The organism is Chryseobacterium sp. SSA4.19, assembly GCF_022601875.1.
Taxonomy (GTDB): domain Bacteria; phylum Bacteroidota; class Bacteroidia; order Flavobacteriales; family Weeksellaceae; genus Chryseobacterium.
Genome location: NZ_JAKVIP010000017.1, coordinates 1 through 57671 on the forward strand (window position 1 = coordinate 1; position 57671 = coordinate 57671).

The 57671-nt window shown below is 37.8% G+C and carries 48 protein-coding genes (1 of these 48 running past the window's edge); 12 read left to right on the forward strand and 36 right to left on the reverse strand.

Annotated features, from left to right (window positions below; translation table 11 throughout):
- Positions 1-103: 103 nt before the first annotated feature.
- The 9 genes from gldG to priA all read right to left on the reverse strand — a co-directional run bounded on the left by gldG (position 104) and on the right by priA (position 11518).
- Entirely contained in the window at positions 104-1774 is a 1671-nt protein-coding gene (gldG, locus tag MKJ01_RS12680; protein ID WP_241614462.1) for a gliding motility-associated ABC transporter substrate-binding protein GldG, read from the reverse strand.
- Between the two features lie 4 nt (positions 1775-1778).
- A complete protein-coding gene (locus tag MKJ01_RS12685) occupies positions 1779-2507 on the reverse strand; it encodes an ABC transporter permease (RefSeq protein WP_241614463.1) in 729 nt (242 codons plus the stop codon).
- Between the two features lie 103 nt (positions 2508-2610).
- Positions 2611-3156, reverse strand: coding sequence for a CopD family protein (locus tag MKJ01_RS12690; protein WP_241614464.1), 546 nt, complete (start codon positions 3154-3156; stop codon positions 2611-2613).
- Positions 3157-3161: 5 nt separating this feature from the next.
- Entirely contained in the window at positions 3162-3599 is a 438-nt protein-coding gene (locus MKJ01_RS12695; RefSeq protein ID WP_241614465.1) for a hypothetical protein, read from the reverse strand.
- A 3-nt stretch (positions 3600-3602) separates the two neighbouring features.
- Entirely contained in the window at positions 3603-4130 is a 528-nt protein-coding gene (locus MKJ01_RS12700) for a hypothetical protein (RefSeq protein ID WP_241614466.1), read from the reverse strand.
- 11 nt (positions 4131-4141) lie between these two features.
- Positions 4142-5338 carry a glycine C-acetyltransferase gene (gene kbl, locus MKJ01_RS12705; RefSeq protein WP_241632633.1) on the reverse strand — a complete coding sequence of 399 codons (1197 nt, stop codon included), beginning with the start codon at positions 5336-5338 and terminating at the stop codon, positions 4142-4144.
- 90 nt (positions 5339-5428) lie between these two features.
- Complete coding sequence (locus MKJ01_RS12710; protein WP_241614467.1) at positions 5429-7354, reverse strand: M1 family aminopeptidase; 1926 nt, start codon at positions 7352-7354, stop codon at positions 5429-5431.
- An 82-nt stretch (positions 7355-7436) separates the two neighbouring features.
- Entirely contained in the window at positions 7437-8921 is a 1485-nt protein-coding gene (gene dacB, locus MKJ01_RS12715; RefSeq protein ID WP_241614468.1) for a D-alanyl-D-alanine carboxypeptidase/D-alanyl-D-alanine-endopeptidase, read from the reverse strand.
- Between the two features lie 149 nt (positions 8922-9070).
- A complete protein-coding gene (gene priA / locus MKJ01_RS12720) occupies positions 9071-11518 on the reverse strand; it encodes a primosomal protein N' (protein WP_241614469.1) in 2448 nt (815 codons plus the stop codon).
- Between the two features lie 94 nt (positions 11519-11612).
- Between priA and MKJ01_RS12725 the strand changes: the two genes are divergently transcribed.
- Positions 11613-12086 carry a hypothetical protein gene (locus tag MKJ01_RS12725; protein WP_241614470.1) on the forward strand — a complete coding sequence of 158 codons (474 nt, stop codon included), beginning with the start codon at positions 11613-11615 and terminating at the stop codon, positions 12084-12086.
- Here the strand turns inward: MKJ01_RS12725 and MKJ01_RS12730 are convergent.
- The 11 genes from MKJ01_RS12730 to MKJ01_RS12780 all read right to left on the reverse strand — a co-directional run bounded on the left by MKJ01_RS12730 (position 12083) and on the right by MKJ01_RS12780 (position 24620).
- The gene (locus MKJ01_RS12730; protein WP_241614471.1) at positions 12083-12988 is read right to left on the reverse strand and encodes an AEC family transporter; all 906 of its coding nucleotides are present in this window, start codon (positions 12986-12988) and stop codon (positions 12083-12085) included. The two genes, MKJ01_RS12725 and MKJ01_RS12730, sit on opposite strands and share 4 nt — an antisense overlap.
- Before the next feature lie 103 nt (positions 12989-13091).
- Positions 13092-15572, reverse strand: coding sequence for a glycoside hydrolase family 2 protein (locus MKJ01_RS12735; protein WP_241614472.1), 2481 nt, complete (start codon positions 15570-15572; stop codon positions 13092-13094).
- Between the two features lie 270 nt (positions 15573-15842).
- The gene (locus MKJ01_RS12740) at positions 15843-16229 is read right to left on the reverse strand and encodes a GxxExxY protein (RefSeq protein ID WP_241614473.1); all 387 of its coding nucleotides are present in this window, start codon (positions 16227-16229) and stop codon (positions 15843-15845) included.
- A 197-nt stretch (positions 16230-16426) separates the two neighbouring features.
- Positions 16427-17089, reverse strand: a complete 663-nt coding sequence (locus MKJ01_RS12745; RefSeq protein WP_241614474.1) for a copper homeostasis protein CutC — start codon at positions 17087-17089, stop codon at positions 16427-16429.
- Between the two features lie 61 nt (positions 17090-17150).
- Positions 17151-18143, reverse strand: a complete 993-nt coding sequence (locus tag MKJ01_RS12750) for an isoaspartyl peptidase/L-asparaginase family protein (RefSeq protein WP_241614475.1) — start codon at positions 18141-18143, stop codon at positions 17151-17153.
- Between the two features lie 107 nt (positions 18144-18250).
- On the reverse strand, positions 18251-18706 hold the full coding sequence (locus tag MKJ01_RS12755) for a YeeE/YedE family protein (RefSeq protein WP_241632636.1): 456 nt from the start codon (positions 18704-18706) through the stop codon (positions 18251-18253).
- 70 nt (positions 18707-18776) lie between these two features.
- A complete protein-coding gene (locus MKJ01_RS12760; RefSeq protein WP_241614477.1) occupies positions 18777-19340 on the reverse strand; it encodes a YeeE/YedE family protein in 564 nt (187 codons plus the stop codon).
- A 12-nt stretch (positions 19341-19352) separates the two neighbouring features.
- The gene (locus tag MKJ01_RS12765) at positions 19353-20771 is read right to left on the reverse strand and encodes a rhodanese-like domain-containing protein (RefSeq protein WP_241614478.1); all 1419 of its coding nucleotides are present in this window, start codon (positions 20769-20771) and stop codon (positions 19353-19355) included.
- Positions 20772-20846: 75 nt separating this feature from the next.
- On the reverse strand, positions 20847-21641 hold the full coding sequence (locus MKJ01_RS12770; RefSeq protein ID WP_241614479.1) for a sulfite exporter TauE/SafE family protein: 795 nt from the start codon (positions 21639-21641) through the stop codon (positions 20847-20849).
- Between the two features lie 75 nt (positions 21642-21716).
- Positions 21717-22349: a Crp/Fnr family transcriptional regulator gene (locus MKJ01_RS12775; RefSeq protein WP_241614480.1), complete on the reverse strand. Its 633-nt coding sequence runs from the start codon at positions 22347-22349 to the stop codon at positions 21717-21719.
- 18 nt (positions 22350-22367) lie between these two features.
- The gene (locus MKJ01_RS12780; RefSeq protein WP_241614481.1) at positions 22368-24620 is read right to left on the reverse strand and encodes a family 20 glycosylhydrolase; all 2253 of its coding nucleotides are present in this window, start codon (positions 24618-24620) and stop codon (positions 22368-22370) included.
- A gap of 302 nt (positions 24621-24922) precedes the next feature.
- Between MKJ01_RS12780 and MKJ01_RS12785 the strand changes: the two genes are divergently transcribed.
- Positions 24923-26650: an FAD/NAD(P)-binding protein gene (locus tag MKJ01_RS12785; protein ID WP_241614482.1), complete on the forward strand. Its 1728-nt coding sequence runs from the start codon at positions 24923-24925 to the stop codon at positions 26648-26650.
- Between the two features lie 110 nt (positions 26651-26760).
- Here MKJ01_RS12785 and MKJ01_RS12790 read toward each other — a convergent pair whose 3' ends face one another.
- A complete protein-coding gene (locus MKJ01_RS12790) occupies positions 26761-27606 on the reverse strand; it encodes a cyanophycinase (protein WP_241614483.1) in 846 nt (281 codons plus the stop codon).
- A 262-nt stretch (positions 27607-27868) separates the two neighbouring features.
- Here MKJ01_RS12790 and MKJ01_RS12795 point away from each other — a divergent pair, with 262 nt between their 5' ends.
- Both MKJ01_RS12795 and MKJ01_RS12800 read left to right on the forward strand, forming a co-directional pair.
- Entirely contained in the window at positions 27869-28465 is a 597-nt protein-coding gene (locus MKJ01_RS12795; RefSeq protein WP_241614484.1) for a Crp/Fnr family transcriptional regulator, read from the forward strand.
- Between the two features lie 120 nt (positions 28466-28585).
- Positions 28586-29194 (forward strand): DNA-3-methyladenine glycosylase, encoded by a 609-nt coding sequence (locus MKJ01_RS12800; RefSeq protein ID WP_241614485.1) that lies wholly within the window; start codon positions 28586-28588, stop codon positions 29192-29194.
- 13 nt (positions 29195-29207) lie between these two features.
- On the opposite strand, the gene MKJ01_RS12805 is transcribed toward MKJ01_RS12800, so the two are convergent.
- From MKJ01_RS12805 to MKJ01_RS12825, 5 genes are all read right to left on the reverse strand, one after another.
- Positions 29208-29960 (reverse strand): SDR family oxidoreductase, encoded by a 753-nt coding sequence (locus MKJ01_RS12805; protein WP_241614486.1) that lies wholly within the window; start codon positions 29958-29960, stop codon positions 29208-29210.
- 33 nt (positions 29961-29993) lie between these two features.
- Entirely contained in the window at positions 29994-30566 is a 573-nt protein-coding gene (locus tag MKJ01_RS12810; protein WP_241614487.1) for a CinA family protein, read from the reverse strand.
- Positions 30567-31029: 463 nt separating this feature from the next.
- On the reverse strand, positions 31030-31788 hold the full coding sequence (gene bla, locus MKJ01_RS12815; RefSeq protein WP_368366352.1) for a subclass B1 metallo-beta-lactamase: 759 nt from the start codon (positions 31786-31788) through the stop codon (positions 31030-31032).
- A gap of 60 nt (positions 31789-31848) precedes the next feature.
- Positions 31849-33057: a serine hydrolase gene (locus MKJ01_RS12820; protein ID WP_241614489.1), complete on the reverse strand. Its 1209-nt coding sequence runs from the start codon at positions 33055-33057 to the stop codon at positions 31849-31851.
- A 235-nt stretch (positions 33058-33292) separates the two neighbouring features.
- Complete coding sequence (locus MKJ01_RS12825) at positions 33293-33910, reverse strand: carboxypeptidase-like regulatory domain-containing protein (protein ID WP_241614490.1); 618 nt, start codon at positions 33908-33910, stop codon at positions 33293-33295.
- Between the two features lie 229 nt (positions 33911-34139).
- Here MKJ01_RS12825 and MKJ01_RS12830 point away from each other — a divergent pair, with 229 nt between their 5' ends.
- Both MKJ01_RS12830 and MKJ01_RS12835 read left to right on the forward strand, forming a co-directional pair.
- Positions 34140-36143 carry a sensor histidine kinase gene (locus tag MKJ01_RS12830; RefSeq protein ID WP_241614491.1) on the forward strand — a complete coding sequence of 668 codons (2004 nt, stop codon included), beginning with the start codon at positions 34140-34142 and terminating at the stop codon, positions 36141-36143.
- Positions 36136-36765, forward strand: coding sequence for a response regulator transcription factor (locus MKJ01_RS12835; protein ID WP_241614492.1), 630 nt, complete (start codon positions 36136-36138; stop codon positions 36763-36765). Before MKJ01_RS12830 ends, MKJ01_RS12835 begins: the two co-directional genes overlap by 8 nt.
- A 220-nt stretch (positions 36766-36985) precedes the next feature.
- On the opposite strand, the gene MKJ01_RS12840 is transcribed toward MKJ01_RS12835, so the two are convergent.
- From MKJ01_RS12840 to MKJ01_RS12855, 4 genes are all read right to left on the reverse strand, one after another.
- On the reverse strand, positions 36986-37603 hold the full coding sequence (locus MKJ01_RS12840) for a DUF4142 domain-containing protein (RefSeq protein ID WP_241614493.1): 618 nt from the start codon (positions 37601-37603) through the stop codon (positions 36986-36988).
- A gap of 238 nt (positions 37604-37841) precedes the next feature.
- Entirely contained in the window at positions 37842-38420 is a 579-nt protein-coding gene (locus tag MKJ01_RS12845; protein WP_241614494.1) for a CinA family protein, read from the reverse strand.
- A gap of 1492 nt (positions 38421-39912) precedes the next feature.
- The gene (locus MKJ01_RS12850; RefSeq protein WP_241614495.1) at positions 39913-40566 is read right to left on the reverse strand and encodes a CoA transferase subunit B; all 654 of its coding nucleotides are present in this window, start codon (positions 40564-40566) and stop codon (positions 39913-39915) included.
- A gap of 85 nt (positions 40567-40651) precedes the next feature.
- Complete coding sequence (locus MKJ01_RS12855) at positions 40652-41365, reverse strand: CoA transferase subunit A (RefSeq protein WP_241614496.1); 714 nt, start codon at positions 41363-41365, stop codon at positions 40652-40654.
- A 205-nt stretch (positions 41366-41570) separates the two neighbouring features.
- Between MKJ01_RS12855 and MKJ01_RS12860 the strand changes: the two genes are divergently transcribed.
- Positions 41571-41948, forward strand: coding sequence for a hypothetical protein (locus MKJ01_RS12860; RefSeq protein WP_241614497.1), 378 nt, complete (start codon positions 41571-41573; stop codon positions 41946-41948).
- Between the two features lie 71 nt (positions 41949-42019).
- Here MKJ01_RS12860 and MKJ01_RS12865 read toward each other — a convergent pair whose 3' ends face one another.
- On the reverse strand, positions 42020-44758 hold the full coding sequence (locus MKJ01_RS12865) for a fibronectin type III domain-containing protein (RefSeq protein ID WP_241614498.1): 2739 nt from the start codon (positions 44756-44758) through the stop codon (positions 42020-42022).
- A gap of 288 nt (positions 44759-45046) precedes the next feature.
- Here MKJ01_RS12865 and rplS point away from each other — a divergent pair, with 288 nt between their 5' ends.
- Complete coding sequence (gene rplS / locus MKJ01_RS12870) at positions 45047-45403, forward strand: 50S ribosomal protein L19 (protein WP_241614499.1); 357 nt, start codon at positions 45047-45049, stop codon at positions 45401-45403.
- Positions 45404-45578: 175 nt separating this feature from the next.
- Here the strand turns inward: rplS and MKJ01_RS12875 are convergent, their stop codons facing one another.
- The 4 genes from MKJ01_RS12875 to rpsA all read right to left on the reverse strand — a co-directional run bounded on the left by MKJ01_RS12875 (position 45579) and on the right by rpsA (position 52378).
- The gene (locus MKJ01_RS12875; RefSeq protein ID WP_241614500.1) at positions 45579-46571 is read right to left on the reverse strand and encodes an alpha/beta fold hydrolase; all 993 of its coding nucleotides are present in this window, start codon (positions 46569-46571) and stop codon (positions 45579-45581) included.
- A gap of 76 nt (positions 46572-46647) precedes the next feature.
- The gene (locus MKJ01_RS12880) at positions 46648-47628 is read right to left on the reverse strand and encodes a DMT family transporter (RefSeq protein WP_241632637.1); all 981 of its coding nucleotides are present in this window, start codon (positions 47626-47628) and stop codon (positions 46648-46650) included.
- 124 nt (positions 47629-47752) lie between these two features.
- Entirely contained in the window at positions 47753-50353 is a 2601-nt protein-coding gene (locus tag MKJ01_RS12885) for a T9SS-dependent M36 family metallopeptidase (protein WP_241614502.1), read from the reverse strand.
- 219 nt (positions 50354-50572) lie between these two features.
- Positions 50573-52378, reverse strand: a complete 1806-nt coding sequence (rpsA, locus tag MKJ01_RS12890; protein WP_241614503.1) for a 30S ribosomal protein S1 — start codon at positions 52376-52378, stop codon at positions 50573-50575.
- A 273-nt stretch (positions 52379-52651) separates the two neighbouring features.
- Here rpsA and MKJ01_RS12895 point away from each other — a divergent pair, with 273 nt between their 5' ends.
- The 3 genes from MKJ01_RS12895 to MKJ01_RS12905 all read left to right on the forward strand — a co-directional run bounded on the left by MKJ01_RS12895 (position 52652) and on the right by MKJ01_RS12905 (position 55360).
- Positions 52652-53467 carry a hypothetical protein gene (locus tag MKJ01_RS12895; RefSeq protein ID WP_241614504.1) on the forward strand — a complete coding sequence of 272 codons (816 nt, stop codon included), beginning with the start codon at positions 52652-52654 and terminating at the stop codon, positions 53465-53467.
- Positions 53451-53825 (forward strand): hypothetical protein, encoded by a 375-nt coding sequence (locus tag MKJ01_RS12900; protein ID WP_241614505.1) that lies wholly within the window; start codon positions 53451-53453, stop codon positions 53823-53825. Before MKJ01_RS12895 ends, MKJ01_RS12900 begins: the two co-directional genes overlap by 17 nt.
- A gap of 227 nt (positions 53826-54052) precedes the next feature.
- Positions 54053-55360 (forward strand): DEAD/DEAH box helicase, encoded by a 1308-nt coding sequence (locus tag MKJ01_RS12905; RefSeq protein ID WP_241614506.1) that lies wholly within the window; start codon positions 54053-54055, stop codon positions 55358-55360.
- 100 nt (positions 55361-55460) lie between these two features.
- On the opposite strand, the gene MKJ01_RS12910 is transcribed toward MKJ01_RS12905, so the two are convergent.
- Complete coding sequence (locus MKJ01_RS12910) at positions 55461-56354, reverse strand: SMP-30/gluconolactonase/LRE family protein (RefSeq protein WP_241614507.1); 894 nt, start codon at positions 56352-56354, stop codon at positions 55461-55463.
- Positions 56355-56562: 208 nt separating this feature from the next.
- Between MKJ01_RS12910 and ccoG the strand changes: the two genes are divergently transcribed.
- Positions 56563-57671, forward strand: the 5' portion of a protein-coding gene (ccoG, locus tag MKJ01_RS12915) for a cytochrome c oxidase accessory protein CcoG (RefSeq protein WP_241614508.1). It continues 334 nt past the right edge of the window; the window shows 1109 of its 1443 coding nt (coding positions 1-1109); it begins with the start codon at positions 56563-56565; its stop codon lies beyond the right edge, outside the window.

Below are 57671 nucleotides of genomic sequence, written 5' to 3' on the forward strand. Positions count from 1 at the left end.
GAAAAATTTTTTGAGCTGTAAGGGCTCAAAATTTTCCAGAATAACTTTTTAACTTACACAGTTAGTGAGACACTACCAAGTTTCTCTTTTTTACATTTATTTTCTATCCAAATTTCTTCTTCCTCAACCAGAAGAACAATCCTCCCAATAAACCAATAACAGCTAATGGCAGCAGCAAATTAAACCATTGCCAGTAGTTTCTTTCTTCGTTGATCAGGTATCTATCAAGAAGCCTTTCTTCGATATTCCGGTTTCTGAGTTCCATCAAATTACTGTCGTCTAACAGATAATCTAAAGCATTTTTCAGGAACTGTTCGTTTCCGAAACGCTCCTGCGTAAGGACATCCATTCCCAGAGGAAGCGGTTTCCCGTTTACCACTTTATTTCTGGCAATATCTCCGTCGGCAATCACAATCATTTTATTTTCAGGGCTTGAGGCTTTAAAACCGGGATATGATTTCCGTTCAATTCTTGAAGCATACGCTGAAGTAAATTTCCCTTGTAATGCCACTGCAAAAATCTTAGGCGTGCTCGGCTTTTCAAGCTGTCCCAAGCTGTCGACACTATTGATTTCTTCCAGGCTTACATAATTAGGAACCTGTTTTAAGGATGTTCTTTCACTGGATTCAAAAAGGACATCGGTTTTAATATTTTTTCTTCCTCCCAAAGTATCAATCGAAGTCGGGAACTCGAACTTTACGGGATTGATATTTTTGGTAATGGGGTTTTCATTTTCAGCAATTCCCAAAGGAAAGTACGGCCATGGCTGTGTAGAATACTGGGCGTTCCCAGCCACTTCACCGGCTACAAATTTCAATTTGGCAAACTTTTTCACGTCTTTAACCAAAGCAGGATTGATTCTTAATCCGTAGTTAAAAAAGAAGTCCGTGAGGTTCAGGTCAACCGGATACGGCATCAGCTTCTCAGACCTCATTAAAGTATCCATTTCAGCATTTACGGCATCGATCATCCACAGGGTTTTCCCACCGTTCATAATGTATTGGTCCAATATCACTTTTTCCTCATCGGTAAACGCTTTTCTCGGCTTTGCAATCACCAGCGCGCTCATCTGCTTCAGCAACGGAACATCGGCTAAGCTCAATTCTTTTTGATTTTTGGGAATAATCGGTCCGGCATCATAATTTTCCAATGCGAGGTTCATAAACCCCTGGAATTCTCCCGGGCTTAGTTCATCCTGGTTGACCAGAACGCCTACTTTTTTGAAGTTTTCACTGGTCGCCATCTTCAATTTTGAAATAAAATTGTATTCCAGGTTTTCAATGGATTTATTAAGAAGCTCGGCGTTATCGGTATAATTCTGTTCTACAACCAACGGAACAGTTACTTTAGTTTTCCCGTTTTTAACTAAAGCATATGGGTAAATTTCAATCTGAGAGGTCTTTCCGCTTTTGCGGTCATCTAAAACGGATGGATAGATTCCATGGGAAAGCAAAGTATCTTTCGGAATCTTTGTTTTAATGGGATCAATAAATTTAAAATCAATATTTGAATTGACCTTCCTGAAATTTTCCAGCATGAATTTCGTTTCGCTCTGAAGCTGCTTGAAATCTGCGGGGAAATCACCTTCCAGATAAACCTCGACCATGATCGGTTTTTTCACAGATTCCAGTACTTTAATGCTGCTGTCAGACAGCGTATACCTTTTCTCTTTTGTCAGGTCCAGTCTGATTCCTGAAACGGCCAGGATAATGACCAGCGGCAACAACACAAAAAGTAAAATTCCTAACGGAGATTTGAATTGTATCTTCTTCATGCTTTTACTTCTTTTTATTAATAAAATGATTGGACAATACTAAAGTAACACCGATGATTAAAACAAAATAGGCCACGTCTTTAAAATCAATCAACCCTCTTGTAAACCCTAAGAAATGCTGATAAAAGCCTATATTCTGCAAAATAAAATCCGCACTGCCCAAAAGTTTGTAGCTCGCCAACTGCTCAATTCCGAAATACATGATAAAACACATGAATACCCCGAGCATATATGCCATAATCTGATTCTGGGAAACCGATGATGCCAAAATTCCGACACCTGAGAAAGCAGCGATCAGAATAATCAGTCCGATATAACTCCCAAACGTCATTCCTAAATCAATATTCCCGGCGGGAACACCCAATACATACACTGTATAAAGATAAATTAACGAAGGAATCAGGCATAAAATCCCCACAATCCATACAGACAGGAATTTCCCCAATACCAGATCCGATATTTTTAACGGTTGTGAAAACAGCCAGTTTAAGGTTCCGGTATGCTGCTCTTCGGCAAAAGTTTTCATCGAAAGTGCAGGAATGATGAACATTAAAAACCAAGGAACCAACACAAAATAGCTTTGTAAGGATGCGATCCCGATCTCAAAAATATTGGAATCGTTGTCGAAAAAAAACAGAAACAGCGTTGCGATCAGGCTGAAAGCGGCAATGATCAGCCATGCACTCCAGTTCCCGAAGTAGCTCCAAAGTTCTTTTTTTAAAATTGCAAACATGTTTTTTAGTTATGAGTTGTGTAGTATGAGTCATGAGCTTAAAGTGGTGTATTAAACATTCAAAAATGGTTAACTTATCACTTATCATCCATAACCTATAATTCTATTTTCTTTTTTTATTAACCAGCTTTACCGTCATCATAATTAGAAATACCAGAACAAAAAATCCGGTAATGAGCTGCCACCAGTATTCAATGACCATCGATTTTAAAATCACGGTAAATACGACAAGAAATAAAATGAAAGTCGCGATTTCGTTGGCCTGCCTTAATTTAATATTAGCAGTTTCAAGGGTATTTCCGTTCAGTGCTTTTAACTGCCTTACTTTTTTCCAGCACCAGTAATGGTAGGCAGCCAGACCGATGAGGAAAGTCAGCTTTAAATGGAACCATGGCGTTTTCATTAATCCCGCATTCAGGAAAATCAGCATAATTCCGCATACTGCCATAATAATTCCGGCAGGCACAGTGATGATGTTCCAAAGCCTTCCCGCCATGAAAATATACTGTTCCCTTAAAATTTTCTTTTTTTCTTCTGCAAAGCCATCCGTATCTTTATAGTACACGAATATTCTAACGAGATAAAAAATTCCCGCAAAATAACTGACCATAAAAATAATGTGAAGTGCTTTTATTATTGTGTAAAGCATTTTACCTATTTTTTGAAAGAAATACTGTCGGTCTTATTACCGTTAGAATATTTCTTAATGTATAAAAGTTCCCCCCTGTCATTATAAAATTTCCAGTCGCCGAAATAAAACCAATGGCGTTCATTTTCCGAAATTTCAAGTTTACTCTGACCTTTTTCCATAATTTTTCCATTGGGAAAATATCTTTTGGTTTTTGTAATATCCCTTCTGATTTTATCCTTCTGGAAAAGTTTATCATCTGAAAATATCTTCCAGACCCCAATTTTCTCTCCTTTTTTATATTTTCCGGTGGCAATCAGGACACCGTCATTTGAGGAGTATTCTTCTCTCCATTTTCCGTTTCTTTTATTCGTGTTGTGATCATCTTTTACATATTGATTGAGTTTAGTTTTACATGAAACCAAAAACACACAGCACAGTAAAAACAATAATCTTATTTTCATACCTTATTGTACAACCGTAACATTAGATGTATCCGGTTTTAAACGAATCTTTTTTGCGCCTAAATTGGTATAATATTTTTCAAGTTTGTTTAAGTGATCCTCACTTGTTTCCTTACCTTTTATATTATAGCCGTAGTCGCTCCAGATACGGATACAAAATAAATCTTTAACCAAAATCCTATAATTGTCCTGTTCAAAATTCTTGGCAAGGTAATGATCCAGATCTTTTTTCGTATTAAACTGATAAACATAAACACCTCCGTCGTTCAAATCATCTTTGGGATCATCATAAGGAAAAAAGTAGATTTTTTTTACTTTAGAAGCCATTTCTTTACCTGCAACTTTAGAAATAATATCAGGGTTATCCGTTACAAAAGGAACCTGTGTAATCCCGGCAGATTTCATTTCTTTATTTATTTTAACAGGTTGCATGCCTTGCAGTTCCACATTTTTAAGATCAAAATCCATAATATTTTGTGCAAAAAAGTTTTGGAAGCAGATAAAACCTATAATCAAAAATATTTTTTTCATACGGATGTATTCTAAGAAATCACATTCAGTTCCTTTCCTACTTTTTCAAAAGCAGCAATCGCCTTGTCCAGATGTTCTCTGGTATGAGCTGCAGAAAGCTGCACCCTGATTCTTGCTTTTCCTTTCGGTACGACCGGGTAGAAGAATCCGATCACGTAAATTCCCTCATCCATCAACTTTTCCGCCATTTTCTGAGCCAAAGGCGCATCGTAAAGCATAACAGGAACAATGGCAGCATCGCCATCCGGAATATCAAAACCTCTGTCTTTCATTTCCGTTCTGAAATATTCTGCATTTTCCATCACCTGGTCACGAAGCGAAGTGTCTTCAGAAATCATATCTAAAACTTTCAACGCAGCCCCTACAATTCCGGGAGCCAGTGAATTGGAAAACAAATACGGACGTGACCGCTGTCTCAGCATATCGATGATCTCTTTTTTACCGGAAGTAAATCCGCCGAGTGCACCGCCTAATGCTTTGCCTAAGGTGGATGTAATGATATCCACTCTTCCCATTACTTCATTGGCTTCGTGGGTCCCACGGCCCGTTTTTCCAATAAATCCGGTAGCATGGGAGTCATCAACCATTACCAAAGCATCATATTTATCTGCCAGATCGCATACTCCTTTTAAGTCCGCAACAATTCCATCCATAGAGAAAACCCCGTCCGTAACGATAATTTTAAAACGGTGATTTTTTTCAGAAGCCGCAATCAACTGGGCCTCCAGATCTTCCATATTGTTGTTTTTGTAACGGTATCTTGCCGCTTTACAAAGACGTACCCCATCAATGATGGAAGCATGGTTCAGCTCATCAGAAATAATAGCATCTTCATCGGTAAACAAAGGTTCGAAAACACCTCCGTTAGCATCGAAGCATGCCGCATACAAAATAGTATCTTCCAGTCCTAAGAATTCAGCAATTTTCTGTTCGAGCTGTTTATGAATATCCTGAGTTCCACAGATAAAACGAACGGATGACATCCCGTAACCATGAGATTCAATCATATCCTGTGAAGCTTTCATCACTTCAGGATGGTTGGATAGTCCCAGATAATTGTTGGCACAGAAGTTCAGCAGCTTTTTTCCGTTGGCTTCTATTTCCGCGCTCTGCTGAGACGTGATGATCCTTTCTTTTTTATAGAGACCTTCGTTTTCAATATTTTGCAGTTCGTTCTGTAGGTTTTCAAGATACTTTGTAGAGATCATTTTCTGATAATTTTTATGATTGCTAATTTAATAAAAAAAGCCGTTTCCCACTTATGAAACGGCTTTGTTATTTACGGATCGTAATTTTTGTTACTTTTTAATAAATTTAATGTTCTTGTCCTTTATTTTAAAAACATACATTCCCGGAACCAGTTCTGAAATATTGATCGGTCTTTCAGGCTGAAAAGTCCCTTTTTTCACCAACTTTCCGTCGGTAAAATAAATGGTAAAATCTTCAGGCTTATTAATTCCTTTAAGGTACAATTCATTTTTTGCAGGGTTCGGATACAGTGCAAAAGTTTCTTTACCTACTTCCGATGCACTTAGCGTATTATCCATTGCTACTGTAGAATTCCGTTCCAGAATCTGATATTCATAATTAAATTCCACACTTGCCACCGGAAAAGTCACCGACTCTACAAAATATTGATTGTTGACGGTGTTATTTAAAGCAAAATAAGCAACCTGCCCTCCTGTTCCATTCACTTTTATTGGTAACGGCATTTCAAAGAAGCTGACTGAAGGATCACTCTGCGTCTGGGAAGCCCTGAACGTTAAAGTATTCCCGGTCTGTTTCCATCGGATATCGTATTCAGGATATCCTTCACCATAAATCCAGTCATTAAAAAATCCTGTAAAATCCTGTCCTGTGGATTGTAATAATGACGCATTGAAATCCTGTGTTTTTACATAATTATAGGCAAGGGCAGGTCTCGAATGATATTGTTGAAGGGCCTGGTAAAAAGTCGTATCCCCTAAAATCCATTTCAGTATTCTCAGTACATATGCTCCTTTCGAGTATGACAGCCTCCCATTAAAAATAGCTCCGGTATTTACCAGATCCGAATCTGCCACATACACGCTTCCTTCAGGTGATCCCGTAATATAATTTTTTTGAATTAAAAGATAATTTAAAAATTCACTATTGGACATTAACAGTTTTTCATTGGCCAGATGTTCACCGAAAGTTGCAAAACCTTCATTCAGCCAGATATCATTCCAGGCTCCGCAGGTTACTTTGTCACCGAACCATTGGTGCGCAAGTTCGTGGGCAATCAGACCTCTTCCCCAGGATCCCATTGAGGTCATCGTCTGGTGTTCCATTCCGCCTCCGGCCTGGAATTCCATATGCCCGTACTTTTCATTACGGAAAGGATAAGGCCCGAAATAGGTTTCAAAAGTATTCATAATCGTTTTGGTCCACTCAATATTGCTCATACTGGTTGAATTTGCCGCTGTTGAAGGAAACACATAGTTGACAAACGGGAAAGGAGGATTTCCTATCGTATCGTTAAGCTTTACAAAATCGGTAATTGAAAGAGCAATAAGATAAGCAGCTGTTGGATACTGTGTTCTCCAGAACGTACGTTTCTGGCTTCCCGGAAGAATGGTTTCGGACATCAGTTTACCATTTGAAGCAACGTTATATTGAGAAGGGGTGGTAACCTTTATATCAACTCTTTCAATTTTATCGTTAAGACTTTGTTTGGTCGGAAACCAGTCCTGTGCACCGTAAGGTTCATTTAAAGTTGATAAAACTGCGGTTGCACCCTGCGTTCCGTTGAAAAAAGAATTGTTTCCCGTTGGTGGAACTCCCGAATACGTTATCGTTAAAGAATCCAAAACATTGGCAGCAAGTGCAGATTGAAAATTTATCTTAAGTTCTTTAGTCCCCATAATTTGCTGAAAAGCAAGTGTATTTCCATGATACTGGACCTGAAAAACACTCATTTGACTATCTAAATCAAAATAAATACTGCTCATACTTTGATTAGGTTTAAAATGAGAAGTAACAGATCCGGCAATACTTCTTACCGAAGGATCTATGGTAACATCAAGCCTTTGATACTGAAGGTCATAGTTGAGTGTATTCGGATTGGTATTTCCCGCTGACATTTTATGGGCAAAAGATTTCATTTCCTTTGCAATTAATCCTTTATTTTCAATATTATCATTCTGAGCGTAGAACTGCTGAAAAGCAAACAGACTCAAAAGCAAAAAGTAAATTTTTTTCATGCTTAATTATATGTATCAAAGATATAAAAAACCTTCTAATCATTGATTAAAAGGCTTTTATATTAATTATTTTTTAATTTTTCTAAAGATCGAGTGCAGGCTCGAGAATTTTCTCCATTCTTTTCTTCACCATATCCACTGATCCTGCATAATTGTTCACCATTAAAGAAAATACCAAAGTCTTTCCTGAATTCGTCTTCATGTATCCAGCGAGCGTTTTTACCTTGTTTAATGTTCCCGTTTTGGCAAAAACCTGTCCGTTTCCTGTCCCGATGAACATTCTCTTCAATGTCCCAGACTGTCCTCCTACCGGTAATGAGCTGAAATAAGTTTTGTAATATTTTTCTTCCATGAGAGCAGTCAAAAACTTAGCCTGTGCAATCGGAGTTACATTATTGCTTCTTGATAATCCGCTTCCGTCGATATAATTTAAACCGATCATATCAAAACCTTCATTTTTAAGATGCTCCGTCACTACTTTTCTGCCGGATTCCGTAGTCTGGTCTCCCAAACGCTGAAAACCTACTGTTTTTAACAGGGCTTCTGCCAGACCGTTGTCACTGTGCTGATTGGTATAGTATATAATATCACTCAGGGTCGGAGATTTATATACCGAAACCAGTTTTCTATTTTCCGGATTGCCATCTGCCATCTTCGGTGTAACCTTTCCTGTCACTCCGATTCCGCTTTTTACCAATGCTGATCTGAAAGAATTCGCAAGATAAGCAGGAGCGTCCGGCAGCTTGGTCGTTAAAGTTCCGTTCCCTTCATATACATCAGCATATACCATCTGTTTATTGTATGGAGAAACATAGAAGAACTTCTTGTCTGCGGAGAAATTGTTAGTCTTCTTTACGATCAGCTTTTCATTGGCCGGATTGATTTCACGGGTAGTTCCTGCAGGTAAATAGTAATTATTGTTTTCTAACCATACAACATTTTCCGGAAGCATCGAAATATTGCCTTTGAAAAGCGCTGTCTGAATAATGATATCACCATTTACTTTTTTGATGCCCTCACGGGAAAGTCCGTCTTTGAAATCCGAAACAATATTACTGTAAGACCAGGCTCCTGCCTTATTGGTTCCCAAAGAAGGATCTCCACTTCCTACAATGTAAAGGTTTCCGTTCAACACTCCATTTTCATCAATAATTCCCGAGTATTCCAATTGGGTATTCCACCGGTAATTTTCACCCAGCAGACTCATTGCCGTCTCTGTGGTTAATAATTTTGTAGTAGAAGCCGGAACCAAAGGAGTATTTTCATTATACGAAGAGATCACCTTCTTCGTTTTCGGATCGTACACTACGAATCCCCAGGATGCGTTTTTCAGCACCGGATCGGTCATCATCGTGTTTACATTAATGTCTACAAGTTCTTTAGGCGACAAAATAGCTTTCTCCACCATTGCCGTAATGGGAGAAGGCAGATTTAAGCTGCTTTTCTGATTGTCATAAGCCTGAGAATATAGAACTGTAGAAACAGTAGACTGAGCAAGGATAAAACCTGAAGCCAGCACCGCAACACCTGAAATATACTTTCTGAAATTTACCATCAATTTTTTCATTTTCTTATAGTTTGGATCAGCTAAAAATCAATTGGTTAAAATTGGTTATTGCATCCCAAACATATAATCAACGGTCAAATGTAGAAAATATTGCTGAAGAGAGGTTCGCACTAGTCTTATAAAATCTCCATAAAGTTTGTTAAAAAACGTTAAAAGTCCACAAAGATATCTTTTCTAATGCTTTGGTAAGCCGTAATTTCTGAAAATTCATTCAAACTTAACAGAATGAGTTTTTTGTATTCTTCATACTTTTTACCACGCGGAAGTTTCAGCATAATCTGAAACTGATATAAATTATTAAGCTTTCCGATCTGGGCTTTTTCAGGACCCAGAACACAATCTTCCGGAAGGTATTTTCTCAGAACCGAACCTAAAAACTGGGAGGCACGGTTGACTTTATCTTCTTTACGGTGTTTCAGCTCAATCATAATAAGCTTGGTAAATGGCGGATAATGGAATTTTTTACGCTCCGTTAAAATATATTTATAGACTTTTGCCGCATTGTTCATTTTAATCAGCTGGAAGACAGAATGCTCGGGGTTAAAAGTCTGAATCAGGATTTTTCCTTTTCCTGAAACCCTTCCTGCTCTTCCGGATACCTGCGTAATCAGCTGATAAGCCCGTTCTTCGGCCCTGAAATCCTGTACATATAATAAGGAATCTGCTTTTGGTATTGCCACAAGCTCAATATGATCAAAATCCAGGCCTTTGGATATCATCTGGGTTCCTACTACGATATCTGTTTCCCGTTCTTCAATTTTTTCATACAGTTTCTCATAGGCAAATTTCTTCCGCATAGAATCCACATCCATCCTGTCCACTTCATGATCAGGAAACAACCTGGACACTTCCTCATGAATCTGTTCTACGCCTACTCCTCTTTCATTCAGGTTTTCAGAATAGCATTTCGGGCAGGTTTTGGGTTTGGAAGCACGCTGTCCGCAGTAATGGCATTTCATTTCATTGGCTGCTTTGTGATAGGTCATCACCACGTCACAGTTGGAACAGTAATTCACATATCCACAGGTCTCGCATTCCACTACATTGGCGTAACCGCGGCGGTTATGGAGTACAATAGCCTGGTTTTTATCTTCAAGTGTTTTTTTGATCTCATCAATTAAATGTAAGGAAAAATTACCGTATACTTTTTTGGAATCCTGGGCTTCCTTGAAATTGATCAATACGTATTCGGGTAAGCTCACATTACCGAAACGCTCATCAAGGTAAACATATTTTATCTTATCCTTTCTGGCATTATAATAACTTTCAACAGATGGTGTGGCGGAGCCTAAAATTACTTTCGCATGATAAAAACTTCCGAAAACCAGAGCCGCATCTTTAGCATTGAAATAGGGTGACACTTCTCTGGGTTTATACGCAGAATCATGCTCTTCATCCACTACCACCAATCCTAAATTCTGAAACGGCAGAAACAGAGCATTTCTGGTTCCGATCAGTATTTTGATATCATTCTGCCTGATCCTCCGCCAGACCTCCACCCTTTCAAAATCGGTAAGCTTCTGGTGATAGAAACCCAGATGCCTGCCGTATTTTTTCTCTAATCTCTGGGTAATCTGCTTGGTTAAAGAGATTTCAGGAAGCAGGAACAGGACGTTTTTCCCTTCGCTGATACACTCTTCAATTTTCTCTAAATAGATATGTGTTTTCCCTGATGATGTCACGCCGTGAAGCAGTACATTTTTACCTTCTTCGAAAGCTTCATCCACTTCAGCCTTTGCCTGTTTCTGTGCTTCTGAAAGTTCTTCTATGGCTTCAATTTCTCCTTCATAACTTCCAAGGCGGTCTTTCTGCACATAGTATTCTTCCACCAGCTTTTTGTCTGCAAGCGCTTTAAAATGTGAACTGGCAAAATATCCGTCTTCAAAAAGTTCCGATTTTTTGATGGGCAGGTCCGGCTGTTCCGTCTGCTTTTCAAGGATATGAAGTAAAAGTTCTTTCTGCTTCTGTGATCTTTTTAGCTGTAATAGAATTTCCGTAAGGTTGTGGTGATGTACAATCTCGTCCCTGACTTTAACATACGCGACCTCTTTTGCCTTGTATTTTTCAGCAATTTTTTCATCAATTTCGATGTACTGCAGATCAATCAGCGAATTGATCGTCTTAATGATCTCCTTTTTCGGAATGAATGCTTCAATATCCGTCAGGTTAATCAGCTGCCGTACTTCCAGTGCCTGAACAAGGTGCATTTCATTGATATCAAGATTTTCGAAATCTACTGTGATGTTGGGTTTTAATTTTAAATAGGTTTCACTTTCCAGTTTCAGGGAAGAGGGAAACGCAAAACGGTAAATTTCACCCAATCCGCACAGATAATAATCCGAAAGCCAGTTCCAGAACCTGATCTGTTCCTGTGGAACAATCGGTTTATCATCCAGAATACTGATGACCTCTTTGGCTACAAAGCTTTCCGGTTCATTGCCATGAAGCTCAAATACAATCCCCGTATAAATCTTTTTTCCTCCAAAAGGTACAAGAACCCGCATTCCCGGCTGTATTTCAGACTGCAATTCTTCCGGAACTTTATAGGTAAAGGATCCTTTTAAATTTAACGGTAAAACGATTTGGGCGTACTGCAAGGAAAATTTTTTTAAAGTGTAAAATTAGAGTATTCTTTAGAGAACTGCAATTTTTTATATTTTTACAGATCTCATAACAATTAATTCATCAACCATGAAAAATACTTTTTCCTTATTCCTTATTTTATTTACTGTTATCATTCATGCTCAGGAAAAGATCCTGTTGAAAAAAGGAGAAATCACTATTCCTATCGGTAAAAAAGTAATTTTAAAACCTGAATTTAAAAATGATAAAATAGTAAACTTTGAGATGATCTCAGAAGAAAACAGAACAGAGAGGAAAGATATGTTCGAGATGCTTAAAAGCTTCAAAAAAGATAATATAAAAGACAATACGATTGAGTTTACATTTTCCGAAGCAGAAATGATGAATAATCCCCTTTTCATCCTGCTTACTATCCAAAAGACAGGAAAAAAGATGAATTTCAAGGCAAAAATAAGACTAAAAGGAAGTTCCATATATCATTCAACGTCAATAATGCCGGCTCACAGTAATGTTACTTCCATAGAACAGTGGAAAGATACGATAGATTCTATTTTCCTGTATGATTTTGAACTGATAAATTAAAATAACACTTCAAGAATCCGGTACCATAACACTGACGTAAGAAATCCGATCACAATGCTGAAACCAATTGTTAAATTGGTGAGCTTGGTATTCAGCCTGAACTGCTCTGCAATTATGCTTGACGTAACTACTGTCGGCATGGCGGCTTCAAATACAGTTATTTTCGCAATATTCCCTTTGATTCCCAACAGCAAAGCGAGTCCCAAGACAATGGCCGGAGCAAGAATTAATTTATAGAGCATTGAGACTGAAATCTGAGGGATTAGTTTTTTCCAACCATTAAATTTCAATTGTAATCCTACTGAAAACAGAGCTAATGGACTCACTGTTGCCGCCAGTTTATCAAAAAACGGTTCAGCTGATGCAAGATCTATGAATTGCGATAAAAGCAATGCTGAAATACAGCCTATCAATGGTGGAAACGTAATGAGTCTTTTTAAAATAAATGCTGCGCTTACTTTTCCGGATCTCCCTCCTCTCACAGCGGCAATAATCCCCAGTGTTGAAAGGGCAAAAAACATAGTCTGATCACAGATAATGGCAATGCTCAGCAGACTTTCTCCATAGAAAGCCGAGATCAGTGGAAACCCGATGAATGAAGTATTGCTGTACCCACCTACCAATTCCAATGTGCTTCTTGACCGTCTTGAATATCCTTTGCTTTTGCTGTACAGCATCATAAGAAAGAAGCAGGCAACCGTAATCAGCAAAGTGCCTGCAATCGGGAAAAGCATTTCCGTAATCCACTTTACTTTAGGCAGGTATTTGAATGAAACTGCGGGAAGCGCGAGATACAGAATCCATGTATTGATGCCTTTGTGTGCATCAGGATGAATTGATTTGGTTGCTTTAAACACCATTCCTGCCATAATGCATACTGCGATCAGGACAAAATTTGCCATAATATGTAAATGTTTTGCAAATGTAAGATTCCCATTTCAGAATTTGAATCTCCGTAAAACTGCTGATGGATATTTAAAATTTTATATTGGTTATTCAATATTATTAGTTCATCGTATCCCAAAGGCTCATCACCTCAATTTTTTCCAATGGTTTGGAAAGGGTAATTCTCACTGATTTTTTGGGAAGAAGATCAAAAAAATTATCACTGAAGTGTGTGTCTCCTATTAAGTAAATATCTTTTGCTAAAACATCGGTTGAAAGTTCGATTTCTGTTGAAGAGATCTTCCTGATTTTAATATTTGGTTTTGATAATTTTAAATCTTTTGGCTTTGTGAAGAAATAATTACTTTCGGCAATGACTTTTTCATCTTTTCCTCTAAGAATTAAATTCAAAAATAATTCATTTTTATTTGAATCACCAACTAATTCAGCGACTGACGAAGCATCAAATGTTATAATTTCATCTAATTTCTGTTTCTGAACAGAAACTGCCGTAAGAATATTTTCACCATTAAATTTATTAACTTCCATTTCTAATTGTACTCCCTCAAACTTTTTAAGTTCGTCATTAACAGCATAAAAAAATAAAACGCCATCTTTTTCCTCCGTCAAAATCACCTGATTCTTAAAACTTCTTCGGATCTGATAATGTAATGCTTTCCAGTTCCCCAGATAATCAATGGAGGACCAGGAAATTACCGGCCAGCAATCATTCAGCTGCCAGTATAAAGTTCCCATGTTATACGGTTTTGCACGGCGGTGTGCCTCAACAGCAATCTGCATTCCACGGGCCTGGAGCAACTGGGAAACATAATTATATTTCACAAAATCTTTCGGAACGGTATAATCCCGCTTCATGTATTCATTAATAATATGAAAACCGCGGGCATTTTTTTCGTGCGCCTTTATTGTTGGACTTTCCAGATTTAAGTCCGGTTTTTCCGAAAACATCGATTTTACAGCTCCGAGACCGGGCATTCCCTGAAAACCATATTCCGAAGCAAATCTCGGAACTTTTTCATTATATATTTCAAAAGGAAATTCTCCCCACCAGACGCCCCAATAGTGGGAATCTCCTTCTGTCAGGCTTTCTTTATGTCCCCAGCCGATTGACGGCGAACTTTCCCAGTAAATTGATCTATCTTCTGCTGCAACTTCCCGAATTGCATTAGGGATGACTTCGTGGAAAAGTTTTTTATAATCTTTCCATACCTGAAGAGAATCTTCTTTTGAATAGTTGAATTGCTTTTGATACCCCCAATTGACAATTGCTTCATCAATTTCGTTGTTTCCGCACCACAAAGCAATTGAAGGATGGTTCTGAAGCCGATTGACCTGATTTTTTACTTCTTCTTTTACATTGGCTAAAAAGGCTTCATCAGACGGATAAAAACTTCCAGCGAACATAAAATCCTGCCAGACGAGAATTCCGTTCTCATCACAAGCCTTGTAAAATTCATCATCTTCGTAAATTCCGCCACCCCAGACGCGTATCATATTCATATGGGCATCTTTACAGTCTTTGATGAGTTTCTGATACTTCTCTTTTGTAATTCTTGGGGTAAAACTGTCAGAAGGAATCCAGTTCGTACCTTTTGCATATATTGGATTTCCATTCACTTTGAAGTAAAAAGATTTTCCCTTTTCGTCTTTTTGCTGAACAAGTTCAATGGTTCTCAGGCCAATTCTCTCCTTGATATTGCTCAGAACCTGCGATTCTTTTTGTAAAGAAATTTTTATCTCATACAGATTGGGATCACCCCAGCCATTCGGCTGCCAGAGTTTTGGATGTTTAACGGTAAAAGGCAATCCGATGGTATTTTTTCCTTTTTTTAACTGGATATTATTGATTTTATTATTAATTAAAACTGAATATTTACCGTCTTTTTCAGCGATAATTTCAGTGTAAATATTTAACTCTGCTTTTTGTTTCGTTATAATTTTCTGTTCGACTTTTACATTTTCTATTTTAGCCTGATTCCAGAAAATTAATTTTACATCTTTCCATATTCCGGCTGTCACTAATCTTGGTCCCCAATCCCAGCCAAACTGATACTGCGCTTTTCTTACGAAGCTTCTCGGAGATTCAGGCATTGTAAACGGAACTTTTTTGGCTAATTCTTTTCCTTCATTTACCGCAGATTTAAATGTAATCTTTAAATGATTTTCACCAATTTTCAAATATGCTTTTACAGGAAGAGGCCATTTTCTGAACATGTTATCCGTTTTCCTTAATAATTTACCGTTCAGGTAAATTTCAGAAAATGTATCCAATCCATTAAAAATCAATTCAATATTCTGATTCTTTAACTCTCCCGGTGAAATTGTAAAAGTAGTTTGGTATTCCCAATCTTCGTTTTCTATCCATTGTATTTTTTTTTCGTTTTCATCTTTATAAGGATCAGGAATAATTTTGTTATTCATCAAATCCAAATGAACGGTTCCCGGCACGGAGGCAGAGAACCATTTTTTTTCTTTGGCATTTTTGAACTGCCATTTTTCAGATGATAAATTTCGCTCTGAAGATTGTGCATTAATTAAAACTCGAATGAAAAGGAAAGCAAAAAGTATAGATTTGTTCATTTTGTTTTTATGATTCGATAAGATGTGCCTATGGATGAATGTAAAAATATATTTATTCAATTTTATTTTTTTTAACGCAAAGTTTTATTGGTTGGTTTTTTTATTTTAGTGGGCAAAGAACAATCAATTGAAATTGATTTGACGAAGCGGATGTTATGAACAAGCTTCATCAGCGACTTGTCGCAACTCTTTGCCTTCTTAAATATTTAATTTAACTCTAATAATTTTGCGTTAAAATTATTAATCTATAACCTTAGAACATTTGCTTATTCAATTTTCGTGTAATTTATTTACAATTCTATGAATCCCGTTTCTGATCAGCAATGTATTAAAATTAATAAGAAGCCCAAGTCTTATATTGGTCAGCTTTAAATATGTCAGTAACTGAGCATGAAAAACAGGATGCAAATCCAAGACTGATTTAATTTCAACTATGACTTTATTATTTATGATCAAATCAACTTTATATGCATTATTAATATTTATTTCTTTATATTTTAAAGGTAGATAAACTTGCTGTTGCACAATAAGACCTTGTTTGTTTAATTCATAGACTAATGCTAATTCATAAGCACTCTCTAATAAACCTGCTCCAAGATTTTTATGCACCTCAATAGCTGAACCTATAATTTTATAAGATAATTCATTCTCTGTCATTCACTTATGTTTAATTACTGTTTTTAACGCAAAGTTTATTGGTTGTTTTTGTTCATTTTAAGTCGGCAAAGAGTAATCAATTGAAATTGATTTGATGAAGCGGATGTTATGCATATGTTTCATCAGCAACTTTGTAGCAACCCTTTGCCTCCTTAAATATTCTATTAACTCTAATAACTTTGCATTAAAAATCAATACTATTTACGTTTCAAAGCAATAACTTCATCTGCATTTGCAAAAGCTCCACCATCCGTAATTGCGGAAGAATGGAAATATCCTGCTTTTGTATAAACTCTTAATTCTTCAATATTTGTCGAACGCAGGCCGCCGCCAACAAGAATTTCTATTCTTCCGTTTGATAAGTCAACCAGTTTTTTCAGATTTTCTTTGCCTTCTGAAACATTTGGTTTCTGACCTGAAGTTAGGATGGTTGTAAAGCCACATTCTATGACTTTTTCTAAAGAAATTTCCAGATTTTCTGCTCTGTCGAAAGCCCGATGAAAGGTACAGGGAAAAGGTTTTGCTAATTCAACTAATTCTTTATTCTGCTCAACATTAACCTCGTCATTTTCATTCAAAATTCCGAAAACGAAGCCATCAACGTGTAACGATTTCAATTGAACCAGTTCTGATTTCATCTGTTCGAATTCTGTATCGGAATAGGTAAAGTTTCCGCCGCGTGGCCGGATCATGACAAAAATCGGGATGTTTATTTTTTCTCTGAGCTGTTTTGTGATTTCAAAATCCGGTGTTGTTCCGCCTTCGCTTAATCCGTCACATAGTTCTATTCTGTCTGCTTTGTTTTCAAACGAAATGATTGCGGATTCAGGGTTAAAGCAGGCTATTTCTATTTTTGACATTTGAGTTTAAAGGAATTAATTGATAATTGATAATTGATAATTGATAATTGATGATTGATAATTATTTTAATGCAAATCCCGGTTTTTCCAGGCGGTTTCCTTTTTGGTCATATACGGCAAAACTAAACCCGTCCTGGATACAATAGGACCCATATTCTCCTTTTTTATTGATTGCAATAAAGCCAACTTGTATATCTTTCAGGTTCTTGTTTCTTCTTTTTGTAATGTTTACAATTCTTTCGACCGCTTCTTTACATGCCTGCTGAGGGGTCCTGCCCTGCCGCATCAATTCGACCACCAAATGTGTTCCGACTGTTCTGATCACCTCTTCACCGTGACCGGTTGCTGTGGCTGCACCGATTTCATTATCAACAAATAATCCCGCACCGATGATTGGCGAATCTCCTACCCTTCCATGCATTTTAAATGCCATTCCGCTGGTGGTACAGGCTCCGGAAAGATTTCCATGAGCATCTAAAGCAATCATGCCGATGGTGTCATGGTTTTCAATATTGACAATCGGTTTATATTTACTGTCTTTCAGCCATTCTTTCCATTCTTTTTCAGATTCTGCAGTCAGAAGATTTTCTTTTTTAAATCCCTGTGAAAGGGCAAACTGTAAAGCACCGTCACCAACGAGCATTACATGAGGTGTTTTTTCCATCACATCTCTTGCAACCGAGATGGGGTTTTTAATATGTTCAAGGCAGGCCACCGATCCGATGTTGTAGTTTTCATCCATAATACAAGCATCCAGTGTCACTCTTCCATCCCTGTCGGGACGTCCGCCGTAGCCTACGCTTCTTTCAGAAGGGTCAAGTTCAACGAGACGGACTCCTTTTTCAACGGCATCTAATGCTCTCCCGCCTTTTCCTAAAATTGTCCAGGCCTCTTCATTGGCTTTCAGTCCGAAATCCCATGTGGAAAGAACAATCGGTTTTCCTGTACCTGCACTATTCTGAGAAACTTCTCCTGCAAGCAAATCTAATGGATTTACCACAAATGCAAGGGAAGCAATGGCAGACTTTTTAATGAACTTTCTTCTACTTTGCATACTTGATTTATTAAGCTTCCAAATTAGCGATTTTCCCGTACGTACGAAATACAAAGACTGCAGATTATTCTCTGCAGTCTTTTTCAAGAGATGATTTTGGAAAAAGATTAATGTGGTAATCGGTCTCTGAAATATCCGTATATCCATGTTCCCAGGACAGCACTTATTAAAGTTACCGTTACGGCAAAAGCTCCGGTTCCGATTTGTGCAAAAAGAGGTCCGGGACATGCTCCGGTAAGAGCCCAGCCAAAACCGAAAATAAGTCCGCCATAGATATGGCCTTTGTTAAATTTTTTAGGCGCTATGGTAACAGGCTCTCCGTACATTGTTTTTATATTAAACTTCTTAATGAGCCAGACGGAAATCATTCCTGTAAGGATCGCACTTCCGATGACTCCATACATATGAAATGACTGCAGACGGAACATTTCCTGAATTCTGAACCAGCTGATGATCTCCGCTTTCACAAAAATAATCCCGAATAAAATACCTGTCAAAAGATATTTAAAATTGGAATACCATTTATTTTGCTGATGAAATTCGGTTTCTGAAGTAGAAACCATTTTCTCATGATTTGTATCTTTCTCTTTCATCATTGAATTAATCTTTTACTTTAATTATAGTTTAAAATTTTTAACAGGAAAGAATGATGGGAAGGATAAAATTTGCCATCAGAAAACCGCCGGCCATAAAACATAGGGTTGCTACCAGAGACGGCCACTGTAAATTAGACAATCCCATAATAGCATGTCCGCTTGTGCATCCTCCGGCGTAACGGGTCCCGAAACCTACCAGAAATCCCCCGACAACCATTGTCTCAAAGCCTTTGATGGTCAGTAAGCTTTTGAAATTCATCAGCTGAACTGGCACCAGATTGCTGTAATCGGTAATGCCATAACCGGCGAGTTCTGTTTTAAGGGTCGGATTTATTATAATTTCATTCGAATTCATCATAAATTGACCCGCAATTATCCCTCCCAGTAAAATCCCAAGTACAAAAACCAGATTCCACATTTCTTTTTTCCAGTCGTATCTGAAAAAGCTGATATTGCCTGGAATACAGGCGGCACACATGTGCCGCAACGATGAGCTGATCCCGAAAGACTTATTTCCTAAAATCAACAATGCGGGAACCGTAAGACCGATCAGTGGGCCTGCTACATACCAAGGCCAGGGTTCTTTTATTATTTCTAACATCTAATAGTATTTTCAGTTAATGTTTAAAATCCTGCTCTGGCATAGAAAGTCACTCGTCGGAATAGCGGTTTCGGCAATGGCTTTAAAACCACCTTCAATTTCGGTAAAATTTCTGTATCCTCCTGCCTGAAGAATACTGGCAGCCATCATACTCCGGTAACCTCCTGCACAATGAAGATAAAAATGTCTTTCATGACCAGCTTGGTTTATCCAGTCGTTGATATAGGCTAAAGGTTTATTGTATGCCTCATTCACATGCTCAGCCTGATATTCGCTTTCTTTCCGTACATCTATAATTTTTACCTCACGATCTTTAATTTCCTGTTCAAACTGTTGCGCAGAAATGCAGTGAACGGTATCAATTTCTTTACCGCCGTTTTTCCATGCTTCAAAACCACCTTTCAGAAATCCCAAAATATTATCAAATCCTACTCTGCTCAGTCGGGTGATGGCTTCTTTCTCCTGATTTTCATCAGTAATTAAAATAATAGGCTGATTTACATCAACAATAAGCGTTCCTACCCAAGGAGCAAAATCTCCGTCCAGCCCGATATTGACAGACTGCGGCACAAAACCTCTGGCAAAATTCCTATGGTTACGGGTATCTAAGGTTAAGGCATTTGAAATTTCTGCCATTTCTTCAAATTTTTCAGGAGACAACGCCCGCAGACCGTTAGATAAAACCTGATCAAAATTGCGATATCCTTTTTTATTCATGGTAACATTCATCCCAAAATATGCCGGAGGAGGAAGAAGTCCGTCAGTCACCGATCTGATAAAGCTTTCTTTATCTTTCTGATTTAGCGCATAATTGGTTTTCTTTTGGTTTCCTAAGGTATCCATTGTTTCTTTCTGCATGTTTTTTCCGCAAGCTGACCCTGCTCCGTGTGCGGGATACACTATGATTTCATCATTCAATGGAATGATTTTCTGATATAAACTGTCATAAAGAAGTCCTGCCAGATCCTCCCGGGTCATGTCCTCTGATTTCTGGGCGAGATCCGGACGGCCGACATCACCCAAAAATAAAGTATCACCGCTGAAAAGTGCCCTTTCTGCTCCATACTCATCGATTAAAAGATAAGACGTGCTTTCCATGGTATGCCCCGGAGTATGGAGAACCTTGATTTTAACATTTCCAATCTTGAAAATCTGATTATCATAGGCAATCACGGCATCAAACTCAGTTTTTGCAGTAGGCCCGTAGACGATAGCTGCTCCTGTCTGTTTGCTAAGGTCGATATGCCCGCTGACAAAATCTGCATGAAAATGGGTTTCAAAAATATATGTAAGCTTTACATTGTCTTTTTCAAGCCTATTGATGTAAGGCTGCGTTTCCCTCAAAGGATCTATGATAGCCGCTTCGCCGTTTGAAATGATATAGTAGGCACCCTGTGCCAAACATCCGGTATATATCTGTTCTATTTTCATTTTAATTAATTTTAAGGTGATACAAATTTCTTTATTTATTATTCTCGCTACCGCTACTTTTGTTACATAAGACTTTTACAGTAAAAGTTCTTTGACAATGATATACATTCCCATCGCAAGGATAAACCAGCCAAAAGCCGGTTTAAGCTTTTTCCCATCAATCTTTTTTGAAAGCTGAGTACCGATAAGAATTCCGGCAACTGCAATAACAGATACAGAAATCAAAAAACTCCATTCTACTGTAATATGATTTACGGATGAAAAAAAACCGATAAGGGAATTACATGAAATAATAACTAAGGATGTTCCTATAGCTACTTTCATAGGAGTTTTCAGGAGATTAACCAGCGCCGGAATAATCATAAAGCCGCCTCCGGCTCCTACAAGACCCGTTAAAATTCCTACCACAGAACCTTCCCCGACTGCCAACAGCCCTGCATTTTTTTCCTGGTGAAGCATTCCCGTTTCAAAAGCCGTACTTTTCTGAATCATTTTATAAGACGCGATAATCATCAGACCTGCAAAAACCAACAACAGGAAAACATCCTTGGTCACAATGAAATTCCCTATCCTGAAAACCTCATCGGGAATTAAAGGCAGAAGATAATTACGTGTCAGAAAAATAGAAACAATAGAGGGGATTCCGAAAATCAAGGCTATTTTGAGATTAACGAGTCCTTTTTTAAAATAAGATACGGAGCCGACCATGCTGCTGATGCCGACAATAAAAAGTGAATATTCGGTAGCCAGAAAGGCATCAATCCTAAAAAGGTAAAAAAGAACCGGAACCGTAAGAATACTTCCGCCTCCTCCGATTAATCCTAAAGAAACACCAATTAAAACCGATGCAATATATCCAAAAACTTCCATATCTGTTCAAATAATTTCTGAAGCAAAAATGGAAATATCCTGAACATTCTACAGCTACTTTTGTTACATAAGGAATCAGACGGGTTCGGAAAGATGTATTTTGTTTCTTCCCAGCTTTAACTTTCCGGATTCTTCAAGCTGCTTAAGAAGCCTTGAGACCACCACTCTGGCGGTTCCGAGCTCATTGGCCAGTTGTTCATGAGTGGTAATAATGAGGTCAGACTGTAAAAGTTTTGATTTTTTGTACAAAAGATTCAATAATCTTTCATCAACTTTTTTGAATGCAATGGCATTGATAATGTCTAATAATTCTTCGAAACGTTTATGGTACAGCCTGAAAATATAATCCAGCCATTCCGGGTATTCTTTTATGAAAAGTGAAACTTTATCAACCGGCAGAAACAGGATTTCAGCATCTTCTTCCACTTCAGCCTTGACGACGCTTTTTTCATTATGCATTCCACCCAAGAAAGACATAATACAGCTTTCTCCGGCTTTTATGTAATACAATAAAATTTCCCGCCCGTCTTCTTCCGTCCTGATCACTTTAATCATTCCCTTCATTACAATAGGAATAGAACGGATAGAAGCATTTTCGTCCAGAATAACATCACCTTCGCTGTAGGTCCTGGTGATTCCGTTTGCATATAATTTTTCTACCAGTTCAGGAGAGGAAGTAAATTCTGAGTTTAAAACCGAATGTTCCATATTAAAACGAGTTTCAGATTAATTGGCTCTGATCTCATCTACGAAAAGCCAAGCTTTTGAGTCTGCACTGGGATTTCCTGCAGGTATAATTCCTGCATTTTCTATTTTAACTTTTAAATATCTTGAGCTTTGGCTTCCCACCCTAAGATTTATTTTTCCTTCTGCGCTGAAGATTTCTTCTTTTCCGACTTCTTTAATCGTTTTAAAATGTATTCCATCGTCAGAGACAGAGATCTGTGCAGATTTTGCCAGGTGAATCCAGCTTCCTTTATTGTCCAGCGTATTAAAATAAACTTCTGAAAACTGCATTTTCTGACCCAAGTCGATCATGGCTACTACATCTTTCCCCTGAAAGCCCAGCCATGTTTTCCCTAATTGCTTCTGGTTCCCAAGAATTCCGTCAACAAGTGTCAACGCTCCGCCGAAAGAATAATTTTCACTTGGCTGCTGTTCCAACGTTATTTTTTTACCGGTAGTCTGTGATAGGATAAAGTCCTGTGAAGAAACGGCACTTTTCAATTGTCCGTTTTCAAAATATGCTGATTTTAATGTCAATGATTTGGTAACCGGAACCGGATTTGTATAACACTGAGAATCAGCTGTAGGATTTGTATTATCTAGAGTATACCGTATCCCGCCCGGGTTCTGAGAAGTAGACAGTTCGTAGGCAATGCCGTTTGCTGCAGGAATTACCTTTCCGGTGATGTTATAAATACTTTTTGCATAATTTACATTCATTTTATCCAGTACTTTAAACTGATTGATTGCTCTTGCTTCAAATTCTTTATAGTTTCCGGGATCTGCCGTGCCCCATCCCACTTCGGAAAGCGCAAATAACCTTGGGAAAATCATATACTGCACCTGCTTGAAATCAAGGATATATTCTGTCCACAGATTAGCCTGCACACCCATAATGTATTTTACCTGTTCAGCATTCAATTCATCGGGAACCGGATTGTATGAATACACTTTATCCAAAGGCGTAAACCCTCCGAAAGCATTCGGTTCAGTCTGCGGATCCCCCTGATAATGATCAAAATAACAATAGGCTCCGGGCGTCATGACGGCAAAATGGCCTGATTGGGCAGCCTCCACACCACCTTTGATTCCTGTCCAGCTCATAACAGCAGCATTCGGAGCTAATCCGCCTTCCAGAATTTCATCCCATCCGATAATTTTCCGGCCTTTGGAATTTACATATTTTTCTATTCTGTGGATGAAATAGCTCTGCAGTCCGTGCTCATCTTTCAGGTTATTCTTTTTAATTAATTCCTGACAATGTGCACATTCTTTCCATCTTGTTTTAGGGCATTCGTCACCGCCGATGTGTATGTATTGCGAAGGAAAAAGGGCTATCACTTCATCCAAAACATTTTGTAAAAATGTAAACGTTTCTTCTTTCGGACAAAATACATCATCAAAAACGCCCCATTTGGTTGCCGATTCAAAAGGCCCTTGTGTACACGCCAATCCAGGATACGCAGAAAGAGCAGCCAATGCGTGCCCGGGCATTTCTATTTCCGGGACTACCGTAATATGTCTCTCCTGAGCATATTTTACGACTTCTTTAATCTGGTCCTGCGTATAAAAGTACGGTCCGTAAGGTTTTCCGTCAAAAGTATTATCCACATATGCTCCGATCATGGATTCCTTACGTTTTGAGCCGATTTGTGTCAGCTTCGGATATTTTTTAATCTCAATCCTCCAGCCCTGATCATCCGTTAAGTGCCAATGAAAGGTATTAAGCTTATACATCGCCAGATAATCAATATACTGTTTTACCTCAGCAACCGTAAAAAAATGGCGGCAGACATCCAGGTGCATTCCGCGCCACGCAAACCTGGGCTCATCTTTAATTTTCATGGCTGGAATTTTACCGCCGGGCGAATCCTGAATGAGCTGAAGTAAAGTCTGAATTCCATGGAAGAGACCTTCACTTTGTTTTGCCTTTACCGAGATAGATTCTTTTGTAACATCAATCTCATAATCAGCATCTGTGTTCATTTTTTCATCAACATATATAAAAATAACATTATCTCCGCTGCGCCTGTCATTTTTTGAGAGATCCAGATGATAACTTTTATGTAAAGATTTTAAAAAAAACTGATATTCAAACGATTTTTCGTTTCCTTTAACAACGGTCTGATTATTTAAAACAAATTCTCCCTTTGAAAATTCAATATTTTTAGGATACGGAATCAAATTTAATTTGCTTTGTGAAAAAATCACACCTGAGAATAGCATTGAAAAAGCCAGTAGGATACGCAGCATCTTGTTGAGTTTATATTTTAGCGAATATAATTCTTTCCTTAAAAACTTTTAACTTACTAAAATAAACATTTACTGTTTGAAAAATATAGAAAATATAGATTTGAAAGCTCCTGATTCCGATGTTTATTAAAATTTAAAACAAGAGCTTACATTAAAGCTAAAAATCGGTCGTATGAGTAGTCTGATTCTTATTAAAATATGATCTGTTCATTACAAATTTTAGAAACTCAGATAACTTTTATTTATGATTTCACTCATAAAGGAATATATTTTGAATAGAAGAAGCTACATAATTCTATTGTATGGAAAACAATGACACAACGATTGCGCTTATAGGCGGAGGCCCCGCGGCACTTTTTGCCTTTAAGCACATCCTTCTTCAGAATATAAAACCTGAAACCATTTATATATTTGAAAAAAATGAACGGCTTGGAGCCGGAATGCCGTACAGCAGACATGGGGCAGACCATGAGCACGTAGCCAATGTTTCCGCCAATGAGCTGCCGGAACTGTATGAAGACTTTGTCCATTACATCAAAAAACATTACCCTGCAGATTTCCCGGAATTTGTAGAGAACGGGACCGTAAATGAATATGAGGTTATCCCAAGGCTGCTGTTGGGAAATTATCTGGAAGAGCAGTTTAAAAATTATATCCAGCTTGCCAGAAAAGAGGGTATCAACGTTCACATCCATACCGGAACATCCGTAAAAGATATTGTGAAAAAGGAAAATGAAGATCATTTTACTATTGTAACGGAAGATCAGTGGTATACAGTTTCCGTTACTATTATCTGTACAGGACATTTCTGGCCTTTAACCTATGAACAAAAACAGCCCGGATGGTATGATTCACCTTATCCTCCTTCAAAATTCAGCTATCCGACTGATTATCCTGTCGCAGTACGCGGAACTTCACTGACCGCTATTGATGCAGTGAAGACTTTAGCGCGCAGAAACGGGAAATTTGTGCATGCAGGCAAAGAATTGAAATATTATCTGAACGACGGCAGTAAGGATTTTTCCATCAGCCTGTTTTCATTACGGGGGTTTTTGCCGGCTCTCAGATTCCATACGGAAGAAGATGCTTATTCGGAAGACTGGATCATGTCAATAGAAGATATTTACGAGTACAAGAAATCACACGGTGGCTTTGTTGATCTTGATTATGTTTATGACCTCCATTTCATGCAGCCACTCAAAAGAAAAAATCCTGATTTTTACGAGAAAATCAAAGATTTAAGTATGGAAGAATTTGTAGAAAAAATGCTTACAATGCGGGATGAGCTTGACAGTTTTGAACTTTTCAAAGCCGAATATGCAGAAGCCGAAAAATCGATCCGGAGACACGAATCGATAGCATGGAAGGAGGCCCTGTCAGCATTCAGCTATGCGGTTAACTATCCTGCCAAACATTTTTCTGCTGAAGATATGCTGAGATTACGGAAGACTCTTCTACCTCTGATTTCCGTAATCATCGCTTCGTTGCCCCAATCTTCTTACCGTGAGGTTATTGCTCTTTACAATGCCGGACTGATCCGTCTGGTGAGTGTCGGTGAAGACAGCCACATTGAACCGCATCACGACCAAGGTGCTGTTTATCATTATACCGATAGTAACGGACAACAGACCTCTGAACACTATCAATTATATATTGACGCTATAGGTCAGCAGCCGATCCAGTTTAATGATGTCCCGTTTGAAGGGCTCAAACAAAACGGCCTCATTAGTTCGGGGTATTTGAAATTTAAAAGCCCTGAAAATGCGAAAGCTGCTTATCAGAAAGACCATAAAAATATTATAGAAACTGACGCGGATCAGTATTATCTTAAAGTTAAAGGGTTAAACATCAACGACCATTTCCAGGCGTTGGATTATTACGGAAAAAGGATCCCTGATCTTTTCATTATGGCAGTGCCTTACATTGCAGGACTTAATCCTGATTATTCAGGTCTTGATTTCTGCGACACGGCGGCTAAGAGAATTGCCGACACGATTTTAGATATAAATAAGATACGTGATGCCGGATGATGATTAATTACATGCAGTTTGAATTTAAACTTCTATCAGTAAACATAATCAGACTTGTAGGATTAGAATATGTAAAATGTACCCAGATTTTTGGGTACATTTTTTATAATTTACTGCTCTTCAGCACATTCCACACTTTGGAGTTCTCCAGAGCGAAGATCAAGCACACAGCCTTCTGCCAGGATATGCACGATCAGGTTTTCTGCGAATACAGGAAAACCTTTTTTAACATGCCCGCTGTTGGTCTGGGTAATTTTTTTAGGGTTAATGACAATGACCATCCCCGATCCTTTACAAGTTGCTTTGTCTCCGTCTTCGATCAGCAAGGCAGTATCCTCTCCTAATCCTAATCCCAGAATATCCTTACGGATAATCGCAGCGTGTGCCATCCTGTCGAATCTTCCACGATGAATGAAATGCGTATCCACAAGACAGGTTGTTAAAAACCCAAGTCCGTGATTCAGTTCAATATTACCCTGCAGCATCGCTTTATCTTCTTCCGCATCACTAATCATCATTTCAGGTATAGCCATAGCTCCCGCACTGGTTCCGGCAATGGTAAAATCATCTTCATGAAGATACTTTTCTTTCAGCAATGCATTAATCGGGGTTTCATTCAGCTCTTTACAAATGCTGTTCTGATCGCCACCGGTAAAGAATACCGACCGGGCTGCCTTGATTCTGCTGATATCATCATCATTCTGCTCATGGGAAAGATGCATAAAACCGAAATTGGAATATCCGATTTCAGAAAATGTTTTCCTGTACGTCTCGTGCATGCTTTCCGGCTCCGAACTTGCAGTTGTAATGATTTCAATACGGCTATCTTTATCCGTTGCAACAAGTTTAAGGATTTCATGAGATACAAACTCCCTGTTTTTATCTTTCATGTCGACATCAGTACCGTCACGGTCTTCTTTTCCTCCTATAATTAATAATTTTCCTTTTGGGCTCATATTTTAATTCATATTATCTGTTATCGGTGTTTTCTATACAATCAAAAATAGTAAACAATACCAAGAATAAAGTTGATGCAAATCAATCCTCACCATTTGTGGTATGAAAAATAGTTTATCTGCAATACATATTTCAAGAACCTTTCAAAATTACCAATCAATGCAAAAAACAAAACATAGTTTTATGATACAAATCATAAAGATACGTATACAATAGTGGTACCTTACATATAACAAATCCGGTAACATTAAACAATTTTCTATGTTGATTTCAGAAGAACTTTTACAGTCATATGGTGCGGAAACTGAACAATTGCAGCCTTCAGACGTTATTTTTAATGAAGGAGATACGCCCCGGCAGTATTATCAGGTTAAAGATGGCAGAATCAAGCTGAACCATTATGATGCGGATGGCAAAGAGCTGATCCTTGCTGTACTTCATTCAGGATTGAGTGTCTGTGAGCTGATGTTGTTTATCGACAAGAATTATCCTGTGAATGCAGTAGTCATGGAACCTACTACTATTATCAAACTTCCTACCCGGAATTTCACCAGGCTGCTGGATGAGCATCCCCTGATTTCCAGAGATATCAACAGGTTCTTATCGGAAAGGCTGTATTTCAAATTCATCATGCTGCGAAACAACACCTCACTCCGGCCGGAAATAAGAATCAAAGGAGCTTTGGAATATCATAAAAGTTTCAGCTATAACCCGGAAAAATTTTCTTTTGAAGTACCTTTCACCAGACAGCAACTTGCCTCTATTACAGGGTTAAGGGTGGAAACGGTAGTCAGAACAGTGAAAAAACTGGAACGGGAAGGCTATCTGAAAATCATCAATAGGAAGATATATGTATAATCTGTAATAATAACTAAATTTTCTCAGAGATTTAATCCGTAAATTTTTACTATTGTTAAAGTATTTCTGTTCATTAATTGCAAATCACCGTTTCTTACTGATATTTTAATTCTACTCATTATGAAAAAGCTGGAAGCCGATTATTATCAGAATCCGGATGTGGTATTCCTCGCTCAGGATTTATTAGGAAAAATACTTTTCACCCAAAAAGACGGCCAGGTAACTGCAGGAATCATTGTAGAAACGGAAGCCTATTTTGGCGTTACGGACCAAGCTTCCCATGCTTTTGGCGGCCGACGCACGGCACGCACCCAACCTATGTATGAAGAAGGTGGGTGTGCTTATGTATATTTATGCTATGGCATCCATCATCTCTTTAATATTGTAACCTCCGGTAAAGATGATCCCAGCAGTATACTGGTAAGAGCAGTTGAGCCGTTTGAAGGTCTTGACATCATTGAATCCAGACGGCTTATGCCTGTGAGCAAAAGCACAGTAACTTCCGGGCCGGCTTCCACGGCAAAAGCTTTAGGAATTGATCTGACATTCAACGGAAAAGACATGACCGGAGATGAAATCTGGCTAGAGGACACGGGCATAAGCTATACACCGGATGAAATTACTGCTGTTCCGCGTATCGGAGTTTCCTATGCCCGCGAACACGCGTTGCTGCCATTAAGATTCTACGTTAAAAACAATAAATATGTAAGTAAACCTGTGCATGACTAATCATATCATCAGGTTACCCGTTTACAATTATTCCTCCGTTAGGATGCAGAACCTGGCCGGTCATCTGTGCAGACGCCTCTGTTGCCAGAAAGAGAAAGCTCGCTGCAATTTCTTCTGTCGAAGCATTACGTTCAAAAGGTGGCTTGCTGTTATCTTCCTCTTCTTCACCAAATGTTTTCTCCGTAAGCGGAGTGGCTACCGGTCCGGGTGCAACGGCATTTACCCGTATGCCTTTCGGTTTTAACTGAAGGGATAAAGACCGGGTAAAAGAAACAATAGCGCCTTTTGTCGCTGAATAATCAATCAGCTCCTTATGTCCCTGGTAGGCAGTAGCAGAAGTGGTATTGATAATGCTGCTTCCCTGTTTGAGGTAAGGAAATACGATTTTCGTCAGTAAAATCATTCCGATGATATTGGAGTCGAACGTCTTCCTGATATCCTCTTCTTTCAGATTTTCTATGCTGTCACAAGGAACCTGGGTACCGGCATTATTGATCAGAATATCAATTCCTCCAAATTCAGAAACCGTCTTAGCGACAATTTTTCCACAAAATACCGTGTCGGAGACATCTCCGTCAAAGGCCAAAGCTTTCCTACCCAATGCAAGAATCTCTCTTTGGGTTTCTTCGGCTTCTTCATGATCATGATAGTGGATAAACGCGATATCCGCTCCTTCCCTGGCAAAAAGAAGGGCTACCGCTTTGCCAATACCGGTAGCCGCACCCGTGATCAGTACGGACTTGTTTTTTAATTGTAAATTTTCCATATTTAATTTTATAGTGGTTAGTGTATTATTATCTCAATCCTGCTTTTCCTGCTTTTTATCCAGTTCCAGCTTAAAGCACCCTAAGATAAATTCGCTGTAATAGAGCTGGGCATTGGTAGCTTTGGTTCTCGTATGCAAGTCGAGTTTTTCAGACAGAAGAATATTGCCTTTATAGGCAATTGCAAAATATGCATACAGTTTTCCGTCAGATTCTTCTACAGAAGTGGCATATCCGGTTACACCTATTGACCAGTCTGATGTAAAAGTTTCTGCTACATTAAGTGCCATTGTTTCGGCGATATTACCTGATACGCAGTTGTACATGGTGGCTTCTTCATCATCCACATGAAGCAGGTCTACTTTTCCTTCCTGGGTATATGCTGTTATTCCCCCTTTGTAAAATTGGGAAGCATCCTTCATCTGTGAAAAGGAAAACTGAAGAAATCCTGAGGTCACACTTTCAGCTACTGAAACGGTTTCACCCGAAGACAGCAAACACCCTCCAATGTAGTTGAACAGGTTTTCCAATTCCATTATAAAATGAATAAGAGATCTGACAGAAGTAGGATCGGAACTTACACCGATCCCTGAATGTTTTAAAATCATTATTTTGTTTCTGATGTTTAACTTTTACGATCCGTTGAAACAGTTAAGGTTTCATAGCTAAAAGCTTCGATCAAAGAACTTTTTACCAATATTATTCATATAATAATATAACCGCAGACATATCTGTAGTTTCAACATTATCGAATTTAATGAATCTATAGTCCAGTTTTTATGATTTGGGTCAATCTGGCTGGCAAAAGTAGAATTTGGGAAGAAATTTCGATTTGATTAAGAAATGAATAAGGAGAAGAAATAAAACAGCTGGATTTGTTTAAAGAATCTGTAGAAGAATATTCCAGTTCAAGAATATGTATAGAAAGTTTTGGTTTGAAATTAAAACCCGGCTAAACCATGCTGTTCTCAACAGCATGGTTATATCCCGTATAATAATGATTTGGCGGTTGTTTTCCTGATTATGCAATATCAATTAAGTAATCTGGAATGGTCGGGAGCCGGAATTGATCTATTGCGTTTTAAATAAATGGATGGTATAATCTAACAATTTTTTATTCCCGTAATCTCCGTGGCCCGGAATGACCACTTGCACATCCGGATATTCTTCTTTAACTTTTGCAACGGTGCCTGACCATGCTGAAACATTAGCATCTCCAAGATATCCTTTTCCAGCATCTATTTCTTTGATCAGGCAACCACCAAACATGATATGGTCAGCAGGAAAATATCCTACCACATTATCTTTGGTGTGCCCTTCCCCAAAAAATTTGGCAGTTACCTTTTTGTCTCCCACTTTTAAGGTTAGAGAATCCCTGAAACTATTCTGAGGAATGATATATTTATTTTCCCTTGCAAAATCAATGGTTTTAAAATAAGCATAGGAAGGAATATGATGATCATGAAATGCTTTTAATCCTCCCAGACAGTCATTATGAAAATGAGTCGGAATAATGGCGTTGACTTTACAGTGAAGCGTCTCCATAATCCATTTAATCAGGGCTTCAGAACCCTGATCATTCGTAGGTGTATCAAAAATAATGGTTTCATTTCCGTTTTTCACAATTAAGCCATTACAGGGAACATTCCCGAAATCATTAGTCTGTAAAAACGAAGTGTGCTCAAATGAGTTTGGCGAAACCTGAGTGATGATCAACTGATCCGATTTATACACAACTTTAGGTCTGAAGGATAAATCTTTTTGAGAACGGCAATTGAATAGTATTAAGGATAATAAAATGATAAAGCCTGCTTTCATGATTAATTTTATTGTTATGTGTTAATTCTCTATGGATTTCAAATTTACAAAATGCAGATCACTTACATCAGATCAATGCTTATCCGGTGCCTTGCTTTGGGCATTTTTTATAATCAGTCCAAATTTATAAAGATCATTGTAGATGTCAAAGAATTTATCCTCTTCACTTTCAGTGAGCGAAGTATTTGAAAATAGGATGACAGCTACTTCCTTATTCAGGTCCGAAAGCATAAAAGTTCTTACCCCGGGATCAGATCCATTATGCCCTATCCGGGTTGCACTCATTTTGGTTGCCCAGAACAGCCCTGAGTTTAGTTTATCCGGATTTACATTTCCCGGTGTATGGTCTTTTGTAAACTGGAACCTCATCATCTCCTGAATACTCTCTTTTTTGAAAATTTGTTTCCCTTTGTACTTTCCGTCATTCAACAGGAAAATAAAAAAACGTGAGAGATCGTCCACAGTAGTCCGCACACCACCGTCAGGATAGGTCACAACGCTATACAGCGGAATTTCTTTAATAAGATTTTCTTCTTTTGAATAGAGTTTTGTATGGGTTTTCAGATTGACTTCCGAAAAAAACCAGCCTGTATGCTTCATCCCTAAAGGTTTGAAAATGTATTTCCTGCTATACAGGTTCAGTTTCATGCCGGTTTGCCGTTCAACAATATATCCGGCCAGCCCTGCTCCGATGTTTGAATAGTCCCGGTACGTACCCGGTTTATGATTAAGGAAGTTATCTTTTGAATAATGCTTCCCTCCCGGCACAAAATAATCTTTCAGGAAATCCCCAAGCGGCTCGCGGGCATCCTGTGCATAGGTATACAGGCTGTCCGTATAAAAAGGATAACGGTCGGCAAGTCCCGAAGTATGGGTGGCAAGATTTCTCAGGGTAATCTTTTCATCAGGGAAATAAGGATTGATAATTCTGAACGGCAAATAGTTGTTAATATCCGTATCCAAAGAGACTTTATTCTGCTCTACAGCTTTCATAAGGCACACTCCGGTAATGGTTTTGGAAATGGAAGCAATATTCATGACTGTTGAAGGAGTAAATGCAATTTTATCTGTTCTGCCTGCAAAGCCATAGCCTTGATGCCAGACCTGTTTTTTATCAACTATCACTGATGCACCCAATCCCACAATACAGTTTTCATTCATTTTTTTTATGATGCTGCTGTCTAATATATGCTGAACAACATGCTGTGAAGCAATCTGTGCACAGCATTGATTTGATGACAGCAGGATAAAAAAAACAGCTATCTGAAACCATACCTTCATAAGTCAACTAATTATTGTGATGTAAAAATAAGACAGGCCTGGAGATCCGGATATATATATGATTATTGTGTTTTTATTACTTTCCGGATCTGTAAGTCTGCAGGCGGCACCAAGAATGTTTCTCGATTTTCATATTACCATAATGCCATGGTATAAAAATTTTTCGTTGCCGAAAGTGTGAATAAATTCCTTCCGCTACTTTTTGATTATCCAGACAGACCGCCAGCTTTTAGCATTAATGGAGCCGGACTTTTACGATCTCTCCGTCATTTTTTACTTCAACAAATTCTTCAATCCTGTCTTCATGGTCTACCGAGTATTGTTTCTGCTGATAATAATTGGTTTGGCCTCCATAGCTGTTGTATCCCGTTCCGGTATATTCATTGTAATAGCCATATTTGGTATAGCCCAAAAAACCCTGTAAAAAATAGGTCCCCGGCTTCATCTCAGGAAATGTGAATTCACCGTTGCTATTGGTGATTGCTTCCAGCCTGTAGCGGTAAGCAGCGTTTGAAAGATAAACATACCTTCTTTTTCTTATACTCTCTTTTTCTTTTCTCAGTTCAAACCACTCATTAAAATAGGGAGTCACAGGAAGCAGCACAACTTTAATCTGATTTGCGTAAATACGGTTGCCGCCTTTAATGCCCAAATTATTCTTGGCTTTTGTAAAGGCCACTCCTTTTATAGTTGCTTTTCCTTTGGCCAGCATTTTTTTAGCCAGAAGAGAATCAAAGGCAATTTTTGGATAGTACACTTCTTTCTTATCCTTTCTTTCGGGTTCTTTATACTGTGCAGACAGTGGAATTGCTGCCGTCATCATAAGCCATACTGAAAGAATTATTTTTTTCATAATCATAAAGTAAATACTGTAATTGTGTTGATGTGTTCAGATTAGGTATATACAAAGCTATGGCAAGTCTTCCCAACACGAAATACCGGTTTTCAGGTCTTTTTTTCTACTGGTTTTTCAGTAGTTTTAAATATGGAGCAACTGAAGTGATCGTTCATAAGATTTTTTTGACGGATATTTACAGAAAATTTAGCCTGATATCCACAATATAGATTAACGGCCATAATCAATGAAACATCTTTTATTATTTATCTTTGTATGGTACCCGCTGCACTTGTTTGCCCAACAGCAGATTCCGCTTGACGAAAACCGGTATGTGGACAGCCTGAATCATGTACTTTTATCAAAAAAGGCCGACAGCTCGAAAGCCGATGCCAGCTTTTTACTGACCGACTACTGGAAATTCAAAGACACAACGAAAAGCGGAAATTATCTGGCTATAGGGAAAAAACTGGGAGAAAAATACTCCTATTACAGAGCCCTGTCTTATTTTTATGAAGGACAATATTACTACATCAGGAACCGGAAAAAAGCATCAGCAGCTTTTAAAAAAGCCATTGAAGCATTGGGTCGTTTTAAAGACAGCAAGAGCTACCAAAAACTCTCCGCTGCCTGGTTTAATTATGGCTTAATGAATAAAGATAAAGAAGGATATGATTTTGTTACGAAGATTATCCTTGAAAAAGCAATTCCATATGCTGAAAAAGCACGCAGCCCGATAACAGTTGCGCATTATTATACCCAGCTTTCAACTATTCTGATGAATAATTCCCGGTTTGACAAAGCCATTGACTATAATCAGAAAGCCATTGATATCCTGGAAAAGGCAGATCCTAAATCCAGCACGATGCTATTTGCTTATTTAAGCGGTGTAAGCATTTATTGCTATAAGAATGAGCCTGAAAAAGCATGGCCTCTTCTCCGGCAGGCTAAAAACATCTTACAGCCTTTTCCAGGATCCTTGAATAATACCCTGTATTACTATAATGAAACTTTGTATTATATTACTTCAGGGGCCTTGACAAAGGCAATCGTTAGCGCAGAAAAAGGAGCTTTGCTCGCCAGGAAATATCATCAGCAACAGCTTCACCAACAATTTTTATTTCGGCAGAATGAAATTTACAGGCAACAGAAAAAATATAATAAAGCCAGACAGCTGCTTCTTCAAATAGTGAGCGAAAAAACACTTACTAAAGATATCAATGATAAAGCTGCCATTTATGGTGAACTGGCTAAGACAAGCGAAAAGCTAAAAGATTACAAAGACGCCTACCAATGGCTGAGCAGGTACCGTATGGTGAGTGACAGCATTAACAACAGTCAGACCAAACTGAAAATCAGCGAACTGGAAACCAAATTCAGAACGGTAAAGAATGATCAAAAAATTACTGCTCTGCAGGCAGAGAACAGACAGGCAGCTTTGAATGCTGAAAATAACCGACTGAACAGCTGGTTTTTAGGTCTTGGATGTATTTTTCTTCTTGCTATAATTGGCTTTATCTTTCTCAATGCACGCAGCAACCGAAAACTGGCCCGACAACGAGAGATCAATTATCATCATCAGCTTAGCGAAATGGAACAAAAGCAACAGCTGAAAATAGCCAAAGCCATGCTGGATGGTGAAGAACTTGAACGGGAACGGGTAGCCCGCGACCTTCATGACGGACTGGGCGGCATGCTGGCCGGAGTAAAAATCAACCTTTCCGGCTGGGCAAATGCACATCCTGATATTTTGGAAGACAGAGACTTCAAAAGAACCGTTGACCAGCTCGACGCTTCTGTTACCGAATTGAGGCGTATTGCCCGCAACATGGTTCCTGATACATTGCTGAAGTTCGGACTAGAGACGGCTTTAAAAGATCTTTGTGAGTTTTACATGCGGGAAGGACTTCAGATTTCCTGCGAATCATTTAATATCCAAAAGAATATCCCGCTTAATGTACAGCTGAATATCTACCGGATCATTCAGGAACTGATTTCCAATTCAATCCGCCATTCACAGGCAGAGAATATACTGATGCAGTGCAGCCAGAATGAAGATATAATTTTTATTACTTTCGAGGATGACGGGCGTGGATTTGATCCTGAACTGCTCAGTGAAAATAAAGGAATGGGAATCAATAATCTTAAAAACCGCATCGCTTATCTTCAGGGACAATTTGAGCTTTTGTCTGCTCCTGGTGAAGGAACAACCGTTAATATTGAACTTAATACCATTACTACAGATGAATAAATTACGTACCGTTATTGTGGATGATCATCCTATTGTGATTGAAGGGTTAAAAAATCTGCTTTCCAATGAAGAGAATATCCAGATCGTAGGTTCATGTTATAACGGACAGGATTTGCTGTCCTATCTTAAATATCATCCTGTGGACCTGATTTTACTGGATATCACCTTACCTGATATTAACGGTATGGAGCTGTGCAAGCTGATCAAAGCACAATCCGTAGAGACTATTATTTTAATCTTAAGCAATCATACGGAAAGAAGCATTATTTTACAAACCATCCAGAATGGAGCCAGCGGTTATCTGTTAAAAAACAGCGCACTTGCAGAATTGAGGCACTGCATCGCAGAAGCTTTAAAGGGCAATATCTGTTATAGCCGTGAAGTAGTTGAAATTATAAGCCGTCCTTCTAAAAACGGGTCTTTGGCATTACCGAAACTTACCCGCAGAGAACAGCAGATTTTAGCCTTGCTTGCTGAGGGAAAAACAAGCCAGGTGATTGGCCAGGAACTTTTCCTGAGCCCACTTACAGTCGATACCCACAGAAGAAATCTTATCCAGAAATTCCAGGTGAAAAATGTGGCAGAACTGATTATGGCTGCCAATCAACAGAAAATTTTATAAACTTCTTCCTTATTGCTTGGCTAAAATGATCTGTAACAAACAAGTTAAAGATATTATGCCGATGAAGAGTCCATAAAATTCTTTAATACACCTTCAGAATATAAAAAAATCAAAGGTTATTTTGAAAAACCGGTCTTAAAAAACCTGTATCATTCAGAATAACCTTTGTAATAATATGCGGGCTAATTAAAATAGTAGCCGTAGTAATTTTCAGCTTAATCTATTTTACGGCTGCTTTCGCTTTCTCAGATTCCATCAAGTGGTGTTCAAGTGTAGGAAGTGTAGTGCTGGCAAAAGATTTTAATGAAGCTTCAGAACCTCCTGATGCCTGTTTTTTAAATTCTGCGATATCTTTTTGGTGGTCAGTTACCATAAGATCGGCATACATACGGTCAAACTCAGCTCCTTTTTTTGCTTTCAGTCCATCGTATTGTTTCTGCTGATCGGCATCTAAAGCGGTAGGCAAAGTATAGCCCGTTGCTGAGGCCCATTTTTTAAGCTCATCATTAGCTTTACCGTGATCTTTAACCATCATTTGTCCTAGCGATTTCACAGTTGCATTTGTTGCATTTGTTGCTGCAAGCTGCCCCATCATAACTTCCATGATTCCTCCTTTTGCTGCCGCATCTGCAAATTTCTTATCCTGATCGCTTAAAGCGGTTTTTGTATCAGTTGTTGTAGCCGGAACAGCGGTGGAATCATTGTTCATCATCCCGGAATCAGCGGCAGGTGCCGTCATTGCCGAACTGTCTGCAGACTTATCAACATCTGTGGTTTCATTCTTTTTACATGCTACCATAGAAGCAACTGCTAAAATGGCTAAAATTGAATTTTTCATACTATAATTTAAAATGGTTAAAAAAATAAACAGCAATATTATTTTGCTCAATCTACCTGTAACAATTTATCTGCCAAAATGTAATAAATCAGCTTATTCTTCATATTATTATTGAAAAATAGAATATAACAGCAGAATATTAATAGTGTATATAAAATCAGGAATGTACTTAAGATGATTATTTAAAAAAAGTGAATAAATATGATACGTTTTGATGTTCAAACTTTGTATTTAAATTTCATATCGCTTTCCGCTCATCCCTTACTTTATCAAGTTCAAGTTTCAGACAACCCAATATGAATTCACTATAATATAACTGGGCTTTTATGGGTATTGTACGGGAATGCAGATCAAGCTTTTCCGAAAGAATAATCTTGCCATGGTATGATATGGAAAAGAAAGCGTATAATTTTTGTCTGGATTCTTTTACAGGAAGAGCATATCCCGTTACTGCAACCGACCAGTCGCTTTTAAACTTTTTTTCAACCGCAAGCGCCATTTCTTCAGCAGTATCCGGTGATACCGAATGGCAAAAAAGCACTTCATTTTCAAGGTTATCAGAAAGACTGATGTTATCATCAGCTGTATACACAGTCATTCCGCCTTTAAAAAATTCAGAGGCATTTTTAATCTGTGAAAATGAAAACTGTAAAAATCCTGAAGTTACATTTTCAGCAATAGAAACCGTTTCATTGATCTCTGTCAGTTGCTCCCCTATATATTTCAACAGGTTTTGAAGCTCAACAAGAAAATGGATGAACGATTTTACGTTCAGCTGTTCAATGGTCAGATCAATTTTTGAAGATTTTAAAATCATAAAAACGGTTTTTCCTTTTCATTTAAATCTTTCACTCGACTGGTTCTATTTTGAGATCCTGGAAGTTTTATTATTGCCAAACTTCTGTAAAAGAGGGAGGTAATTTTATACCTGCAGTACGCATCATCTAAAATCAAGCCAATATAGAAGCCATGTGTCTAATATAGGAATTCAGGAATACATAAATAATTTTAAGCAGGTATTTTTGATAATCGGACAATTAGATTTTCGAGACAAGTCAGAAGTGAAAAACATATCGGAAAAATCAACATTTTACCTCACACTAAAAATCACAATAAAGTGGAGTTATTCTATAATTCCAGTTGTTACCATATAACAAATCACTATTAAATTTGGAATTTTATTGTCTAATATGAAACTTAGATCCTATCTTTTTTATCAGATTGCACTATTGTTTTGTTTGCATTAGTAAATCAATAAAAAAGTACATTTAAAGCCATTAAACCTATTTTTAAGCTCTATAAAGCCCATACCACATTTAAATTAATAAAAATAAAATTAAATTCAGTCTCTCATTTTAAAGCTTTGTCCCCATAAACAGGAAGGTTCAGCGTAAAGATGTAGATCTTGTAAAAATATTTTTTTAAATAAAAATTATATTTATAAAAAAATATAGTAAAAAGTAGAGTTATTTATGTATCTTTGCAACTGATTCTCATGTTTAATTTGAGTTTTCATGGTTATTAGTTTTTATCCTCGGGACATCCCGGGGATTTTGTTTTTATAATATTCATTGCTAATTCCAATGTAAAAGCTACCTTCAGATCTACTGCGTATTCTGCCTGCTCAAGTATGTTATTAAAGATTAGACTTAGTAGAACCGTTGTTTCTCATTTTAACTTATATACATATCCAGGAAAAGCTAAATTATATCAGAATCTGATGATGATCATACCTTTACGATTTTTCTGGCAACCCAGTATAAAAAAGTAAATAATAATGCTGCACACAATATAATAATCCACCAGTCCGGTAGCACCCAAAGAATAAAATATGTTAAAGAATTAATTACATATGCGATTATATTGTCTGAAATATAAATTTTTCGGAAAGCACTATCTTTAACTCCTAACAGATAAACAATTAAGGAGAGAAGTGTAAGATTTAAAACAAATATTTTAAAATATACATTTTTCATCATCTGTTTACATTTTGAATACAAATAGTATAGGTAAAATAAGCAATTTCAGATTGCAAATCATTACAGCCTGGAATTAAAAAGCATATACACAGTTTGAAACGGGAATCACCATTTTCTACTACAAATGATTTGCTCCAATATTTGAGTATTTGAAAAGTGTGCCCCTGCATTTACCATTTTACAAAACTGACTGTTAATCAGTTTAAAAAGAGGGTATCCTAAAGTAAGAAAACCTCTTGAAAACGGATATTTGAACATACTTCCTGTATGGGGTACGAATAAAATCACCAAAAAAGAGAGTGTCCAAACTTTTGGACACTCTCCGGTTTATCAGAATTGCATCTCAGGGATCTCACCTTCGATGATCAGATCGGCTTCTGTAGATTGTATGATATGTTCTACGGAAACACCCGGCGCTCTTTCCACAAGCCTGAAACCTGCCGGTGTTACATCCAGGACAGCCAATTCCGTAACGACTCTTTTGACACAATTGACTCCGGTTAGGGGAAGCGTACATTTTTTAAGAATTTTGCTTTCTCCGGCTTTATTAACATGCATCATGGCCACGATAATGTTTTCTGCAGAAGCCACAAGATCCATCGCACCCCCCATTCCTTTAACCATTTTCCCCGGAATTTTCCAGTTGGCGATATCTCCGTTTTCTGAGACCTCCATTGCTCCGAGAATGGTAAGATCTACTTTCTGGCCACGGATCATCCCGAAGCTGAATGCAGAATCAAAAAATGAACCTCCAGGCAGAATGGTGATGGTCTGCTTCCCGGCATTAATGATGTCAGCATCCTCTTCCCCTTCAAAAGGAAAAGGCCCCATTCCCAAAACTCCGTTCTCGCTCTGGAATTCTACGGAGAAATTGTCGGGAACATAATTGGCTACCAAGGTCGGAATTCCTATTCCCAGATTTACATAATATCCGTCTTTCACTTCTCTGGAAATACGTTTTGCTATATCTTCTTTACTTAACATATTTTTAATTTAGAAAATTTGACAACAGGCCAAGTTTACAACGGCCAGTTATGTGTTTATTTTGAAATAATTGTCAAAACCGAAACTATTTTTCAATCTGATCTTTGCTTCTTACGGTTCTCTGTTCAATCCTTTTTTCAAATTTCTCACCCTGGAAAATTCTCTGGATCATAATTCCGGGAATGTGAATCTGGTTGGGATCCAGTTCGCCCGGAGCTACCAGTTCCTCCACTTCTGCGATAGTGATTTTTCCCGCACCAGCCATCGGATGGTTAAAATTTCTTGCCGATCCTTTAAAAATAAGGTTTCCTGCATGATCGCCTTTCCAAGCTTTTACAATAGAAAACTCTGCTTTGAATGCATGCTCCAGGATATGCGGTTTTCCGTCGAATTCTTTTACTTCTTTCCCTTCTGCCACTTCAGTTCCGAAACCCGCCGGTGTGTAAAAGGCCGGAATTCCTGCCTGCGCCGCTCTGCATTTTTCCGCCAGCGTTCCCTGTGGAGTCAGTTCTACTTCCAGTTCTCCGGAAAGCATCTGTCTTTCAAACTCTGCATTTTCCCCTACATAAGAAGAAATCATTTTTTTTATCTGTCTTTTCTGAAGCAATAATCCTAAACCGAAATCATCGACTCCCGCATTGTTTGAAATACACGTAAGATATTTTACATTGCTATCCACCAATGCATTAATTGAATTTTCAGGGATGCCGCAAAGTCCAAATCCTCCTAACATCAATGTCATTCCATCTTTAATTCCTTCAATGGCTTCCTTTGCATTTTTTACTCTTTTATCTATCATGAAATATCAGATTTTTCTGTTGGCCTAATTTAATACTTTTTCTTTATTCGGAAGAACTGAGAACCATTTTGACAGGATAAAATTTCTATTTTTAAAATGCTGCTGTATTTAATCTGTATTTAAGCAGCTGATACCGCCCTACCATATGATGGTCTGAATTTTGGTTACTGCATGTAATACCAATATCACAATTAAATAGAATATTATGGAAACGAAAGACATTTCAAGAATTGCTCTCGGTGCATTTCTTATTACGGCAGGGATAGGACACCTCACTTTTGCAAGAAAAGAATTTCAGGCCCAAGTCCCGGAATGGGTACCGCTGGAAAAAGATGATACTGTAGTGTATTCGGGAGTTGCAGAAATTGCATTAGGTACAGCCATTATTGTTACACCAAAAAAGTACAGGAAGACGATGGGGAAAATTGTAGCAGGATTTTTTGCCGCCGTTCTTCCGGGAAACATTGCCCAATATAAAAACAGACGAGATTCATTTGGCCTGAATACTGATAACCAGAGGTTTGCCAGGCTTTTCATGCAGGCACCTCTTATTGTCTGGGCGTTAAAATCCACAGATGATTAATTCATGATAAACAGAGAGCCGGAACATTAATGTTCCGGCTCTCTGTTTAATTAGCCTGTACCAAGTTTTCATTACTGAATAATCAGTTTCAGTGTAAATAACTTTCTGGTATGCACTTTTACGAAATAGACTCCTTTCGGAAGGTTTTCGTTAACCAGAGAAAAACGCTGATTGTTAATATTTTTAGATTCATATAATAAATCTCCATTGGCTGACAGCAATTCTATTTTTTCAATCGGGTAATCGCTTTTGATGAACGTAGGCTCGCCCGGCTTGCTTGGATTCGGATATAGAACCACATTTTTTTCTGTATTTTTAACCTCTCCCGTTCCCAGTGAAGTCCCTGAAACCTGAAACTGAACCCTGTTTGAAACTTCCGTATAAGAATCATTGGTAAACATCACCATGTAATAATTACCCGGCGTTGCAGGTACTGCGGTTCCCTGGATTGTTTTGGTACCCTGTGTAACGCCGTCAAAATAAGTGTACGAAACAAAATTATCATCCGGTGTTGCAACACTCTGAGGATAGATCCCGAGCCAGTCTTTAATAATCCCCGGAGAATCCGTCCAGGAAGCCGTAATGTTTTCACCTAATGTGTAAACAGGCTTGTTGGTCCAAAGTTCGGTAACAATGTCGCCCACTTTAAAGAAAACCTTTTCACCCACTGTGGTATAGCCATCCTCAAGAAAATATTGAGCATAATAATAGCCTTTCGGAAGTCCTGTAAAATTAAGTGTTCCTGAAGCCGTGGAAACATAGCTCCATTTTACGGAAGGCGTAGGTCCCGGAACCTGTCCCATTTTATAAATCCCGATCCAGTCTTTTGTTAAGTTAGGACCATTATTGAAATTAACAACTACGGTTCCGCCAACAGGATAAGCATCTGCGGATGTATTTAAAACAACTTTGGGGCCTACATAAAAACTTTTTTTAGGAGCAATATCCGTATACCCGTTATCGGCAAAAAAACCGGCAAAATACTGACCTTTATTTGGCAATCCGTTGTTAAATGTAACTGTCCCGGAGGTTTGTCCGTTGGTATACACATATGCCTGCGAAGTGACAGAAGCCGGATTTTGACCTTTTTTGTATAATCCTACCCAATCCTGATTATTTCCGGGGCCATCTGTAAAATTCGCTACAATAGACTCGTTTTGTGCATATTCTGTTTTATTTAAAGTAAAAGAAGGGTTAGAAACCACACTTCCGGTTATTTCAAACTGCTTGGCATCGCTCCAGTCACTCCATTCCAGATTCCTGTCCCTGTATCTAACTTTTACATAATATATTCCATTGGTAATGGAATTGGCTGCAATATCTGCCTTTGTAATATCAATGTTTGCATTCAGGTTTTTTGTCATATCTGGGGTTCCGTTTCCGTCTTTTCCGAACCAGTTTTCATAATCACGGTAAAATTCCTTTTCAATGATAGAAAAGTCTGCCGCCTTGCTGATTAAAAATTGCGTGGTATTTAATAATTCTCCGGCTGTTGTTGAAAAGCTACTGCCGTTTAACGTTAAAGGCAAAGTAACCGGAGCTGTAAAAGTATTGGTAATGGACGGTTTAGCAGGTTTCGGCTGATTTTTATACCGGTGAAAAGTATCAACCAGTTCATTATACTTTTTATGGTAAATTCCTCCTATTGAATAGGATTCAATATCAACTTTTCCGGTATTGACATCCACTTCAACAATCTGGTACGTCCAGTCAGTCAATGTTTTTTGGACATCATCGAAATCCTGTTCATTGGACATCCCCCAATATTGATCCCAGGCAGTTCCACCGGAAATAATCTGATAGTTCGGACTGTCCTTTAACTGACCTCTGTGGTACAAATGATGATGTGCGCCTACATGCATTAAATATTTATTGGAAGTCGTTAATAACGGCACTGCGGTATTTCTTACCCAGGTCGAAATATCTCCTACATATTGCTCTGCCTGATAAGGCCTGTGACTTAATGAAATAATCCAATCTACCGTAGGATCATTATTCGCCTCATTTAAAATCTGCTGAAGCCAGGTTTGCTGAGCGGCGCCTGTATGCTCTGAACTTAAACTTACAAATAAAACATTTCCGGCCTGCTGGGCATAATAATTCTCATTTCCTGAAGAGATGTTCTTATATTTGATTTCATCGATGTAGAAATGGGCGTAGTATGAATTCATTCCCAATGTCCCGTAGGTTTCGTGGTTCCCAACAGTTGTCTGGATCGGAAGATAAGGTGAAAGTTTGATATTCTTCTTAAAGTGTACATTTTCATAATGATCCAGCGTTCCCACATCTACCTGATCTCCAACCATAAATGTGAGAGCAATATTGTCGGAAGGATCAGAGTTTACACCAAATTTTTCCTTTAATTTTTTATAAGCATTCAGGGTAAGGGTATCATACCTCGGTTCTGCCTTAATCTGGTTATCTCCCATAATCAGAAAACGGATTTTTCCGTTTGCTGTTGCTGCCTGTCCCGGCAAAGGAAGTGTACGGAAGTTGTACACTGCAGATTCGTTGGCACCTGTTTTAATCTTATAATAATATTTTGTATTCGGCAGCAAACTGGTGATTTTTGCCGTGTGATAATAATAGTTATTATTATATCCTGTATCTGAAAAAATATTGGTCGTGCCGGTAACAGTAACGTTTAAATTTGTTGGCGAAGTTCCATAGGTTACCGTGGTTTCATTATTGGAAGACGTTTTCCAGTTGACAATCATGGAATTGGGTGTCGGGTTTTGCAAATAAGGAAACAAAGCCTGCCCAAATGCCATCTGGACGACAAGAAAGAAAAGAAAGAAGTAATGTTTCATAAATTTCAGTTTTAAGTTGTGTGTATTTTAAAAGGTGAATTAAACAGTAAAATGCCTGGACCGGCCGTTTTTTATTATCGGGCAAAAGTAAAATTGGCATATAAACTGAGCTTCATGATAACTTAAAGAAAATGTTAATTTTCATTTGAAATTTCATCTCAAATTTTATCATTTTTAACAAACAATTGTTTTGAATATTTAAAAAGTCTTCATATATTTGCAACCTGTTATTCAACCTCTGACGAAGTCCGTGTAAGTTGCTTAGCCTAAACATTTTATTTATTAATAATGGATTTATTAAAGTACGTACAAGACAAGTACATTACAAAAAAAGAATTCCCTGAATTCAAAGCTGGTGATACCATCACTGTATATTACGAGATTAAGGAAGGTCAAAAAACAAGAACTCAGTTCTTCAAAGGTACCGTTATCCAGTTAAGAGGTAGCGGATCTACAAAAACTTTCACCATCAGAAAAATGTCTGGTGATGTAGGAGTAGAAAGAGTTTTCCCTATTAACATGCCGGCCCTTCAAAAAATTGAAGTTGACAGAAGAGGTAGAGTTAGAAGATCAAGAATCTATTACTTCAGAGATCTTAGAGGTAAAAAAGCGAGAATTAAAGACGCTGCTTACAAGAAAAAATAATTCAGACAACAATACATACGAAAGAGACTGTTCATATTTTGAGCAGTCTCTTTTATATTTTCAGAAGCTGTTTCCCGCTTTCCGCTGCAATCTTTTTTTTCAAAAAAGGATTTACACTGCAATCGGGGCTAGGAACTCAATCACTATTCTAAATAAATATCGATTTAAATCTATCCTATTTAATAAAATCATATAAAGCATTCCGGAATTGACCATACGCTTCAATATGCGGAAGATGCCCCGTATTTTCAATCTCGACCAATTTTGATCCGGGAATCTGTTGCTGTGTTTTTTTTCCCAATTCCTGATACTGTCCCATTTTAGACTGCAATGCTTTCGGTGCCCTGTCTTTCCCTATTGCCGTTCTGTCTCTTGTTCCTATAATGAGCAAGGTAGGGGTTTTAATATTTTTGAACTCATAACATACCGGCTGGTTATAGATCATATCGGATGTTAAGGCTGCATCCCATGCTATTTTCGGGTAATCGGGATGTAAAGTCCAGCCTGCTATCAAATCCAGCCATGGCTGATATTCAGCTTTCCATTTGTTATCATAATAGAATTTCAACTGATAATTTTTATAGGTCTCAGCGGTATTTTTAAGCTCTGACTGATACGCTTCATCAATGGTCTGATACGCCGCAAAAGTCTTGTAATCCTCCAATCCTATAGGATTTTCCAAAACGAGCTGCTGAACTTTTTCAGGATACAACAGCGTAAATCTGGTCGCTACCATTCCCCCCATAGAATGCCCCAAGATGATGGTTTTATCAATTTTCAGTTCGTCTAAAACTGCTTTTGTATTTTCAGCCAGCTGTGAAAAAGAAAACTGATAATTTTGCGGTTTTGAAGATTTTCCAAATCCGATCTGATCCGGAATAATTACTCTGAATCCTTTTTTTGAAAGATCATCTGCCGTCTGTTTCCAATAAGCCCCATTAAAATTCTTGCCGTGAAGAAGCACTATATTCTTTCCGTTGGATATCTTTGGCTTTACATCCATGTAAGCCATTTTCAGATCATTATTCTGAGATCTCAAACTAATAAAATGCACTTTGTAGGGATATTGATATTGGGTTAGTTCCGCATCTAAGGGTTTTATCTGTGAAAACAATATATTGCTCACGGACAAGGCAATTATCACAACAGCATTTTTTACATATTCCATAAGATTATTTTAGAATATTAAAATTAAAAAAACCGCTTCAAAAAAAACGATTATTCATATTTATTTATTGAAATTCTTAAGATATTTTTTCAGCAATAACCTCTTTTCTGGATGGTAGATTCATAAGAACAATAGCGAAAAGTATCAAAACAATTCCTACCCACTGAATAAATATTACTTTTTCTCCCAACAGGATAAAAGCCATCGTTACAGAAACCGGAAGCTCCAGTGAGGAAACAATACTTCCCAATCCCAATCCTGCGTTTGGGAAACCGATATTAAACAAAACCGGAGGTATTATAGTCCCGAACAAAGCCAGAACAAAACCGTATTTCCATAAAATTGAATACCGGAAAGCATGAATATGCTCCGTATTATCTGTAAAACTTAAATATACTGATTTTAATCCGTCAAAGTGCAAAGGTCCGAGCTGAGCAAAAAACAGAAAGGCAAAGATGACTACAGAACCTCCCGAAAGCATGATGATGCTTTTCCTTAAAACAGGTAAATGCGTAGCTAACGTATTGGAAGTAAACATGGTCATGGTGTAGGAAGCCGCTGCCATCAGTCCCCAGAAAATACCTTTTATATCAAGTGTAATTTCTGTATTGATAAGGTTAGTTGCTAATACAGTTCCTGTTAAAACAATAATTACAGATATGATTTTCCTGATATTCGGAAGCTTTTTAGTAATAAAACTTTCCACCACTACACTGAACCAAACCGACTGCATCAACAGAACGATGGCAATGGACACATTGATATATTGTACTGAAAGGTAATAAAACAGGCTTGTACAGCCGAGTGAAGTCCCTGCCAGCATCAGGTTTTTTATTTCTTTTGAAGTCGGTGAAGGCAGTATTTTTTTTGATGTGATTGTCTGAATGAAATTCAGTATCAAAAGGCCAGTCAATCCCAAGGCAAATTGAGACGTTGTCACTTCGGAAGTGGTATATCCTTCCTGATAAGCGAGCTTGACAAATGTCGCCAACATCCCATAGATACTTGCTCCAATTCCTACAAACAAAACCCCTTTCAGTATGTTCTTCTTCATAATTCTTTTTTTCAGCCTGCAAAGGTACAACATTTTCAATAAGAATTATTTTATACCATATACTTCAAAAAAGAAACCCGGCGCAAGCTTCGCTTGCGCCGGGTTTCTTTTTTGAAGTATATGTAAGTTATTTTTTAATGATCACTTTAGAAGCAGCATCAATTCCAATACCTTTTACTTTCACAATATAGGTTCCGTTGATCAGCTTATCAGTAGAAATGGATTTCTTTCCATCAGGTGAAATTTTGTCTTCAGAAGAAACCAGTTTCCCGGACATATCATAAATCTCAACGCTCGCTTTCCCTAATGTTTCTTCAGGGAAATTAATAAAGAATTCATTCTTCGCCGGATTTGGATAAATTGAAATACTATTTTTCACGACCTTTACTTCATCTGTAGCCAATACACAGTCTGCCGGTACGTTACGGTCCTCCACCTGGTCATTAATATTTGTTTTAGATCCTGCAGATGCATTCACTCCTAGTCCTCTTTTTGCAAAAGTTCTCCAGATCATACAACGGTCTGCGCCTTGTGTTGTCGCTAATTCAGCAGCTAATATTGCATCTCTACCATTAATAAAGGTCGGATTACAAATCTGTAGTTTTAGTGCATCCGTAACCAACTGCAGGACTCTTGAACTTCCATTGGTTGTATTTGCTGTAACATCTGAAGAATATCCATACTTCGCAACATACTGCCAGTGAAGATCCCATAACATAGTAGCCCAGACAAAACCTATTGAATGTACATTTGGAACAATAGCTGTACCATTGTTATATTCCATGCCGTTGGTATTTCCATAAGTAAAACCATTAATTGCAAAATCAGGTGAATATTTTGCAGGCCTGATCCCATCGCCTGTAATTGCCTGACCGGAAGCATAAGTAGCCATTCCTCTAGGAACAGATGCATCGTCACCTGCTTTATTGGTAAGCATTAAAGCGAAGAAGTCTGACCACCCCTCTCCCATCTGCTCTTTATCTGCATTAGAGTTTAAGCAGTTATACCCTGTACCAGTCATTCTATTGGAAATTCCATGTCCATATTCATGAGTAACAATTCCATTGTCAAAACTTCCGTCATATTTTGTATCTGCTCTTAGATTAACATTTACAGTAGTAGCTGCAGCTAATTTAGTTTTGATAAACTCTCCTTCAGCATTGGTAATTAATATTGAAGGTATTGTGATAGTAGGGTCATCACCTCCCATATTACCTAAAGCGGAACCGTTTGCTGTATTGTTATAAATGATTGCCCCAATTGCTCCTGCATTTTGTGCATTTTTGACTTTCACAGCAAAACCACAATTTGCACCGCCACCTCTTTCTATAAGTCCAATTTTACCGTTCATTTCACCAGCGGGTAATGCTATACATCCATCAATAATGCTCGCCAGCTTTACATCTCCATTTACCCCAACATCATTTAAAGTAGGTCCAAACTGTGCCACCCCTGCATTAACAACTCTTGCAACAGCATCAGAAGGTGCGCTATAGAACATTTTACGATTTGAAGCAAGCCATAAATACATTTGCATCACAGGATTGTAATTATCCGGATATGAAGCAAAATTGGCATTATTAAATCCTCCACCATCTTGTGACTGTGCGAAAACCTCATCATCATCTAAACCTCCATTACCAAAATTATTACTTTGGAAATTTCTTGCAGATTCAGTAAATCCAAATTTGTAGAAAATATCATGAACCTTATTACTTATATAGAATAAGTTGGTCGTAGCAGCAGCTAAATTCGTATAAGAAAGTGCTGTTGGATCGTATGGAAAATTGAAATTTCTTGCCGCTCCACCATCCGGAGATACTCCGTAAGTTGCCTCATCATCATCTCTATCATCATAAGCATATACATTGTTCCCTCTTGTAGTAGTATAGTGTGTAGTTACATTAGAGTGCCATCCTTCCGGTGAGGAAGAGAGAATCCAAGGATTGTTTACTACAGCTCTGGAGCCAAATGTAGGTGATTCTATAGGTAGAGGAAATACATTATAGGAAGCATTATCAGGTGATAAAATAACAAGATTGTTATTAATGGCAGGGTAAGCACTTTCATTTTGTGGCAATGGTACCATTATATTTTCACTATGAGCATAAGCTTCATTATGGAAATTACATGAAAGATTTAAATTAAGCTTGCTTAAAATTTTCCCTGTATTGGCATCAACCACTATATTCCAGTGATTCACTGTTTTAGGCTCATGTAAAAGATATTCATAGGCCAGTCTCAGGTTTTGACTTTCATCTGCAGTATAAACCAATCGTTGTTTTGCAGCGGTAAGTTTATCAGTTCCTTTTTCGAAAAAAGCCATGATCGGTAAGGTCGAAATATTTTCAGAACCTAAATCAGCGGCTATCTTCTGTAGTGCTACTTCTTTGGTTATGCCAGCAGTAGTTGAAGTAGATAAGTTATAATCCTTAAAAAAGTTGTCTGAATAATAGACGATTTTATTATCCTTAACCAGTACGGTTCCTACAGAATTATAAACGGGCAATCCGTTATAGGTCTGCTGAAATTTTATTACATTCCCATTCAGCGATTTTGAAGGATCTACATTATCAACAATAAACCCAGTGAGATCGGACTTCTTATATTCCCTGATTTTATTCTGAGAAATATAATCTTTAATCAACTTCTCATTATCTTGTCCGAATAAAATGGAAGGAAATACCGTAGATATTGCAAATACAAGAGGTAAAGCTACTTTTTTCATATACACTAATAAAGCCGCTAATCTACAAATATTTAATAATAAAACAATATTTTATTTGACATTATTTAAAAATAACTCCACTTTATATTGTATAAAAATATTTGCATGAATTTAAGGATTGTAATTTTCTTTTTTAAGTACTACAACCTTAAATACCTTTTTTCAAAAATAAAAAGCCACTCAAATTGAGTGGCTTACTATCATCAAATGGATTAAGGATTATTTCCCCTCTTCCATTTTTCTTTTCAATTCTGCTAATGCATCGATATCTCCAAGAGTTGATCTTTCTTCATTGTTTGAAGAAGACGACATATTATTGTTGTTAGATCTGTTGTTAGAAGCTTCTCTTGAATTTTTCTTCTCTTCGTCTCTGAAGATTCCGGTGTGAGAAACCACTACTCTCTTAAATTCTTTGTTGAACTCGATTACTTTGAAGTCAGCTTCTTCACCTTTTTTGATTTTAGATCCGTCTTCCTTCTCTAATAATCTTGAAGGGCAGAATGCTTCAACCTCAGCATCTTCGAACTGTACAGAAGCACCTTTATCATGTACTTCTACCGCTTTACCAGCATGGATTGTTCCTTCAGCATATTTAGTTTCGAATGCATCCCAAGGATTATCTGTCAATTGTTTGTGACCTAAAGATAATCTTCTTGCCTGAATATCCAGTTCAAGAACGATAACATCTAATTTATCACCAACGGCACAGAACTCAGAAGGGTGCTTAATTTTCTTAGTCCAAGAAAGATCAGAAATGTAAATTAACCCATCGATTCCTTCTTCCAATTCTACGAATACTCCGAAGTTTGTGAAGTTTCTTACCGTTCCTATATGCTTAGATCCTACCGGATATTTAGCTTCGATATTTTCCCATGGATCTTTGTTCAATTGCTTGATACCAAGTGAAATTTTTCTATCTTCTCTGTCTAAAGTCAATACCTCAGCTTCTACTTCATCACCTACTTTTACAAAGTCACCTGCAGATCTTAAGTGAGTAGACCAAGACATTTCAGAAACGTGGATTAATCCTTCAACACCAGGAGCAATTTCTACAAATGCACCATAGTCAGCAAGAACCACTACTTTTCCTTTTACTTTGTCTCCAACTTTCATATCAGCAGAAAGAGCATCCCAAGGATGAGCCTCTAATTGCTTCATACCCAATTGGATTCTTGTTTTCTCGTCATCAAAATCAAGGATAACTACTTTCACAGTCTGTCCGTCCTCAAGGATTTCAGATGGATGGTTCACTCTAGACCAAGAAAGGTCTGTAATGTGAATCAATCCGTCTACACCACCAAGATCTACGAATACACCGTAAGAAGTAATATTCTTAACAGTACCTTCAAGAACCTGACCTTTTTCAAGCTGAGCGATGATTTCTTTTTTCTGACCTTCGATATCTGCTTCGATCAATGCTTTGTGAGATACCACTACGTTTTTGAACTCAGGGTTGATTTTCACAACTTTGAACTCCATAGTTTTACCTACGAACTGATCGTAATCTTTAATTGGCTTAACGTCAATTTGAGAACCAGGTAAGAATGCTTCGATTCCGTGTACATCAACGATCATACCTCCTTTAGTTCTTGATTTTACAAAACCGTTAACGATTTCTCCAGTTTCGTGAAGTTCGTTTACTCTATCCCAAGCTTTAAGCGTTCTTGCTTTTCTGTGAGATAACTGTAATTGTCCGGTTTTGTCTTCTCTTCTGTCAACCATTACTTCTACCTCGTCACCTACGCTTAGGCCTTGGTTGTAACGGAATTCGTTAAGAGAAATAACACCTTCAGATTTGAAGTTGATGTCTACGATCGCTTCTTTGTCAGTTAATCTTACTACTCTACCAACTAAAACGTCATTGTCGCTCAGGTTGTTAAGAGATCCGTTGTAGATTTCTTCTAAATCGCTTTTTTCTTTTCTCGCATCTGCATCAAGTCCGGATTCGAAAGAATCCCAGTCAAATTGTTCCGGTGCTACGTTTTGGTTTAATAAAACCTCTGCTGAATTTGTCTCTTTTGACATTTTCTAATAAAATTTGTATTCCTTCTCTTTTAATTGTCTGAATGAATGTGGGATTTAAAAAATACGGAAGTAATTAATTTATACTATTTTACCTTTTCAGACCTTTACCACAAAAAGTTTTGCAAAGATACGAATTAATTTATTACTAATAAATTTTCTTTCCTATATACTATTTAGAAGGATAAAATTTTCAATAATTTCACCAATTCACATAAGAATATTTAACAAAACTAAATTTCTATAATCAAAAGTTCAACATTTAAAAACTATAACATGTATAAATATTTCCTTTTAATCTTTATTAGTATGACTTCTTTGGGTATAGATACGGTAAAAGCATGTACTATATTTTCCTGTTCTAGAGGTGGCAAAACATTTACTGCAGCTAATGAAGATGACATGACTCCTTTTACAAGAATCTGGTACAGCCCTGCTACCAAAGACCGTTATGGATCTGTAAGTTTCGGAGCTGCTGATATGCAGGCCGCCGCCGCAATGAACGAATACGGCCTATTCTATGATTTTGCAGCAGCCAACTACGATCTGAGCAAGCTGAATCTGAATAATCCTTATAAAGGAGATCTGATGTGGGAAATATTAGGAAAATGCAAAACTGTAAAGGAAGCCATGGTATTTCTAAAAAAATATGCCTATGCAATATCTGCAAAAGCTCTGCTGGCAGATAAAGAAGGAAATTCCATCGTGATTACACCCGGCGGAATCATAGAAAAAACCGGCGACTTTCAGGTAAATTCCAACTGCAATATGATCGATGGAAAACTTTCCTGCAGAAGACCGGACATCGCCAATGAAATGCTTGCTGCCTCCAAAGAAAATAATGTCGGGTTTTTAAAAACCATTTTAGACAAGACTCATCAGGAAGGAGAACTGAACACGTTATATTCTACTATCTGTGATCTTAAAAGAGGAATTATCTATATCTACCTTTTCCATGACTACAATACAGTCTATAAAATCGATTTAAAATCTGAGTTAAGAAAAGGACATCATATAGAAAATCTGGCCGATCATTTTCCTGCTTCATTTGCATATGAGAATTTTTACAAAAATCATGATTTATATCTTTAAAGAAATACTGGATAAAGGAGCAGATGCTACCATCAATCATTATATTGCAGAAAGCGAAAAATCTGATCCCAAAAATAAAAACCTCGATCCTTCTCTGCTTGAAGTGGCCTTACAGCTCATTAAATACTCATGGAACGAACATAATAACGGTGACATGTGGAATTATTGGTTCAGCAAACCCAACGGATACGATATCAAAGCATATAAAGACACACGCCTGGCAGCCGCTGAAAAACTTTTAAAATACCTCTCCGATAAGGAAGAAAAAGATATGAAGCTCCGCAATTTCATGTACGAAATATCCGGATTTATTAATGCGTTGCAGGGAAACACAGATATCGCCAAAGAAATTTTATAACAAATCCATTTCCAATCCGAAGGAAACCTATCCGGTTACTTTATTAAGAGGAAAGGAGATGCTAAGCAGGCTGCATTAGGTTTCATTTTAAGAATATTATTGGCTTTAAACATAAATATATTAAAGCTTTTTAATCGTTGTTTCTTTCACGCTCACGCTTAGGTTGTGTACTATGAAACTTAAAGGCCCAACTCACACTTGCTTTCTAAATTCACTACCTTTGCAACATGGAATTACAATCAATCTACGACAAACTGCAGATTCAGGATATGAATCAGATGCAGAAATCCACATATAAAGCTACGGAAAACCAACAGGATGTTGTTCTGCTTTCGCCGACCGGTTCGGGGAAAACACTCGCTTTTTTATTTCCAGTTCTCAGAAATCTGAAAAAAGAGGCTTTGGGAATCCAGGCTTTAATCCTGGTTCCGGCAAGGGAACTGGCTTTACAGATTGAGCAGGTTTTCAAATCGATGGGTACGGATTTTAAAGTTTCCGTGTGTTACGGCGGGCACGATAAAAAGATTGAGGTTAATAATTTAATTGAAGCTCCTGCCGTTTTAATAGGAACTCCGGGAAGGGTGGTTTATCACCTGAGAAATAACAATTTCAATCCGGGAACCATTCAGACCTTAGTGCTGGATGAATTTGATAAAGCATTGGAATTGGGTTTCCATGAAGATATGGAATTCATTTCCAATTCTATGAAAGGGCTTTCGCAACGAATTCTGACTTCTGCAACAGCAATGGATGAAATTCCGAAGTTTACCGGACTGAAAAATGAAAAGCTTGTAGATTTCCTGAAATTAAGTGAAGTAAAACCGGACATCCAGCTTAGGAAAGTGATGACGATTTCTGAGGAAAAATTAGATACCCTTTTCAATCTGATCTGTAAAATAGGAAATAAAAGAACGTTAATCTTCTGTAACCACCGTGAAGCGGTTGACCGTATTTCCGAACTGTTGCGTGAAAAAGGAATTGACCGGGAAACCTTCCATGGCGGTATGGAGCAGGATGAAAGAGAACGCGCTTTATTAAAATTCAGAAATGATTCGGCAAGGATCTTAATCACCACCGATTTGGCATCAAGAGGTCTGGATGTTCCTGAAGTGGAATCGATCGTGCATTATCAGCTGCCTCCGAAAGAAGATGCTTTTATCCACAGAAACGGGCGTACCGCAAGAATGAATGCAAAAGGTTTTGCCTACCTGGTCATGACCGAAGAAGAAAACTTCCCGTTTATTAAAAACAATACTCCGGAAGAAAATGTTGTAGGCTTTAATAACATTCCTGAAAAAACTCCGTTCCAGACCATCTACATCAGTGCCGGAAAAAAAGATAAGGTTAACAAAGTGGATATCGTAGGGTACCTGATCAAAAAAGGTGAACTTCAGAAAGAGGATATCGGCCTGATCGAAGTTAAAGATACCACTTCTTATGTTGCAGTTTCAAGAAACCAGGTACATGCTCTTTTAAAAAAATTAAGTCATGAAAAACTGAAAGGCAAAAAAGTAAAAATGGAGGTTGCCTATTAATAAATATGTTGACTTTTATAGTTTTTAAGCTGAATGACTTTATAACAAAAGCAGGCCGTAGCCTGCTTTTCTGCATATATTATTCGTAAAAAAGTTAACGCTATTTCACTCCCTTCACTTTTGTCGGTAAAGTATATACTGATTTTGATGCCGTGATAAATAGTATATCATGATGTTTTCCTCCAAAAGTGACATTGGAAGTCCAGTCTTCTTTGATAGGAATGTGGTAGATCTTTTTCCCTTCAGGGTTAAAAACATGCACTCCATCCCCTGTTAAATACAGGTTTCCATGTTTATCCAGTGTCATTCCGTCTGAACCCATTTCACAAAACAGTTTCTTTGCAGAAAGTTTTCCTTCTTCCAAAATATCATATTCATACGTTTTTCCGGCATCAATATCCGAAACATAGAGTTTTTTGAATTTTTCGCTGCCTACAATACCGTTGGGCTGGGTAAAGGTTTCAATCTTGGTTACATTACCTTCTTTATTTCTGTAATATAGGCTTTTATGCGGAGTTTCCTGTTTGAAATCTACCCAATAATCTCTTTCATACAAAGGATCCGTAAAATACATTCCGCCGTGGGCATCATTCCAGATATCGTTGGGACCATTCAGTCTTTTGCCTTCAAAATGATTCAACAATACTTCTACCTTTTTATCTTTTGAAATTCTCCAGATTTCCCCTTTATTATCCGAACAGGTAATAAGATGGTCATCTTTGTCAAAATGCATCCCATTGGCACGTCCTGTATTGTTCATAAACTCATTTACAGTATTGGTTTTCCAGTCCCAGTAATAAATTTTATCATTAGGCTGATCGGTAAAATAAACATTTCCCTCTTTGTCCGATGACGGTCCTTCCGTAAATTTAAACTGGTCCGAAATTCTCTCCGGCTTTCGATCTTCATAAAACATAGCATTGGTATTTAGTGATTTGCAGTTTACCAATGCTAAAACCAAACCAAGACAGCCGGCTTTCCAGATATTTTTCATTGTCGCTTATTTTATATCGACTGCAATTTACAATATGCCTGGTGAGATTCAAAGTGTAATTTCTTTTTTAATCAATCAAAATACAATTATTAAAATGTCCGAATTATCCTATTTAAGAAGAAGATTATATTAGTAAAAAATGCCATTATTGATGAGCTTTGCAGGAGTCAAAGAGTTAATCTTTTGAAATTAGTCAAATACCAATACGATGAGTATACTATCCAAAAATATAGAGTCTGCAGGAACAGATGACGAAAGTTTCAGAAATTCAGTGGGTACCATGGACGAGTCAGGAAGAAGAAAATGGGTGTATCCAAGAAAGCCGAAAGGGAAATACACAAACTACAGAAATTATGTCAGTTATGCCTTATTGGCTGTATTTTTCGTATTGCCGTTTATAAAAATCAATAAAAATCCTTTTCTGCTTTTTAATATTATCGACCGAAAGTTTTTCATTTTCGGACAGCCTTTCTACCTGCAGGATTTTTTTATTTTAGCTTTGGGAGCCGTAACCTCTGTTATTTTTGTCATGCTTTTTACGGTTGTATTCGGAAGGATTTTCTGCGGATGGCTGTGTCCGCAGACCCTTTTCATGGAAATGGTCTTCAGAAAAATCGAATTCTGGATCGAAGGTGACAGAAACAGGCAGATGAAGCTAGACCGACAGGAATGGGATAGTGAAAAAATAAAGAAAAGGCTGATGAAGTGGTCTGTTTTTGCTTTGATTTCCGTTGTCATCACCAATTTTATGTTTATGTATATTATCGGGTATGAAGAAGTTTTTAAGATTATCCTTGAGGGTCCCGCTGATCATTCGCTGAAATTTATAGGGATGATCGGGTTTGCACTCACGTTCTATTTCGTTTTTGCCTGGCTTCGTGAACAGGTTTGTACCCTGGTTTGTCCGTACGGAAGACTTCAGGGAGTTTTAATCGATAAGCAGACCATCAATGTTTATTATGACTTCAAAAGAGGAGAAAACCGCTCGAAATGGAGGAATAATGAGGACCGGAAAGCTTCCGGGAAAGGAGACTGTATCGACTGCCATCAGTGTGTGGTGGTTTGTCCGACAGGAATTGACATCAGAAACGGCCAGCAACTTGAATGTATCAACTGTACCGCCTGTATTGATGCCTGTGATGAGGTGATGGAAAAAGTAGGTCTTCCTAAAGGACTCATCCGTTATGCTACTGAAGCGGAAATCGAAAGCCGGCAACAATTCAGTTATACCTCAAGAATGAAAGCTACTACTGTAATTCTTGCTTTATTAATAGGATTTATGGGTTTTCTGATGTATGACAGAGGTTCCATGGAAGC

Bases quoted from the DNA above. Each gene is read 5' to 3' on its own strand.
- gldG (WP_241614462.1), bottom strand. From the start codon at position 1,774: ATGAAGAAGATACAATTCAAATCTCCGTTAGGAATTTTACTTTTTGTG.
- MKJ01_RS12685 (WP_241614463.1), bottom strand. From the start codon at position 2,507: ATGTTTGCAATTTTAAAAAAAGAACTTTGGAGCTACTTCGGGAACTGG.
- MKJ01_RS12690 (WP_241614464.1), bottom strand. From the start codon at position 3,156: ATGCTTTACACAATAATAAAAGCACTTCACATTATTTTTATGGTCAGT.
- MKJ01_RS12695 (WP_241614465.1), bottom strand. From the start codon at position 3,599: ATGAAAATAAGATTATTGTTTTTACTGTGCTGTGTGTTTTTGGTTTCA.
- MKJ01_RS12700 (WP_241614466.1), bottom strand. From the start codon at position 4,130: ATGAAAAAAATATTTTTGATTATAGGTTTTATCTGCTTCCAAAACTTT.
- kbl (WP_241632633.1), bottom strand. From the start codon at position 5,338: ATGATCTCTACAAAGTATCTTGAAAACCTACAGAACGAACTGCAAAAT.
- MKJ01_RS12710 (WP_241614467.1), bottom strand. From the start codon at position 7,354: ATGAAAAAAATTTACTTTTTGCTTTTGAGTCTGTTTGCTTTTCAGCAG.
- dacB (WP_241614468.1), bottom strand. From the start codon at position 8,921: ATGAAAAAATTGATGGTAAATTTCAGAAAGTATATTTCAGGTGTTGCG.
- MKJ01_RS12725 (WP_241614470.1), top strand. From the start codon at position 11,613: ATGAAAAATACTTTTTCCTTATTCCTTATTTTATTTACTGTTATCATT.
- MKJ01_RS12730 (WP_241614471.1), bottom strand. From the start codon at position 12,988: ATGGCAAATTTTGTCCTGATCGCAGTATGCATTATGGCAGGAATGGTG.
- MKJ01_RS12735 (WP_241614472.1), bottom strand. From the start codon at position 15,572: ATGAACAAATCTATACTTTTTGCTTTCCTTTTCATTCGAGTTTTAATT.
- MKJ01_RS12740 (WP_241614473.1), bottom strand. From the start codon at position 16,229: ATGACAGAGAATGAATTATCTTATAAAATTATAGGTTCAGCTATTGAG.
- MKJ01_RS12745 (WP_241614474.1), bottom strand. From the start codon at position 17,089: ATGTCAAAAATAGAAATAGCCTGCTTTAACCCTGAATCCGCAATCATT.
- MKJ01_RS12750 (WP_241614475.1), bottom strand. From the start codon at position 18,143: ATGCAAAGTAGAAGAAAGTTCATTAAAAAGTCTGCCATTGCTTCCCTT.
- MKJ01_RS12755 (WP_241632636.1), bottom strand. From the start codon at position 18,706: ATGGTTTCTACTTCAGAAACCGAATTTCATCAGCAAAATAAATGGTAT.
- MKJ01_RS12760 (WP_241614477.1), bottom strand. From the start codon at position 19,340: ATGTTAGAAATAATAAAAGAACCCTGGCCTTGGTATGTAGCAGGCCCA.
- MKJ01_RS12765 (WP_241614478.1), bottom strand. From the start codon at position 20,771: ATGAAAATAGAACAGATATATACCGGATGTTTGGCACAGGGTGCCTAC.
- MKJ01_RS12770 (WP_241614479.1), bottom strand. From the start codon at position 21,641: ATGGAAGTTTTTGGATATATTGCATCGGTTTTAATTGGTGTTTCTTTA.
- MKJ01_RS12775 (WP_241614480.1), bottom strand. From the start codon at position 22,349: ATGGAACATTCGGTTTTAAACTCAGAATTTACTTCCTCTCCTGAACTG.
- MKJ01_RS12780 (WP_241614481.1), bottom strand. From the start codon at position 24,620: ATGCTGCGTATCCTACTGGCTTTTTCAATGCTATTCTCAGGTGTGATT.
- MKJ01_RS12785 (WP_241614482.1), top strand. From the start codon at position 24,923: ATGGAAAACAATGACACAACGATTGCGCTTATAGGCGGAGGCCCCGCG.
- MKJ01_RS12790 (WP_241614483.1), bottom strand. From the start codon at position 27,606: ATGAGCCCAAAAGGAAAATTATTAATTATAGGAGGAAAAGAAGACCGT.
- MKJ01_RS12795 (WP_241614484.1), top strand. From the start codon at position 27,869: ATGTTGATTTCAGAAGAACTTTTACAGTCATATGGTGCGGAAACTGAA.
- MKJ01_RS12800 (WP_241614485.1), top strand. From the start codon at position 28,586: ATGAAAAAGCTGGAAGCCGATTATTATCAGAATCCGGATGTGGTATTC.
- MKJ01_RS12805 (WP_241614486.1), bottom strand. From the start codon at position 29,960: ATGGAAAATTTACAATTAAAAAACAAGTCCGTACTGATCACGGGTGCG.
- MKJ01_RS12810 (WP_241614487.1), bottom strand. From the start codon at position 30,566: ATGATTTTAAAACATTCAGGGATCGGTGTAAGTTCCGATCCTACTTCT.
- MKJ01_RS12820 (WP_241614489.1), bottom strand. From the start codon at position 33,057: ATGAAGGTATGGTTTCAGATAGCTGTTTTTTTTATCCTGCTGTCATCA.
- MKJ01_RS12825 (WP_241614490.1), bottom strand. From the start codon at position 33,910: ATGAAAAAAATAATTCTTTCAGTATGGCTTATGATGACGGCAGCAATT.
- MKJ01_RS12830 (WP_241614491.1), top strand. From the start codon at position 34,140: ATGAAACATCTTTTATTATTTATCTTTGTATGGTACCCGCTGCACTTG.
- MKJ01_RS12835 (WP_241614492.1), top strand. From the start codon at position 36,136: ATGAATAAATTACGTACCGTTATTGTGGATGATCATCCTATTGTGATT.
- MKJ01_RS12840 (WP_241614493.1), bottom strand. From the start codon at position 37,603: ATGAAAAATTCAATTTTAGCCATTTTAGCAGTTGCTTCTATGGTAGCA.
- MKJ01_RS12845 (WP_241614494.1), bottom strand. From the start codon at position 38,420: ATGATTTTAAAATCTTCAAAAATTGATCTGACCATTGAACAGCTGAAC.
- MKJ01_RS12850 (WP_241614495.1), bottom strand. From the start codon at position 40,566: ATGTTAAGTAAAGAAGATATAGCAAAACGTATTTCCAGAGAAGTGAAA.
- MKJ01_RS12855 (WP_241614496.1), bottom strand. From the start codon at position 41,365: ATGATAGATAAAAGAGTAAAAAATGCAAAGGAAGCCATTGAAGGAATT.
- MKJ01_RS12860 (WP_241614497.1), top strand. From the start codon at position 41,571: ATGGAAACGAAAGACATTTCAAGAATTGCTCTCGGTGCATTTCTTATT.
- MKJ01_RS12865 (WP_241614498.1), bottom strand. From the start codon at position 44,758: ATGAAACATTACTTCTTTCTTTTCTTTCTTGTCGTCCAGATGGCATTT.
- rplS (WP_241614499.1), top strand. From the start codon at position 45,047: ATGGATTTATTAAAGTACGTACAAGACAAGTACATTACAAAAAAAGAA.
- MKJ01_RS12875 (WP_241614500.1), bottom strand. From the start codon at position 46,571: ATGGAATATGTAAAAAATGCTGTTGTGATAATTGCCTTGTCCGTGAGC.
- MKJ01_RS12885 (WP_241614502.1), bottom strand. From the start codon at position 50,353: ATGAAAAAAGTAGCTTTACCTCTTGTATTTGCAATATCTACGGTATTT.
- rpsA (WP_241614503.1), bottom strand. From the start codon at position 52,378: ATGTCAAAAGAGACAAATTCAGCAGAGGTTTTATTAAACCAAAACGTA.
- MKJ01_RS12895 (WP_241614504.1), top strand. From the start codon at position 52,652: ATGTATAAATATTTCCTTTTAATCTTTATTAGTATGACTTCTTTGGGT.
- MKJ01_RS12900 (WP_241614505.1), top strand. From the start codon at position 53,451: ATGATTTATATCTTTAAAGAAATACTGGATAAAGGAGCAGATGCTACC.
- MKJ01_RS12905 (WP_241614506.1), top strand. From the start codon at position 54,053: ATGGAATTACAATCAATCTACGACAAACTGCAGATTCAGGATATGAAT.
- MKJ01_RS12910 (WP_241614507.1), bottom strand. From the start codon at position 56,354: ATGAAAAATATCTGGAAAGCCGGCTGTCTTGGTTTGGTTTTAGCATTG.